The organism is uncultured Rhodospira sp. (assembly GCF_937138205.1).
Taxonomy (GTDB): domain Bacteria; phylum Pseudomonadota; class Alphaproteobacteria; order Rhodospirillales; family Rhodospirillaceae; genus Rhodospira.
This window is the reverse complement of the sequence record NZ_CAKZOT010000114.1, coordinates 57,672-115,342: the sequence shown is the minus strand read 5'-3', so window position 1 is coordinate 115,342 and position 57,671 is coordinate 57,672. Positions and strand designations below refer to the sequence as shown.

Sequence of the window (57,671 nt, the reverse complement as noted above, 5' to 3'; positions counted from 1 at the left end):
ACCCGCAAGGAATCCGACCCGTGGGGAGCTGTCTATCTATTTGTCTCGTTCCACGACGAACCGCGCCACCGCGCGCAGCAGATCGGCCTCGCGGCCGAACACATCCAGGTGGGCCACGGCCTGGTCCGACAGCAGCCGCGCCCGCTCGCGCGCGCCCTCCAGGCCAAGCAGGGTGACGAACGTGGTCTTGCCGCTCGCCGCGTCCTTGCCCGGGGTCTTGCCCAGGTCCTGGGCGCTGCCGGTCTCGTCGAGCACGTCGTCGGCGATCTGAAAGGCCAGCCCCAGGTCCCTCGCGTAGGCGTGCAGGCAGGCACGCATCCGGCTGGAGGCCTTGCCCATGATCGGGCCGGCGATGCCGGCGAAGATGATCAGCCGGCCGGTCTTCATCTGGTGCATCCGGGTGATGCTGGCGACATCGAGGCCCGGGTCGCCGATGCCGCGTTCAGCCATCAGGTCGACCATCTGGCCGCCGACCATGCCGCGTGCCCCGGCCGCCGCCGCCAGTTCGCGCACCAGTTCGCAGCGCACCGCCGGATCGGCGTGGCTGGCGGGATCGGAAAGCACCTCGAAGGCGCGGGTCAGCAGGCCGTCGCCGGCCAGGATGGCGGTGGCCTCGTCGAACTGCTTGTGGCAGGTGGGACGGCCGCGCCGCAGGTCGTCGTTGTCCATGGCCGGCAGGTCGTCGTGCACCAGCGAATACGTGTGCACCATCTCCAGCGCCGCCGCCACCGTCAGCGCGGCGCTGGGCGAGACGTTGAACAGCGCCGCCGAGCGCACCACCAGGAACGGCCGCAGCCGCTTGCCGCCGGCCAGGGCGGAATAGCGCATGGCCTCGATGACGCGGCCCTCGGGGGCGTCGGCCTCCGACAGCAACTCGGACAGGCGGGCGCTCACGGCCTCGCTGGTCTCGGCCATGGCGGCGTTCAGGGCGGGGCCGGGGCGGTCGGTGGCAACTTCGGTCAGGGTCCCGGATTCGGGCATGAGGTCTTCCTTGGTCAGTGTCCTGGGTCCGGGCCGGGCCGGGGTGGGGCAGGGCGGGGCGCCCGGGCGCCCGTGGTGACGGCGCGGCGGCCCTTACTCCACGTCCAGGGGGGTGGTCGACGGACCGCCGTCGGCGCCGATGCCGATGCGTTCCACCTTGGTTCTCGCTTCGCCCAGGCGGGCTTCGCAGTGCTTGCGCAGCCAGACGCCGCGTTCGTAGGCCGCCACCGCCGCGTCCAGGTCGACGCGGCCGGTCTCCAGGCGCTGCACGATCTCCTCCAGAGCCTTGAGCGCCTCCTCGAACGACAGGCGCGCGATGTCGTCCGGAACCTGCGCGGCCTGCGCGCCGTCGGCGGCGGGGGCGGCGGGCTGTGAGGTCTTGGACGCCATGCATACCTTCGGTGGGGCGGTGAGGGAACGGCCGGCGGCCCGGGCATTCGTCTGGTGGGGCGAACCGCTCCGGTCCGCTCCCTTAGCAGGAAACGCCGGTGCGGGGAAACGTCCGGCCGACGGATAATACCCCGCCGTCACCGATTCGCAACAGCGCCTGGCCGCGCGCAAGGTCTGTGCCCGGTCGGGGAAGTCCTGCTAGTGTGAGGGTCTCCTGTCCCGTCCGAGGTCCCCATCCCATGGCAGACTATATTCTCGTCATCGGCAACAAGACGTACTCCTCCTGGTCGCTGCGCCCGTGGCTGGCCCTGCGCGTCGCCGGCATTCCGTTCCGCGAGGAGGTGATCCCGCTCGACCAAGCGGACACCCGCGACCGCATCCTGGCGCATTCCGGGGCCGGGACGGTCCCGGTGCTGCGCCACGGCGACCTGACCGTGTGGGAGTCGCTGGCCATCCTGGAGTACATCGCCGAACGCCACCCCGATGCCGGCCTGTGGCCCGACAGCCAGGCGTCGCGGGCCGTGGCCCGGTCGGTGGCGGCCGAGATGCACGCCGGCTTCGCCGCCTTGCGCCGGGCGATGCCAATGAACACGCGCCGCGACCGGCCAGCGATGGATGCGGCGCCGGACGTGCAAGCGGACATCGATCGAATCGCCACCCTGTGGCGGGACTGCCGCGCCCATCACCGCGCCGGCGGGCCGTTCCTGTTCGGCCGCTTCACCATCGCCGACGCGATGTTCGCCCCGGTGGCCAGCCGCTTCCGCACCTACGGTGTTCCCCTGGACGAGGTCTGCGCCGGGTACGTGGAGGCGGTTCACGCCCTGCCGGCCATGATCGAGTGGTGCGCCGACGCCGACCGCGAGCCCTGGGTGGTGGACCGCAGCGAGGTCTAGGTTCGCACTCTCACACCATCACGAAGGACACGGTCATGGCGATTTTTGCGAAATACGGCACCGTGAAGGGCAATGCGACACACGGCACCCACAAGGACTGGATGGATATCCTGACGTTCGACTGGGGGCTTGAACGCGCGATCAGCACACCGTCGCAGTCGGCCGCCAAACGCATGGCATCGGAAACGGTTGTTTTTGACGTGACCCTGACGAAGGCCCTGGACGAGGCCTCGGCGTCGCTGCTCATGGAGGCGTTCACCAAGAAATCGAGCGCGCATCTTGAAGTCCACCAGGTCGCGACTCACTTGGACAATGTCAACGTCGCCGAATATATCTTTCGGAATGCAATGGTTACCCGCTACACGACCAATTCGTCCGGCGACCGTCCCATAGAGACCATTTCGTTCAACTTCACGAAACTCGAGTTCTGCTTTACGATCATGGACGAGGACGGTAAGACGAAGCCGGTCACCGGGGAGTATGATTTGGCCCTCGCCCGCCAGATGGGCAATCTCTGAACTCACGGGAGTTGAAACGCGCCGCCGCCGGTCAGGCGCCCGCTTGGGGGTGACAAAATCGCCATAATTCCCCACTATGCAACTGTGAAAGGGCTGAAGGTCGACGACTGCCACGCGCCGGGTCCGGCGCGCCCCAACGGTCCCTCCCATGGCCTCTTGGGGGCGCTGCGGCGCGGCGAGAGCACGATCCTTCGGATCACACGACCTCGGATCAAACGTCTCCGGATCACAAGGAGTGCAGCCATGTTGCCGCGTGCCATTGCCATGGTTCTGGTCGTCGGTCTGGCGACCGCGACAGGCGCCACCCTCGGGCCCGCCCAGGCGGCCGACGACAACCTGATCGATGTTCCAGAGGCGTCCGGCGCGGAAATGGACTCCGACGACATCATCCGCATGTTGTCGCCGCGCACGCGCGGCCTGCGGGTCCATTCGACGCCAGAGGCGGAGGAACCGTCGCCTGAGGAGGGACTCGGGCAGTTGTCGGCCTCGTTCGACAGCATTCTGTTCGCGTTCGACTCGGCCCGCATTCTGCCGCAATCGATGGCCACCCTGAACCAGATTGGACGCGCCCTGTCGTCGGACGAACTCAAGACCTATCGGTTCGGCGTCTACGGGCACACCGATGCCTCGGGCCGGGAAACATATAATGCCGACCTGTCGCAACGCCGCGCCGAGGCGGTCCGGTCGTACCTGGTGGAGAACTTCGGCATTGCGCCGTCGCGCCTGCAGGCGCGGGGCTTCGGCGAGCAGCGGCTGAAGGACCCGGCGGCGCCGAACTCTCCGGCCAACCGGCGGGTTGAATTGGTCAATCTCGACTCGTAAGCGACGCGCTACGACAGCGAGTCGGATCAAGCCTGTCCGCACACGCAACGCGCCTCGGCAGGGGCGCCGCACGAGAGGACCCGCGATGAGACGCTTTGCGCCCGCGCCATTGGCCTGCCTGATCGCGGTCCTCGTCTGTGGGGCCGGTGTGGTCGCCGCGTATGACGCGGCGGCCCAGACCAGTGTTCTGCGCAACAGCACCCGGTCCGTCGGCCGCGCGGTGCAAAGCCAGACCCGCACAATCTTCCGGCCCACGCTGCAAATCCGGGGCAACCTCGGGGCGGTCCGCGGCCTGGATATCGACGCCGGATGGGCGCACGCCGCGACCGTGCTGGGCAATGGGGCCATCGCCCTGTGGGACCTGCGCGAGGGCGCGGAGGTTCAGCGCCTGACCGCCGCCGGGATGGGGCCGGTGCGCGATATTCATGTGGGGCCGAACGGCGGCTTCGTGCTGCTCGGTTCGACCGACCGTCAGGCGCGTGTCTTGCCAGCGCCGGGCGGGCGGCCGGTCGCCGGCCTGCCATCGGCCGCGTCATCCAATGTCCAGTCGGTCAACATCTCGCCGGACGGGCGCCAGGCGATCTTCGGGCGGTCGGACGGCACCGTGCTCGGTGTGACGCTGGCCAGCGGCCAGGCGCAGTCGCTGCACCGGGGCGCGGGCGCCGTGACCCACGTGGCACGGGATGATGGTGGCCGGTTCGCGGCGGCCTTCAGCGACGGCTCGCTGGTGATCGGGGCGGCCGGAGCCGGCCGGAGTGTGCGCCCCGCCGCGCCGGTGAGCGCGCTGGCCATGTCCGCCGACGGCCGCGTCGTGGCGGGTCTGTCCAACGGCACCGTCGAGATCTGGGACGCGGCCAGCGGGCAGCGCATCGCGCAGGCGCGTGCCCACGATGCCGAAGTGACGGCCGTGTCGGCCGCGCCCGGCGGGCTGGCCGTCTCCGGCGATTCCAACGGTGGCCTCGCCAAGCATTCCGGCGGGCAGGCCACCCGCCTTCCGACTCCGGTGCCCGGGCCAGTGACCGACGTGGCCATGCGCAGCGGTCCCGACCGCATCCTGGCCGCCAGCGGCGACGGCACCGTCCATGTTCTGGATGGTCAAAGCTTCCGGCTGCTTGCCCACATGATCTCCAACGCCGGCGGCTGGGCCGTGGTCTCGCCCGAGGGGCGTTACGACGGCGCCATAGACACCTACGAGGATGTGGTCTGGAGCACCCCGGCCGGCGACCTGCCGGTGGACCGCTTCGCCAAGACCTATTTTGAACCCGGCCTTCTGACCAAATCCGTACAGCCGGGCATGGCGCTGTCGACCAGGCCGTCGGTGGCCATCCAGCAGGAGGTGCGTCTGCCGCCCGAGGTGACCGTGTCCGTTTCGCCCTCCGGCGGCGTGGCACCGGGCGAGACGGTGACCGTCACCGTCAAGGCGGTCAACCGCAGCGACGGCACGCGGCCCGACGTCCGCCTCTACAACAATGACAAGCGTGTGCCGCCCGAGGCCATCGTCGCCGACATCAACGAGTCCGGCGATGGGGTCGGACGGACCGTCACCTTCGCGGTCCCGGCGGTGCCCGGGCGCAACGCCTTCTCCGCCGTCGCGCTGGGCTGGCAGGGCGTGGCCAGCGACCCGGCCACCGCCAGCGTGCAGGCCTCCGGCGGCGGCGTCAGCGGCGGCCAGCTCTACCTGACGGCGGTGGGCATCAATGCCTATCAGGCCGCCGGGCTGGGCGCCCTGACCTTCGCCGTGGCCGACGCGCAGTCGGTCTCGCAGCTCTTCCAGCGCGGTGTGCGGACGCCCTATTCGGGTGTGCGGCAGACTCTGCTGACCAACCGTCAGGCCACGAAGAGCGCCATCCGCGCTCACCTGCAAAGCCTGCAGACCATCTCGCCGTCCGATGTGCTGATCCTCTATCTCGCCGGTCACGGCAAGGCCCTGGACAGCGACTGGTATTTCCTGCCCGCCGACCTGTCGCAGGCCTCGGCCTCCGGCGTGCGAAGCCAGGGGATCTCGGCCGAGGAACTGGCCGACCTGCTGCGACGCATTCCGGCGCAGAAAATGCTGCTGCTGGTCGATGCCTGCGGGGCCGGCGCGGCGCTGAGCCAGTTCGACGGCTTCGAACAGCGGCGATTCCTCGACTCGCTCAGCCGCGAGACCGGGGTGCATGTTCTGACCGCTGCCCGGGCCGGGCAGGAGGCGCCCGAGTACGACATCCTGGGGCACGGCCTGTTTACCTACGCCTTCCTGGAAGGCTTCGGCGCCGGCGGCGGGGTGCGCCGCGCCGACCGCGCGCCCCGGGACGGCCAGGTGACGGTGGTCGAGATCAAGAGCTACGTCGAGGATGCCGTGCCCGTGGTGGTGCAGAAGCTGGAGGAGCAGTTGCTGGCCCACGCGGCGACCCGCGGCGGCATCGCCGGCCGGACCATGGTGACGCCGGTGGGCATCAGCCGGGGCACGGACTTCGTGCTGGCACGGTAAGCGCCCCGCGCCGGGACCCTCAACCATCGTCAGTGTTGAACGGGACACCGTCCCGCGCCACACTGGCGGTGCCGTAAGCGGCACCACCACCACCAGGGTCGAAGCCCCGGTGGGAGGCTCATGGGACGAGGGAGGCGAAGACGTCAGAGACAAGACGCGGAGCCGGCGAATCCGCCCCGCCCGATGACGACGGAACCGTCGTCTCGAAGCCGGGTGTCGCCGGCGGGGGCCGTGCCCTCCGGCCGTCCGGTGGCACCATCCCCATCGGCACCATCCTCTCCCACACCTACGTCATCGAACGCCTGGTTGCCACCGGCGGCATGGGCGAGGTGTACCGTGCGGAACACCTGTTCAATGGGCGCCCCTACGCGCTCAAGATGATCAAACCGGAGTTCGCCAGCGACGAAAGCATCATCGAACTGTTCCGGCGCGAGGCGGGGATCCTGGAGTCCATCAAAAACCCGGTGATCGTCAGCTACCGTGGCCTGCTTCTGGATGAGCACAATCACCCGTTCATCGTCATGGAATACGTGGACGGGCCGTCGCTGAAGGACCTGATCGGCGAACGGACCTTCACGGATGACGAGATCCGCCTGCTGCGCGACAAGCTGGCCGCCGCCCTCGACGAGGTCCACCAGCGCGGCGTCGTGCACCGGGACATCTCGCCCGACAATATCCTGTTCCACGAAGGCAAGCTCGACCAGCCACGCATCATCGATTTCGGCATTGCCCGTCAAGAGGCGGTGGCCACGGTGATCGGCGGCAGTTTCGCCGGCAAGTACCGGTACGCCTCGCCCGAGCAGTTGGGGGACCACGGCGGCCAGGTTGACGGTCGCTCGGACATCTACAGCCTCGGCCTGGTGCTGGCCACGGCGGCCCAGGGCGAGCCGATGGAGATCGGCGGCAGTCTGACCGAAATCCTGGACCTGCGGCGCGAGGTCCCCGATCTGAGCAAGGTGCCGCGCGCGCTCCGTGCCGAGCTGGCGTGGATGCTGCAGCCGAACCCGGACGATCGGCCGGCTCGGGCGCGGGACCTGATCGGTGCGGAAACCCGGCTGGCCACCGACGAGCCCCGCCGCAAGCCAAAGAAACGGGAGCGCGGCGGCGGCGGTGGCCGGGCCGGCGCGGTGATCGTGGTGGCGCTCTTGCTGATCGGGGCCATGGCGGGCGGGGCCGTGTGGTGGGTATGGAGCGGCCGGGCGATCCCCGAGCCCGTGCGCCCGCTGGTCGCCATGCTTGGGCTGGAGGTGGAGACGGGCGAGATCCCGGCGCCGGACGCGGGGGGCGGTTCCGCCACGTCCGGTTTGGACGCGGCCGTTGATCGCGACTCGGACCCGGACACCGATACAACAGACGTGGGGACGGCCACGGACACGACCCCTGACACGACGTCCGACGCGGACCCGGCGCAAACGCCGCCGCAGGCCAGCACCCCGGACGGCGCGAACACGGATGGCGCGGATACGAACGGCGCGGATACGGGGGGCGATCCTGCCTCGGATGGCGACTCCACCGATCTGGCCGCGCGTCCGCCCCTGCCGGATCTGAACGACCTGGCGGCGACGGTGCCGTGCAGCGGGCTTTCCGTCGCGCGCGGCCCCGGCGGCACGGCGCGGGTGACCGGGTACGTCGGCAGTGCCACCGACCTGGATCGCTTGCGCGCGGACTTGGCGGACGTCCGTGGCGTGGAGGCCATCGACACCACGGCGGTCGAATTCGCGCCGCCGCCCTTGTGTGCCACGCTGGGGACCCTCAACCTGTGGGGCTCGTCGGACGGCCCGGGCATCGACCTCAGCAAGCCGGACGGCGAGTACAGGCCGGGCGAGTTCCTGCAGGTGACGGTCCAGCCGACGTTGCCGCGCGGGTATGTGCATGTGGCCTTCATCGACGCCGACGAACGCTTGGTGTTCCACCTGCTGCCAAACCCGGTGCGGCCCGACGCGTCCTCGGCGGCCGGCCGGCCAGTGCACATCGGCGCGCCCGACGCCAGCGGCGCCTCCGGGGAACGCGTGTACGAGGTGACGCCGCCGTACGGACGCGACATGATTCTGGCTGCCGAGTCCACTTTTCCGATCTTCCCGCAACAAAGGCCGGAGATCGAATCGCTGCAGGAATTCCTGGAGGCCTTGTTGCGGCGCCGGGATCAGGCGGGCGAGGCGATGCGGTTCTCGTTCCGCTTCGTCGACATCGTGCGGTGACACCGCGCGCGGGCAGGCAGAGCGGCGACGGTCGATTCCCGTGGCGGGCCGTGCTGGTCCTGGCGGTGGCGGCCGTGTTCGGCGCCTGTGCCGGCCCCGCCGGGCCGACGCGTGCGGTCCTGGAACAGCGCGCGGCAGCGGCCGGGTTCATGCGCCAGCGTCTTGATGCCGGCGACATGACGCTGGTCGGCTGGATCGGGCCGGATCGCGCGCCGGTCGGCGCGGCGTCCGGGCATCTTGCCGTGTTCATCGAGGGCGACGGCGCCGCCTGGCCGGATCGCGACCGGCCGCCGGCCGACCCCACACCGCGTCATACGGTGGCGCTCGATCTGGCCGTGGCGTCGCGCCTGCCCCATGTCGCGGCGCTGGCCCGTCCGTGCCAGTACGAACGGGCTGCAGCCTGCCGCGTGAGCGACTGGACCGTGGACCGGTTCTCGCCCCAGGCGGTGGCGCGCATGGACACCGCCCTTGACGACCTCAAGCACCAGACCGGGGCGGAGACGCTGGTCTTGGTGGGGTATTCCGGCGGCGCCTTCCTGGCCGCCCGGCTGGCGGTGGCGCGCGCCGACGTGCGCGGGCTGGTGACCGTCGCTGGGGTGATCGATCCCGCCGCCTGGACGCGCCATCACCGGGTCACTGCGTTGCCCGGCCTGGACCCCCGCACGGCTCGGCGGTTGGCCCGTCTGCCGCAGGCCCATCTTCTGGGAGAAAACGACCGCATCGTGCCGCCCGCCTGGGCGCGCGGGGTGCTGGAGCACCATGGCTTGGGCGCCCCGACGCACCGCGTGTCGGTGCTGGAGGGGCAGGCCCACGCCTGTTGCTGGGGCACGGCCTGGCCGGCCCTGGAGCGGGACCTGGGTGACGTCCTCTCTCCGGAGTGGGGCAGGTCGGTGGAAGAGTGATACCAGCCGACCGAAGTCATGAATCCTCCCCATTCGCCGGGCGCGGTGCCGACGCGGGAGATCCCTCGGCTCGCCCCCGGCGACGCTTCGCGTCGCCGAGATCATAGAAGCGCGACCATCGTCCCGATGGTCGCGGGGGCTCGCTCGGGATGACGATTTTCTTTAGAAAAACAAATACATAGGTCATCCCGAAGCGTCCGTTAGGACGCGAGGGATCTCCCAAGATCGTGTGTCGACGGTCCGGAAAACGTGTCACGATTTCCGTCGCTTGGTATGACGGGTTGTGGAACGAACGCCTCCGAGTCATAGCCAAGCGGTCCTACACCACGCTCCGGCGCTGTTCGGGGTCCAGATCGGTGTGCAGGTCGTCAGCCAGCCCATATGGCACTGCCCCCTCGTCATCGCCATCCGGATCGGTCATCACCTCCAGCGACAACGGCGCCGGGGCCTGGACCGCCGGGGCCAGCGGCAGATAGACGTTGAACGTACTGCCCTCGCCAACCACGCTCTCCGGCACCAGCAGACCCCGGTGGCGCGCCAGCACGTGTTTGACGATGGCCAGCCCCAGGCCGGTGCCGCCCATCTGGCGCGAGCGCGCCCGATCGACGCGGTAGAAGCGCTCCGTCAGGCGTGGCAGATGCTCGCGCGGAATGCCCTCGCCCTGGTCACGCACGGCGATCCGCAGACACGGCCCGCGCGGTCCCGGCATCCCCACGGGTGCCCGCGCCACCACGCCGCCGGAGACGGTGATGGCCGTATGCGCCCGGCCGTACTTGATGGCGTTGTCGAGCAGGTTCTGGAACACTTGGTTCAACTGATCGCCCTCGCCGATCACTGGCGGCAGATCCGGGTCCAGGTCGAGCACGATGGTCATGTCCTTGGCCCGGCACTTCAGCTCCAGGCCGGTGGCGATACCCCGGATCAGGTCGGGCAGCAACACCGTGTCCGTGGGTGGGCTGTGCTCGTTGATCTCGATGCGCGACAACGACAGCAGGTCCTCGACCAACCGCTGCATCCGCCGGCCCTGCTCCAGCATGATCGGCAGGAAGCGGTCGCGCGCCTCTTCGTCCTCGCGGGCCGGCCCCATCAAGGTTTCGATGAAGCCGACCAGGCTGGACAGCGGCGTGCGCAACTCGTGGCTGGCATTGGCGACGAAGTCGGCGCGCATCCGCTCCAGCCGCACCAGCTTGGTGACGTCGTGCAGGGTGACCATGGCCTCGGCGCCGTCGCGGTCGCGCTGGGGCAGGGGGCCGACGCGTACCTCGCACTCGCGTTCCACCGGACCGGCCAGCATGACCTGCACCATGCGGCCACCGCCACCGGCCAGCACCGCCTCCACCGCCTCTAGCACGCGCGGGTCGCGCAGCAGCACGGTCAGCGGCCGGCCCACCCCGTCGCGGCCGAACAGGGCGCGGGCGGCGGCGTTGACGCGCGTCACCATGCCGTTGGGATCGATCAGCAGGATCGGATCGGTCAGGCCCTCCACCACCAGGGCGTCCGATCCGGAACGCGCGGTCAGCGCCGCCAACCGCTGCTCCCAGGCGCGACGCAGGTCCTGGACCGCCGCCATCTGCCCCCGGGCCACCTTGGAATAGACGATGTCCGGGGTTTCGGCGGGCGGCCGGGTGGGCTCGGCGAGGCGGCGCATGGTCCGCTCCACCGCCCACAGATCGCGCAGATACGGGCGCACCATCAGCGCCGTGCCGGCCAGGATCGCCAGCACGGCGGGCACCACCAGCCACAGCGGCGACAGACCGCCGAACACGGCGATTGCGGTCACGACCAGCACGCCGGGCGCGGACAACAACAGTGTCGCCCCGAACAGACGGCCGGGGGGCAGGGGACGACGGTCGATGCTGGCGTCGCGGACCATCAGCAGGGCACTCCGCGCCGTCCGGAGGGGTCGCCACCGATGCCCCGGCCGGCGCATGGATCACCGCCAAGCGCGGTTGGGCGCGGCTGTTGGTCCCTTAGCCGCGCCGCAGGGCATCGTGGGCCGCCATCACCGCCATGTGCACCATGTCGGACACCGTGGCGTCCATGGCCGTGATCTGGACCGGTCGGGACAATCCCAACAACATAGGACCAATGACAGTTCCGCCGCCCAATTTCTGAAGAAGTTTGTATGAAATGTTGGCGGAGTTCAGGCCCGGCATGATCAGCACGTTGGCCGGCCCCGACAAGCGCGAGAAGGGATAGAGCGTTAGCAGATCGGCATCCAGCGCCACGTGCGCTCCCATTTCCCCCTCGAACTCGAAGTCGGGGTGGCGGTTCTCCAGGATTTTCACCGCCTCGCGGGTGCGAATCGGGTTCTCGCCGGCCGGCGCGCCAAAGGTGGAGTAGGACAGGAATGCCACCCGGGGCTCGTGGCCGAGTTGGCGCGCGGCCTTGGCCGCCTGCTGGGCGATGTCGGCCATCTCCTCGGCCGTGGGCGCCTCGTGCACCGTGGTGTCGGCGATGAACACCGTCCGGCCCTTGGACACCACCATGGTCAGGCCCATGACCAGCTCGCCCGGCGTCGGATCGACGCACATGGTGATCTGTTCGAGCGCGTGGTGCTGGTGACGGGTCAGGCCGGTCACCATGGCATCGGCATCGCCCTGGGCCACCATGCAGGCGCCGAAGACGTTGCGGTCCTGGTTCACCCAGCGCTGGGCGTCGCGGTACAGCACGCCCTTGCGGTTCGTGCGCGCATAAACGTAGTCGGTGTAGCTCTTGTTGTGCGACGAGACCCGCGCGTTATAGATCTCGATGCCCTCCAGACTGCCCAGGCCCAGGCGCGCGACCGCCTGCTCGATACGGTCCTCGCGCCCCACCAGGATCGGCGTGCCGTAGCCACCGTTGCGGAAGGCCACGGCGGCGCGGATCGATTTTTCCTCCTCGCCCTCGGCGAACACGACCCGTTGCGGGTGGCGGGCCACTTCGTTGTGGATGGCCTGCAGGCTGGCCGCCGTCGGGTCGAGCCGCGCCGACAGCGCTTGGCGGTAGCCGTCCATGTCGACGATCGGCATGGTGGCCACCCCGGTCTCCATGGCCGCGCGGGCCACGGCCGGCGGAATGGCGAAGATCATGCGCGGATCGAACGGCACCGGAATGATGTAGTCCGGCCCGTAGCGCAGTCGCCGGCCGGCATAGGCGGCCGCGACCTCGTCCGGCACGTCCTCGCGCGCCAGCATGGCGATGGCCCGGGCGGCGGCCACCTTCATCTCCATGTTGATGGAGCGCGCGCGCACGTCCAGTGCCCCGCGGAAGATGTACGGGAAGCCCAGCACGTTGTTGATCTGGTTGGGGTAATCCGACCGCCCGGTGGCCATGATGGCGTCGGTGCGCACGGGGGCCACCTCCTCCGGCGTGATCTCCGGGTCCGGGTTGGCCATGGCGAAGATGATCGGTTTGTCGGCCATCGACGCCACCATCTCCGGCGTCACCGCGCCCTTGACCGACAGGCCCAGGAACACGTCGGCGCCCTCCAGCGCCTCGGCCAGGGTGCGCCGGTCGGTATCGACCGCGTGCGCCGACTTCCACTGGTTCAGGTTATCGCGCTCGCGGTGGATCACCCCCTTGGTGTCGCACAGCATCACGTTGTCCGGGCGCACTCCCATGAACTTGATCAGTTCGGCGCAGGCGACACCGGCGGCGCCGGCGCCGTTGATGACGACGCTGATCTCGTCCATGGCCCGCCCGGTCAGGTGGCAGGCGTTGATCAGGCCGGCGGCGACGATGATGGCGGTGCCGTGCTGGTCGTCATGGAACACCGGAATGTTCATCAGCTCCTTCAGGCGCTGTTCGATGATGAAGCATTCCGGGGCCTTGATGTCCTCCAGGTTGACGCCGCCGAAGCTTGGTCCGAGGAAGCGCACGCAGTTGATGAATTCGTCGACGTCGCGCGTGTCCACCTCCAGATCAAGCGCGTCGATATCGGCGAACTTCTTGAACAGGACGGCCTTGCCCTCCATCACCGGCTTGGAGGCCAGCGCCCCCAGGTCGCCCAGGCCAAGCACCGCCGTGCCGTTGGAGATCACCGCCACCAGGTTGCCCCGGGCCGTGTAGTCGTAGGCGGTGGTCGGATCGCGCTCGATCTCCAGGCAGGGCGCGGCCACGCCCGGTGAGTAGGCAAGCGACAAATCGCGCTGCGTCGTCAGGGGCTTGGTGGGCGTGATCTCCAGCTTGCCGGGGCGGCCGGAGGCGTGCATCAGCAGCGCTTCGCGCTGCAGGTTCGACGTCGGGGTCTTGGTCTCGTCCATGCCAGTCGTTTTCGTCTTTTTCGTCAGTGAGTCGGGGGCGGGGCGCGCGGCACATCATGACGGTTCAACCGGATCGTGCCCAGGGCTTTCTTGGCCACCCCACCACCTCGGCTCAAGACAAGAGCCGTCCAAACGCCACCTTTTGTGTTGGAAGACGATGACGCGCGTGGCGATCGTAACGGTGTGTGCTAGGATAAGCGTTCCTTTTTTTTGGCTCGAGGGCATTCGATGGCCAAGGGGTCCGCAGCGTCCGCGTCGCGCGGCCGGTCGCGCCGGGTGGCGGCGGCGTGCCTGACGGTCCTTGCCTTGTTGCTGTGGGTGGCGCCGTCTACGGTGGCCGACGACGCCGAAACACCGACCGCGCCGCCGCCGGTGACGCTGCTGGTGTTCGAGCGGTCGCCATACTATGTGCGCACCGACGACGGCGGGTTCGGTGGCCTCGTCGCCGGCCCCGTAGCCCGGGCGTTCGAGGCGGCGGGCGTGCCGTATGTGTGGCGGGCGATGCAGCCCAACGGCCATCTGCGGACGGTCGCGGCGGACCGCGAGCCGGTGTGCGCCGTCGGCTGGTTCCGGACCGAAACCCGCGAACACCTCGGCCTGTTCAGCGATCCGATCTCCCGCGACCGCCCGCAGGTCGTTCTGACGCGCGTCGACAACAGCGTGGTGATGGAGCACACGTCGCTTGAGGGGCTTCTGTCGGATTCCCGGGCGCGCCTGGGCACCAAGCTCGGCTATTCCTACGGCGCGGTGATCGACGGCATGATCGAGTCGGTGCGACCGCCGCAGTCGACGGTCTCGCAGGATGATCAGGGGCTGGTGCGCATGGTTCTGGGCCGGCGGTTCGACTACATGATCACCAGCTTCGAGGAGGCGGACGCCCTGATCTCCCGCTTCGGCGCCGCCGGAGAGGACCTTGTCGCGCTGACGTTCGAGGACAGCCCGCCCGGCAACACGCGCCACCTAGTGTGCAGCCGGTCGGTCGGGCGGGGGGTGATGGCGCGCATCAACGCGGCCCTGGCCGAGATCCGAGAGACCAGCCGTCACGGGGGTAGCCCATGATCGCCGGATGGGTGGCCACGACGTGGCGCCGGACCACGCGTTCGCTGCGGCTGCGCTTGCTGGCGGTGTATGTGCCCGTGCTGGTGGCGCTGTCGGTGGGCCTGTTCACGGTGCTGGAATCGCGCGCCCATGGGCAGGCGATGGCGGCCCTGGAACAGCGCCTGGAGACCTTCATCGTCACCAACCGGGCCGTCCTGGCCAGCCCCATGTGGGCCTTTGACGACGCGCAGGTGCGGTCCCTGGTCGCCGTCATGGGCGGGCACCCGGACCTGCTGGCCCTCCAGGTCCGGGACCCGTCGGGGCGCGTGGTCACGTCGGCGGGGCAGGTGCGCGCCCTGCAAAGAACGGACGCGCCCCTTGTCCGGGAAGTTCCGCTGGTCAAGCGGGAGATCGACGGCACCACCGTCGTGGGCGGCATGACCGTTGCCTTCGACGACAGCCGCGTTCTCAACGCCCTGTGGAAGAGCCTGGCGACCGACGCCATCATCGTTGGCGTGGTCATCGCCGCCCTCGTCGTCCTGGTGTTTGTGACCACGAGCCGGCTGATCTTCCGCCCGCTGTCGCGCCTGCATCGCGCCATCAGCACCGAGACCGGACCGGAAACCGTCCGACATGTCGACCACGTCTCCTCGGATGAACTGGGAGACGTGATTGATGCCTTCAACGCCATGGAGCGCCGTCGCGCCAGCCTGGAGCGCACGCGCTCCCGCCTGATCGACCTGGGCATCCAGATGGGAGCCGAACACAACCCCCGCCACGTCGTCGAGACCGTGCTGCGAGCGGCCTCGGACCTGTGCCACAGCGACGGCGGCACGGTCTACCTCGTCGACGAGGACAAGGGCCAGCTTCAGTTCGCCATTATCCTGAACCACAGCCTTGATATCCATCTGGGCGGGGTCGGCGACGAGGTCGTGCCGTTCGACCCCTTGCCGCTGCACGACGCCGACGGCCGGCCCAACGACCGCAACGTGGCCGTGCACGCGGCCCTGACCGGACAAACGGTCAATGTGCGCGACGTCTATGACAACACGGCCTACGATTTCACCGGACCGCGTGCCTTCGACGCAGAGCACGACTACCGCACCACGTCGCTGTTGGCGGTGCCGCTCAGCAACCGTCAGGGCGAGATCATCGGCGTGTTGCAACTCGTCAACGCCAGCGATCCCGACAGCGGCCGGGTCGCTCCGTTCGACGCGCCAAGCGTGGACATCGCCCGCGCGCTGGCCGCCCAGGCCGGCGTGGCGCTGGAAAACCAATTGCTGCTGGAGGCGCAGCGCCGCCTGCTCGACTCCTTCATCGAGTTGATGGCCAGCGCCATCGACGCCAAGTCGCCCTACACCGGCGGTCACTGCTCGCGCGTGCCCGAGTTGACGCGGCTGCTGACCGAGGCCGCCTGCCGGGACACCGAGACGTTCGCCGATTTCGACCTGACCGAGGCCGAGTGGTACGAACTGCACATCGCCAGCTGGCTGCACGACTGCGGCAAGGTGACCAGCCCGGAATTCGTCGTCGACAAGGCCACCAAGCTGGAAACCATCCACAACCGCATTCACGAGATCCGCACACGCTTCGAGGTGCTATGGCGCGACGCGGAGATCGCCGAGTGCCGCGCCCTGCTGGCCGGCGCCGACGCCGACGCGGCGCGCGCCGAACGCGAGCGGAACCATGCCGTCCTGCAGGCCGAGTTCGCCTTCGTCGCCGCGTGCAACGTCGGCGGCGAGTTCCTGAGCGACGCGCACATCGAGCGCCTGAAGGCCATCGGTGCCCGCACCTGGGTCCGCCACTTCGACGACCGCATAGGCATGTCGCCGAACGAGAACGCGCGGCTGGCCGACATCCCCGCGCGGTCGCCTCCGGTCGAGGAACGCCTGCTCGATGACAAGCCCGAGCATATCGTTCCCTGGCCCGACGGCGTGCCCCCCGTGACGGCCAACAATCCCCACGGGTTCACGATGGTCGCGCCGAAGTTGTGCTTCAATTTCGGTGAGCTGTACAATCTGTCCATCCGGCGCGGCACGCTGACCGAGGAAGAACGCTTCAAGGTCAACGACCACATCATCCAGACCATCATCATGCTGGAAAGCCTGCCGTTGCCCAAACACTTGCGGCGCGTGCCGGAGTACGCCGGCGGCCACCACGAGAAGATGGACGGCACCGGCTATCCGCGTGGCATCAGGGGCGGCACCATGTCCGTTCCGGCGCGGATCATGGCGATTTCCGACATCTTCGAGGCCCTGACGGCCGCCGACCGCCCGTATAAGACGCCGAAGACCGTGTCGGAAGCGCTCGACATCATGCGCCGGATGCGCGACGACAACCACATCGACCCTGAATTGTTTGGCCTATTCCTGCGATCCGGGGTCTGGCGCACCTACGCCGAAACGTTTCTGCATCCGGACCAGATCGACGCGGTGGACATTTCGCGGTATCAGTGATGCCGAAGCGGACGAACAGAAAACTCGTCCGACATGCGGGACGGACGCGAACCCATGAGGGACACGTCGAGCAGGGCCGGCCTGATCGCCGGCATCCCGTCAGGCGCTGTTTCGGCGGCGCGCGCGGTGTGGCGCGACCTGTCGCGGCGGCACATCCCGCTGGCGGTGAATCTGTTCACCATCATGGCCGCGATGACCCTGGTCGTGGTGCTCGCCCTGACCGGATTCACCATATTGGAGGGGCGCAGGGTCGCCCGCGACACCGGCCAGGCCCTGTCCCGGGAACTGACCGCCAAGGTCGCCCACCATGTCGAGACGCTGTTCGCGCCGGCCGCCGTGCTGGCGGACCTGTCGGCGTCGCTGCCGGAGATTGCCCGCCTGCCCGATCTGCTGGTCCACCCCATGGGCTGGTACATCATGCAAGCGCTGGAGGCGAACCCATCGCTGTACTCCGCCTACATGGGCTATCAGAACGGGCAGTTCTATCAGATCATCGCCGTTCCCGAGCAACCGACCACCGCCGCCGAGAAAAAGCGGTACGCCAACGCCGTGCGCGTGAGCCACGGGGCGCCGCCCGGAACCCGGTTCATCCACCGCACCATTTTGACGCGGCCCGCCGGCGGCGGGATCCAGATTTGGCTGTTCCTCGACCGGGAGCGGGCTCTTCTCGGATCGCGCGTCGAGGATGCGCCCACCTACGACCCCCGCGCGCGCCCCTGGTACACACAGGCCCGCGAACGGCATGGCACGGTGATGACCGAGATCTACGCCTTCGCCAGCCTGGGGGAGCCCGGCATCACCATGGCGCGTCCCTTCGACGGCGACGTGGCCGGTGTGTTCGGGGTTGACCTGACCCTGGCCTCTATCGCCGACTTCCTGGCGGCGCAAAGCCTGTCCCCGAACGGACGCATCCTGGTCGCCACCACGGGCGGCCGGATCATCGCCTACCGTGGCCCGGACGGCTTGCGGACCGGGGCGGAATACGTGCGCGGACGGCCGTTGGGCCTGAGCGACCTGGGGGATCCCGCCATCCTGCGGGCCTTGTTTGCCGCCCGGGGCACGGCCGACGTCGAACTCGTCCGGATGCAGGAGTCGGACCAGTCCATTCTGGTGCGCCGCATAGACGTGTCGATGCCCGGAAACCGCGATCTCGTGATCGCGCTGGCCGCCCCGCTGACCGACTACACCGGCCCCGTCGACGGCCTGATCCTGAAAAGTCTGGTGTACGCGCTGGCGGTGGCGCTGCTCGGTATTCCCGTGATCTGGCTGATCGCCCGCCGCATGTCGCGGGCGCTGAGTGCCTTGGCCGACGATGCCGGGCGCATCCGCAATCTGGAACTCGATCATCCGGTGCGGGTGCGCACCATCATCAAGGAGATCCATGACCTGGCCGGCGCCCAGCGGACCATGAAGGAGTCGCTGCGCACCTTCGGCCTGTTCGTCCCCAAGGATCTGGTGCGCCAGATCGTGGCCGCCGGCGGCTCGGCCGAACCGGGCGGGCAGCGCCGCGAACTGTCGGTGCTGTTTACCGACATCGCCGACTTCACCACCCTGTCGGAGACCACGCCGCCGGAGGACCTGATGGTCCGCACCTCGCGGTACTTCGAGGAAATGACGGTCGCCATTGCCGCTCATCAGGGCACCGTGGACAAGTTCATTGGCGACGCCGTCATGGCCATCTGGAACGCCCCCAGCGACTGCGACGACCACCCCGCCAAGGCGTGTCTGGGCGCGCTGGAGGCGCGCGCCCGCGTGGCCGCGTTCAACGCCGATCTGGTGGCGAACGGGTACCCGCCCTTCCGCACCCGGTTCGGTCTGCACGTGGGCGAGGCGGTGGTCGGCAACGTCGGGTCGTCCTTCCGCATGGACTATTCGGCGCTGGGCGCGGCGATCAACATCGCCTCGCGCATCGAAGGCCTGAACAAGATGTTCGGCACGGAGATCCTGGTCTCCGATGCCGTGGCGGCCCGTGTCTCCGACCGGTTCGTGCTGCGTCTGGTGGACCGCGTCCAGCCGAAAGGCGCGTCCGAGGCGGTCGGCGTCCATGAACTGCTGGGCGTGCATCCGCGCGCGGCGGACCGCTGCCCGTTGCCGTCGGTGGACACCGAAACCGTGGCCTTCGCCGCCTGCTGGAACGAGGCCCAGGTCTGGCTGCGTCGCGACCGGGACTGGGCGCGGGCGCGCGACGCCTTCGCCGACCTGGCCGCCGAGCGGCCTGACGATCCCCTGGCGGCACATTTCCGCGACCTGACGGCCCGGCTCGCCGCCGATGCGGACGCCGCCGCGCGGTGGGTCGACGTCCGCAAAATGGAGCAGAAGTGATGGCCGGCCGACCGATCGACCGGCGCGCCTGCCTGCGCCATCTCGTCCGCGCCGGCGGCTGGGCGGCCCTGGGCGGCGCGGTGGCCCGCAAGGGCCATGCCGGTGTCCCGGACACTCACGCCCCCCTGCGCCTGCTGACCTCCGAGACCGACGACAGCCGCGTGGTCGTGATCCGCTATTTGCTCGACGTCCAGGCGACGCTGACCGGCCAGCCGCCCGTGGACCTTGAGCCCGTCAATGAACTGGACCTGGTCGCGCGGATGCGGGCCGCCCGCCAGCCCGGCAGCGGCGTGACCATGCCCCACATCATCAACACGGGGGCGGATACCCTTCTCGCCCTGGATGCCGAGGGTCTTCTGAGCCCCGACGGTGACGGCCTGCTTCAAGTTCTGGGGACGGAGACGTTCGAGCCAGGATCTCTGGCCGCCCTGCGCCGGCCCGACGGGGCCATGGCGGCGATTCCGTTTCATGGCTGGCCGCAGATCATCTGGACGCGCCGGGACTGGCTGATGGAGGCGCACGGACTGGCGCCGCCGCGCACGCTGGACGACCTGCGAAACGCGGCGCGGGTCCTGCACGATCCCGACAGGGGACGGCGCGGCGTGATCCTGGGTACGACCGGAGACTTCTATACCCAGCAGTGCTTCATGATGATTGCCCGGGCGCTGGGCGGCGGCGTGCTCAGCCAAGACCCCGAGGCTGGCCCGACGCTCGCCACGCCGGAGATGGTCGCGGCGCTGGAGGTCTATGCCGACCTGGCGAGGCACGCCGGGCCGGGCGCTTTGACGTGGCGGGCGCGCGACTACTACCTCCAGGGTCGCGCCGGGCTTCTGTTCTACTCAACCTTCCTGATGGACGATCTGGCGGTGCCAGGCGTGGCCGCCAACTCACTGACCGGAAAGCACTTCCCCGACCTGGACGGCGCCGCGTTCGACCCGAACCTGGTCAGGAACACCGCCATCGTGGCCACGCTCGACGGACCGGTCCCCGGCCACATCGGCGCGTTCTCGTCGATCAACGGCCTGGGGCTGACCGGCACGGGCGACGCCGCCACCCGCGCCGCCGCACGCGCCCTGGCGCTGTTCCTGTTCCGGCGCGACGCCTATATCGCCTGGCTGCACATGGCGCCCGGCGGCATGATCCCGGTGGTGCGCCGCGTGATCGATGACGATGCGTTCATGCGCGACCGGTTGGGCGTGTTCCAGACCTTCGGCCGGGCCACGGCGCGGCACCTCGCCTCGGCGCTGGGGGTGCCGTCGACGTTCTCGACGGTCGGGTCCGGCCGCGATGCCCACGCCGATCCGCGCGCCGGGGCGCTGTATGCCGACGGTGTGGTCGGCCGCATGGTCACGGCCGTCCTGGAGGACTCCGCCACGCCGGCCGGGGCGGCCTGGCGTGCCCAAACGGAAGCCCAGGCCCTGCTCGACAGGATCGGGCGCGACCAGCCACGACACGGCCCGTGAACGGCCCGTGTCTGATCCGCCCTAAGCGCCCCACACGAACGGCCCCACGCCGTCGCCGGAGGCGCGGGCCACCCGGCGGCTGCGCCTGCGCACCAGCCGGGTATGGCTGCGCTGCACATGCTCCAGCATCTGGCGCAACAGCGTGGCCATCGGCAGCCATGTGGACGCCGCCGTCAGGTCGGTGCAGTCAAGGTCCTGGGTCCACTGCTGGACCGCGAAAAAGAGCGAATCCACCTCGGTCAGCGGGCTTTCTTCGCCGGCGATCCGGTCCGTGCCGAACACCTTGGCGCCGTGGGCGTGCACGAAGACGCGGTAGGCGTCGACCTCCTGCACCAGGAACGCGGCCTCGCCAAGGATGGTCTGCCGCGACGCCTCCCGCTTCTGAATGGTGTGCGAAAGGTTTCGGATCCGGGCCACGATCCGCATCTGATGCATGTTCAACGTGTTCACCAGTTCGGCGGTCTGGCGCGACGGTGTCTCATCCTTGGGGCTGTCGGCCGCAGCCCGTTTGGGCAAGGTGAACCGCATGACGGTGCCGCCGTCCGGGTTGTCGTCGATGGCGATCGTTCCGCCGTGTCGCTCGACGATCTTCTTGCACAAGGCCAGACCGACCCCGGTTCCCTCCTGGCTCTCGAAACCATCCAAACGCTGGAACACGCCGAACACCGCGTCGCGCTTGTCGGCCGGGATGCCGGGACCGTTGTCCATGACCGACAGGACCCAGCCCCTGTCGCCCTCGTCCGCGCAGGCGATCGTCACCTCGGGGGTGCGCGCGGTGGGGACGAACTTCACGGCGTTGCCGACCAGGTTCTGGAACAGGCGCACCAACTGCGACTGATCGCCCGTCACCACCGGCAAATCATCGGGCACCATGACCACGGCCTGCCGTTCCTGCACCCGGGCGCCCAGGTTCTGCAGGGCTTCGGTGGCCACCGAGGCCAGGGGCACCGGTTCCGCCTCGATCTCGGTGGTTCCGACGCGGGAGTATTCCAGCAGATCCAGGATCATGGCGTTCATGCGCCGGGCGCCGTCGCGGGCGAAGGCCATCCACTCGCGCATCTGCGGATCGATGTCGGTGCCCAGCCGCCGCTCGATCAGCCCCAGGAAACCGCCCACCATGCGCAGCGGCTCGCGCAGATCATGCGAGACGGCGTAGGCGAACTGGGTCAGGTCGGCGTTGGAGCGCGCCAATCGCGCCTCCAGCCGGGCATGGTCGGTGATATCATGCAGCACACAGTGGCACCGCACGAAGCGGCCGTCGGCGTCGCGCTGGACGGCCCCCGTGACCTGCACCGTCACCTCTGAGCCATCGGCCCGCGCGAGGTGGAGATCGCCGCTATGCGTCGCACCCTCCAGCAACGCGGCGGTCTGGCGCGCGCCCTCGTTCCCCTCTGTCGCGGCCAGGAAGCTTGCCAGCTCATGCCCGATGACGGCGGCCCGGTCGGTGCCCACCAGCGCACAGAACGGCCCGTTCGCCTCGACAATGCGGCCGTCCGACTCCAGGGCCACATAGGCCACCGGCGTGTTTTCGTGGAACGCGCGGAACCGGGCCTCGCTGTCGCGCAGGGCCTGCTCGACGGCCTTGCGGTCCGAGATATCCACGTTGGTTCCCACCAGCCGCAAGGCGCGGCCGTCGCGGCGCTCGACCACCCGGCCGCGCGATTCCACCCAGATCCACCCGCCCGCGCTCGTCTGGTAGCGCACCTCCAGACAGAGGTCGTCTCCGCCCACCAGCTGCGGCCCGACCCGGTCCCACAGAGTGGCCGCGTCCTCGGGATGCATGAGGGCCAGCCAGTCGTCGAAGGACAGTGCGCCGTCCTCGCCCGGCAGCCCCAGCATCTCGAAGAACCCGGCGTCGACGTCGAACACGCCGGCCTTCAGGTTCAGGTCCCAGGTCCCGTATCGCAGTTCGCGCGCCACCCTGCGATAGCGGTCCTGAATCGCGCGCAACGTCTCTTCCCGCCGGATCCGGTCCGTGACGTCCATGATCACGCCGTGCCACAGCACGCTGCCGTCCGGCAGGCGCTCCGGCTGCGAGCGGCCTTCGACCCAGATCGTCCCCTTGGTCGGATGGGTCACCCGGTACTGCTCGTGCCAGATGGTTAGGGTGCGCGCCGAGTGCAGAACCGACTCCATGACACGGTCGACATCGTCGGCGTGGATCACGGCGGCGACCGGCAGGGCGTCGTCGCGGACCTGGTTGGGTGTCAGGCCGTAGATCTCTTGCAGACCATCACTGGCATAGGGAAAGGTCGAGCGGCCATCCGGCCAGAGTCGGTACTGGTACAGCGCGCCCGGCACCTGCGCGGCCATGCGGGACAGGCGGCTCTCGGCGGCTTCGACCTGGCGCGTGCGATCGGCCAGGGCCTGCTCGGCCCAAGCCTTTTCCGCCCGCGCCCGGGCCTCGGCCATCCCCCGACGGGCGATCTCCTGGGCCATGGTCCGCAGCAGGCGCTGCACGGAAGCGATGCGGCACTCCTCGACCACGGGCAGGGCGGCGACGGCAGCCGCGTAGGCGTCACGCGGGAACCCGTAGCGGACACGGATAGCCTCGAACGCCGCCGGATCGGGCGGCGTCGCGCAGAACTGCCCGATCATCAGGTTGGCCAGATGCAGGCCGTCCACCTCGATGCGGCTGACGCATTTGGTCAGGCCGAAGGGACAGGTCAGGACCACCGAGTCCTCCTCCCCGCCAAGGCGGTGCGCGGCCTCGTGGGTGCTGTCGAGGCACGCCTGGCGGCTGTCGGGATGGCTGTGCAGGTGCATGGTGCAAAGCTGTTCGCCGGCGGAATGGGCGAGCAAAGTGCCGTCGCACGTGGTCACGGCGGCCGACAGGCCGGTGGCCGCGCGAAGGTCGTCGAGCAGTTCGGTCAGACCGTCGAAATCCACGCACGCCAGGATATCCGCACCCGACAAGCACGGTTCGGCGTCCCGCGGGCCGGATACAGCAGGATCGCAACGGAGGGGCTCGGCCTCCGTGCTTTGGTCGGACCGCCGCACCGGTGCGCGAGGATCGACGAAATCGGATTGCATTGAATGCGATGCCTTTCACACCAGGCTCGCATGAGAATAGCCGAGCGGCCTGGATCCGCGCAAGATGGCTGGAAGTCATGTGCTTTTTGGCGACTGCTCCACATTTGGCAAACCCGGCGCAATGATTCGTGCGGGCGACGATCGATCTGTCCGGGCCACGACGGGGGCGGGCGAGACACGTTCGCGGACCGTCGACGTCGTTGCGTGTCTAAGGCTTATTCACTTGGCTCCGGTAGAAGCGCGATCTGGTGAGACGGGGTCGCGTTGCGGCACAACATGCTGTGCTCGCCGGAGCCAAGTGAATAAGCTGGGCGCGTCTTATGGCAGATGCGCTGTGTACCTTTTGTCCAGGTTCGATGTCCTGTGCTATAGGGGGAACCGTTTCAGCGCAGGCCTGTTTGCGGAACGGTCGGGCCGCCGAACGGAGGCGGTCGGCAGGGACCCGGGCGAACGCGCCGCGGTCAGAGGGAGAAATTCATGGAACGCGAAGCGATGGAATTCGATGTGGTGATCGTGGGCGCCGGGCCGTCCGGGCTGGCGGCGGCGATCCGCCTGCGCACGCTGGCCGTGGAAAAGGGGAACGAACTCAGCGTCTGTGTGCTGGAAAAGGGCTCCGAGGTGGGCGCCCATATCCTGTCCGGTGCCGTCATCGAACCCCGCGCGTTCGACGAACTGATCCCTGACTGGCGCGACAAGGGCGCACCGTTGGATCAGGCGGCGGGCGACGATCGCTTCCTGTTCCTGACCAAGAGCCGGGCCATCCGTCTGCCGGCACCGCCGCAGATGCACAACAAGGGCAACTACATCGTCAGCCTGGGCAACGTTTGCCGCTGGCTGGCCGAGCAGGCCGAAGCTTTGGGCGTCGAGGTCTACCCCGGCTTTGCCGCCGCCGAGGTGCTGTACAACGAGGAGGGCTCGGTCAAGGGTGTCGCCACCGGCGCCATGGGCGTGGGCAAGGACGGCCAGCCGACCGAGCAGTTCGAGCCGGGCATGGAACTGCACGCCCGCCAGACCATCTTCGCCGAGGGTTGCCGGGGCTCGCTGACCAAGGGCCTGATGACGCGGTTCAACCTGCGCGAGGGTGTGCAGCCGCAAACCTACGGCATCGGGCTCAAAGAGTTGTGGGAGGTGGACCCCTCGGTCCACAAACCGGGTCTGATCGAGCACACCATCGGCTGGCCGGTGCCCCGCGACGTCTACGGCGGCTCGTTCCAGTATCACTTCGGCGAGAACTTGGTGGCCGTCGGCTTCGTTGTCGGCCTCGACTACAAGAACCCGTACCTCAGCCCGTTCGACGAGTTCCAGCAGTTCAAGACTCACCCGGCCATCCGGCCGACGTTCGAGAACGCCCGGCGCATCGCCTACGGCTCGCGCGCCCTGGCCGAGGGCGGCTGGCAGTCGATCCCCAAGTTGTCGTTCCCCGGCGGCGTGCTGGTGGGCGATACGGCCGGCTTCCTCAACGTGCCCAAGATCAAGGGCACCCACACCGCCATGAAGTCCGGCATCCTGGCCGCCGACGCCGTGTTCGCGCACCTGACGGCCGACACGTCCGGCGCGGTCGCCGGTTACCAAGAGGCCGTGAACACGTCCTGGCTGGGGCAGGAACTCAAGAAGGTCCGCAACATCCGCCCGTCGTTCAAGTGGGGGATGTGGGGCGGTCTGGGCTATTCGGCGCTGGAGGCGTATGTCTTCCGGGGCGCGGCGCCCTGGACCCTGGGCCACCACGAGGACCACAAGGCGCTGAAGAAGGCGGCCGAATGCACGCCGATCGAATATCCGAAGCCGGATGGCAAGCTGACCTTCGATCGGTTGTCCTCGGTCTACCTGTCGAACACCAACCACGAGGAAAACCAGCCGTGCCACCTGACCCTGAAGGACGACAGCGTGCCCACGCGCATCAACCTGGCGGAGTTCGCGGGGCCGGAGGCGCGGTTCTGCCCGGCCGGGGTCTATGAGTTCGTCGAGGACCAGCCCGGCGCCGGCCAGCGTTTGCAGATCAATTTCCAGAATTGCGTGCACTGCAAGACGTGCGACATCAAAGACCCGACGCAGAACATTCATTGGGTGGTGCCGCAGGGCGGTGACGGTCCGAACTATCCGAACATGTGACGGGCCGAACATGTAACGGACCGCCCCCCGCACCGCCCACACTTGCGAAAAGGGAACCAGGCGCTTGAGCGATGACAGGACCTTGGGGACTGTGACCCAGGCGGCGGGACGCACCCGCCCAGGCGGAGCCCGCACCTTCACGCGCGCGGCGGCGGTGGCCGTGACGCTCGCGTTGGCGCCCGCCGCCTGCGCCCAGCCGACGCCCCCGGTCGATCCAGAGGCCGGCGCGACGGTCCTGGCCGCCGGCCCTGACGGCGTCTCCTCGCCCAAGCCGCGCGAGCCGGAGCGGGGGGACGACGAGGCGGCCGCCTCCGGCCGTGCGCTCGGCCACTATCTGGCCGGCCGCGCCGCCCAGCACGCCAACGACATCCCGGCGGCGGCCCGCCACTATGCGGCGGCCATGGATGGCGACCCGGACAACCCGCTGCTGATGCGACGGGCCTACTACTATCTCGCTGCCGATGGTCGCTTTGAGGAGGCGGTCTCGGTCGCCCGGCGGACCCTGGAGGCCCTGCCGGACGAGGATTTCGCGCCGCTTCTGCTGGCCACCGACGCCATGCGGCGGGGCGCGCCTCGGGAGGCCGTGGCTCAGTTGGACTCCGTGGAGCCGCGCGGTCTGAACGGTCTCTTGCAGCCTCTGACCGCCGCCTGGGCGCATCTGGCGGCGAACGGGCTGGACCCCGCCCTGGACGCCCTGGAGCCCGCGCGCGGCCTGGTCTCGGCCCGCCGGTTGGTGGACCTGCACGCCGCCCTCCTGTCCTGGGTGGCCGGCGACGACACCCAGGCGCTCGACCGCCTGGACGCGTACCTGGACGAGGGACCGCCGGACAACGCCCGGCCGCTGGAACTGGTGGCCATGATGCTGGTCGACCTGGACCGCCTGGACCAGGCCCGCGAGCTGATGGACGCGTTCGCGGCCGGTGGCCCCGTGCCGCTGGTCATTTCCGACCTTGCCGACCGGCTTGAGGCCGAGGGGGCCTCGGCCATGCCGACCCTGGTGTCGGACGCCACCGAGGGCTTCGCCGAGGCCCTGTACCACACCGGGCTGGTGCTCAATCAGGGGCAGGGCTCCGAGACCGGGATCCTCCTGACGCGCCTGGCCCTGGCCGTGAAACCGGACTTCCCCCGCGCCACGCTGGCCATCGCCGAGACACTGCGCCGCCTGGACCGGTTCGAGGCCGCCGACGCCGTCCTGGCGGGCATGGACACCAGCGGGGAACCGGCCCTCGACTACGTCGTGCAACTCTACCGGGCCGAGAATCTGGAGAACCTCGATCGCATCGACGAGGCGCTGGGGCGGTACGATGCCTTGGCGGCGGCGCATCCCGACCAGGTGGAGCCGCTGGTCGACAAGGGCGACCTGTTGCGCCGCAACGACCGCTTCGCGGAGTCCGCCCAAGCCTACGGCCAGGCCGTGGAGCGCATGGACGATGACGACCCCATGCTGTGGGCCGTGCTGTACCGGCGCGGCATCGCCTTTGAACGGTCCGGCGAATGGGACAAGGCCGAGGCCGACTTCCTGCGGGCGCTGGAGATGGAACCGGATCAGCCGGAGGTTCTGAACTACCTGGGCTATTCGTGGCTGGACCGGGGCGAGCACATCGAACGCGCCGTCGCCATGATCAAGGACGCCGTGCGCCAGCGGCCCGATGACGGCTATATCGTCGACAGCCTGGGGTGGGGGTATTACCTGCTCGGCCGTTACCAAGACGCCGTGCGAAAACTGGAACGCGCGGTTGAGTTGCGTCCGCAGGACTGGACCATCAACGACCACCTGGGCGACGCCTACTGGCGCGTCGGTCGGCGAACCGAGGCCCGGTTCCAGTGGGAACGGGCGCTCAGCCTGGAACCGGACGAGGACAAGGTTGAGGCGATCGAGGCCAAAATTGCCGACGGCCTGGAGCCTGACGGCCGCGCCGCGCGGGAGTCCAGCCGGTGAGCTACAGCCCGATCCCGGCGGCCGCGCCGATCCGCCTGGCCGCGCCGGCCAAGGTTAACCTGCATCTGCACGTCATCGGCCGGCGGCCGGACGGCTATCACCTGCTGGACAGCCTGATGGCCTTCGCCGGCGTGTACGACGTGGTGACCGTCGAACCGGCCGAGGACCTGTCGCTGCGGATCGACGGGCCGCACGCGGCGGCCCTGGGCGGCCTCGACCCCGACGACAACCTGATGATGCGGGCCGCACGATCGCTGGCCGAGGCGGCCGGGGTGGAAGCGCGCGCGCGCCTGACCCTGACCAAACGGCTGCCGGTGGCTGGGGGCATCGGCGGCGGCTCGGCCGACGCGGCGGCCACCCTGCGGGCGCTGTACCGGCTGTGGAGGCTCGACCTTGATGACGAGGCCATGCTTGCCCTGGCGCTGACCCTGGGCGCCGACGTGCCGGTCTGCCTGTACGGCCGCGCCGCCAACGTCGGCGGCATCGGCGAGGTGCTGGCGCCGGCCCCGGCGCTGCCACCGGTGCCGCTGGTGCTGGTCAATCCCGGCGTGCCGGTGTCGACGCCGGAGGTGTTCAAGCTGCGCTCGGGGGCGTTTTCCAGGCCGGCGCCGCTGCGCGACGCCCCGGTCAACGCCTTCGCCCTGGCCAATGATCTCGCGGTGCGCCGCAACGACCTGGAGGCGCCCGCCCGCACCCTGTGCGACGAGGTGAGCGACGCGCTCGCGGTGCTGACGGACCAGGAAGGCGCGCTTTTGACCCGCATGTCGGGCAGCGGCGGCACCTGCTTCGCCCTGTTCGCCCAGGAGGCGGAGGCCGAGCAGGCTCGGGCGCAGATCGCCGCGATCCGGCCCGACTGGTGGGTGGTCCGCACCCACTTGGTGTCCGACGCGCGCGCCCTGGACGTGCGGGGGTGATCATCCTTCCCGGGACATGGCTATCGCCTCCCGAGAGTCCGCGCGTCCTGCGGACACTTCGGGGGTGACAATGAGGTTTTCTGTCATCCCTCTACACCCGGAAATACTTCGCCTGCGGGTGTAGGACGACGATGGCGGAGGTGGACTGTTCCGGCACCAGTTCGTCCTCGTCGGTCAGGGACAGGCCGATCCGGTCGGCCCCCAGCAGCTCCAGCAGGGCGTGCTGGTCGGCCAGGTTGGGGCAGGCCGGATAGCCGAACGAATAGCGCGAGCCCCGGTATTCCTGCTTGAACAGGCCCTCGATGTCGCGGGCGTCCTCGCTGGCGTAGCCCAGTTCGCCCCGGATGCGCTTGTGCACCACCTCGGCCAGGGCCTCGGCCATCTCGACGCCGATGCCGTGCAGGTACAGATAGTCCTTGTACTTGTTGTCGCCGAACCACGACCGCGCGACCTCAGACACGCGGTGGCCCATGGTCACCGCCTGCAAGCCGATGACGTCGCGCACCGGATCGCTGATGTCGCGGAAGAAGTCAGCGAGGCAAAGGCCCCCCGGCCGGTCCTGCCTCGGGAAGGCGAAGCGGGCGACCTCGGTCGTGCCGTCCTCGTCGAACAGGACCACCGTGTCGCCGTCGGCGGCGGCCTTCCAGTAGCCGTACACCGCCTGCGGCTTGAGAATGTCCTCCTCGACGCAGCGGCGCGCCATGTCGTGGAAGATCGGGCGCAGTTCCTTGGCCGCCCACGCCTTCCAGTCGGCCAGGGTGCGGCCGCTTTTCTTCATGCCCCATTGGAACTGATAGAGCGTGTTCTCGTTCACGTAGGGCACCAGGGTCTTGACCGCGATGGAGGTTTCCAACACGCGCGAGCCCCAGAACGGCGGCGTCGGTGGTTCGACCCCGGCGTGCAGTTCCTGGCGACGCAGGCGGATTTCCTCGGCCTCCACCGGGCGGTTGGTGCGCTCGCGGTCCTCGGGCGGCACGTCCATGGCGTCGTCGTTGACCGCCTTGCGGCGCGACGGCCGGCCGGCGCGTTTTTCCCGCACCTCGTCCAGGTAGCCGTCGAAGCCGCCCTCCATGACCTTGCTCATCAGGGTCAGGCCGTCGAAGGCATCGCGGGCGTAGGCCACCCGCCCCTGCCCGCCTTCATAGGCGGCCACGCAGTCCTGTTCGACGAACGCCCGTGTCAGCGCGGCCCCCCCCAGGAACACCGGGATGTCCCAGCCCTCGCGCGACATCTCGGCAAGATTGTCCTTCATGATGACGGTGGACTTCACCAGCAGGCCGGACATGCCGATGGCGTCGGCCTTGTGCTCGCGCGCCGCCGACAGAATGGAGGCGATCGGCTGTTTGATGCCGATGTTGATGACCTTGTAGCCGTTGTTCGACAGGATGATGTCGACAAGGTTCTTGCCGATGTCGTGCACGTCACCCTTGACCGTGGCCAGGACCATGATTCCCTTCTCCTGGCCCTCGATCTTTTCCATGTGCGGTTCCAGGTGGGCCACGGCGGCCTTCATGGTCTCGGCTGATTGCAGCACGAACGGCAACTGCATCTTGCCGGCGCCAAACAACTCGCCGACCACCTTCATGCCGCCCAGCAGGAACTCGTTGATGATCTTCAGCGGTTCGTGCGTCCGCATCGCCTCGTCCAGGTCGGCGTCGAGCCCCTGGCGGTCGCCGTCGACGATGCGCTGTTGCAGGCGCTCCTCGACGCTGGCCGGGCGTTCCTTCTTCTTCTCGGTCTCGGCCGAGCGGTCCTGGAACAGGGCGATGAAGGCCTGCAGCGGGTCCTCGCCGCCCTCCTCGCGCCGGTCGTAGATCAGGGCCTCGGCGGCCTTCACCTCGGCCTCGGGGATCTGGTGCAGCGGCTTGATCTTGGAGATATGCACGATGGCGGCGTTCATGCCGTTGCGCTGGGCGTGGTCCAGAAAAACCGAGTTCAGCACGTGCCGCGCCACCGCCTTCAGCCCGAAGGAGATGTTCGACAGCCCCAGCACGATCTGGCAGTCGGGCAGCGCCTCGTGAATCAGGCGGATGCCCTCCAGGGTCTCGATGCCCAGCTTGCGGTCGTCCTCGTTGCCGGTGCAGATGGTGAAGGTCAGCGGATCGAACAGCAGGTCGGAGGCCGGCAGGCCATGTTGGTTGACGGCGAAGTCATAGAGCCGCTGGGCGATCTCCAGCTTCTTCTCGGCCGTCTTGGCCATGCCGTCCTCGTCGATGGTCAGGGCAATGACGGCGGCGCCGTGCTTGCGCGCCAGTTTCAGGCGCTCGGCGGCGATCTCCTCGCCGTCCTCGAAGTTGATCGAGTTGATGATGGCCTTGCCGCCGTACAGCTTCAGGGCGGCGTCCAGCACCGGCGTTTCCGTGCTGTCGAACACCAGCGGCACATTGACCTGGCCGCGCAGGCGGGTGACCACCTCGGTCATGTCGGACAGTTCGTCGCGGCCGACGAAGGCAGTGCAGACATCGAGCGTGTGGCTGCCGTCCTTCACCTGATCGCGGGCGACGCCGACGATGGCGTCCCAGTCCTCGGCGTCCTGCAGCTCGCGGAATTTCTTCGATCCGTTGGCGTTGCAGCGCTCGCCGATGGACAGGATGGCGTTTTCCTGGCGCAGCTCCACGCGCGAATACAGCGAGGCGACGGAGGGCACCCAGACCGTGGTGCGCGCTTGGGCGGCGGGGCGGTGGGCGCCGTCGGCGGCGGTCTCCCGCAGCATGGCGTCGATGGCGGCGATGTGGTCCGGTGTGGTGCCGCAACAGCCGCCGACGATGTTCACCTTGTCCTCGGCGATGAAGCGACGGTGCCAGTCGGCCAGCTCGCGCGGCGTGAGCGGATAGAAGGTGGCGCCGTCGCGCAGTTCGGGCAGGCCGGCGTTGGGTTGCAGGCTGATGCGCCCGCCCCAGTTCTCCGACAGCCAGCGCACGTGCTCGGCCATCTCCGCCGGGCCGGTGGCGCAGTTCAGGCCCATGGAGTCCACGCCCAGCGCCTGGGCGACCGTGGTGGCGGCGCCGATGTCGGCACCGACCAGCAGTGTGCCGGTGGTCTCCACCGTCACCTGCAGGAAAATCGGCACGCCGGGCCGGTTCTGGCTGATCCGGGCGGCCTTGGTGCCGTTGATGGCCGCCTTGAACTGCAAGGGGTCCTGGCAGGTCTCGATCAGCACCCCGTCGCAGCCGCCGGCGATCAGGCCCTCGGCCTGGGTGGTGAAGGACATCTCCAGGCTGTCGTAGTCGATATGGCCAAGGCTGGGGAGTTTGGTGCCCGGGCCGATGGAGCCCAGCACGAAGCGGCGGCGGCCGTCGGTGAAGCTCTCCGCCGCCTCCCGCGCCAGTTCGACCCCGCGCTTGTTGATCTCGAACGCCTGATCCTGAAGCTCGAACTCGGCCAGGGTGACGGGCGAGCCGCCGAAGGTGTTGGTCTGCACCATGTCCGAGCCGGCCGCGTAATACTGGCGGTGGATGTCGCGCACCACGTCGGGACGGGACAGGCTCAGGACCTCGGTGCAGTTCTCCTTGCCCCAGAAGTCCTCCTCCAGCGACAGGGGCAGCGCCTGCACCAGCGAGCCCATGCCGCCGTCGCACAACAGAACATGCCGGGAGAGATGGTCGAGAAAGTCGCTCATGGGTGACGCCTGCGAATGGAGGTGGACCAGTCTGTAGGGCGGGCTCGCCCGCAGGGCAGCCCGCCATCCGTCGGATCAACGGTGCGCTGCGCGCCGCGTCGCGGCGCGCGAGCGCACCCTACGGGACACGCGGTCACGCCTCGGCCATCGCCGGCGAGGGCACCGGCATGGGCGGCCGCACGCCCAGCACGTGACAGATGGCATAGGTCAGATCGGCGCGGTTGAGGGTGTAGAAATGGAACTGGTCGGCACCGGCCGCCGCCAGTGCCCGGCACTGCTGCGCGGCGACCATCGCGGCCACCAGCTTGCGGGTGTCCGGGTCGTCGTCGAGACCGTCGAACGTCTCCGCCAGCCACTGCGGGATGCTGGCCCCGCACATGCCGGCGAACTTGGTCACGGTGGCGAAGTTGCTGACCGGCAGAATGCCCGGCACGATCGGCACCGTGATGCCGGCGGCGGCGGCGCGGTCGCGGAAGCGGTTGAACACGTCGACGTCGAAGAAGAACTGGGTGATGGCCCGCGTCGCCCCGGCGTCGACCTTGCGCTTCAGCGCATCAAGGTCGGCTTGCGGACTGGCGGCCTCGGGGTGCGGTTCCGGATAGGCGGCGACGCTGATCTCGAAGTCGGCGACCTTTTTCAGGCCCTCCACCAAGTCCGCGGCGAAGGGATAGCCGCCCGGCGTCGGTCGGTAGACCCCGTCGCTCTCCGGCGAATCGCCCCTCAGCGCGACGATGTGGCGGATGCCGGCGTCCCAGTAGCGCCGCGCCACCTCGTTTACCTCCTCGCGGGTGGCATCGACGCAGGTCAGATGCGCGGCCGCCGACAGCGACGTTTCGCGGGCGATGCGGGCCACGGTGTCGTGGGTGCGTTCGCGCGTCGAGCCGCCCGCCCCGTAAGTGACGGACACGAACGCCGGGCCGAGGGGCTCCAGCCGTTTGACGGCGGCCCACAGGGTCTCGGCCATCTTTTCGGTCTTGGGCGGAAAGAACTCGAACGAAACCTTCACACGATCGGGCAGGCGGCTACACAACGGCAGGGCAGAAACGAGATCGCTGGTGGTACGGGGGTCGTGGGTCACGCGGCGTGCTCCTTGCTGGGGGAGTCGTCGTTGGCTTTGGGGGTCTGGTCTTCGTCCGGCCGGTGGGCCAGCCACAGGGTCACGGTCAGCGCGCCGCCCGGCAGGTCCAGCGCCTCGGCCACCGTCAGGCCGGCGTCGGCGCACCAGGCGGCGACCTCGTCGTGGGAAAAACCAAGGCGGCGGTGCTGGTGGCGGTCGCGCAGGTCTTCCAGGTCGTGGGGCGCGAAATCGACGATGGCCAGCCGCCCGCCGGATCGCAGCACGCGGGCGCACTCCCGCACCGCCTCGGCCGGGCGTTCCAGATAGTGCAGCACCTGGTGGACGGTGACCGCGTCGCGCGAGGCGTCCTCGCACGGCAGGTGGTAGAGGTCGCCCAGGCGCGCCTGACAGTGGGATGCGCCGGCCGCGTCCAGATTGGCGCGCGCCACCGACAGCATCTCGCGGGACAGATCGATGCCCAGCCCTTCACGGATGTGCGGCGCATACAGGCCCAGCAGGCGGCCGGTGCCGGTGCCCACGTCGAGCAGGTCACGCACCGACTCGGGTGGCAGGATGCCCAACAGGGCCTGCTCGACACGGGCCTCGTCCACATGCAGGCGGCGCAGGTCGTCCCATTGCGCCGCGTTGGCATTGAAGTACGCCTGGGCAGCTTCGGCGCGCGCGCGCAGGATCTCGGCGTGGCGATCCCGGTCGCGCACCAGTAGCGAGTCCTCCTCCGGCAGCAGCGCGGCGATCGCGCCGGCGACCGTGGCGCCAGGCCCGTGTCCGGCGAGGCGATAGAACACCCACGATCCCTCGCGGACGCGCTCAAGCAGACCAGATTCGCACATGACTTTCAGATGCCGCGAGACGCGCGGTTGGCTGAGGCCGAGGATGGAAACCATCTCGGTCACCGTCAGTTCACCGCGCGCGCACAGGGCCAACAGCCGCAGGCGGGTTTCCTCTCCCGCCGCGCGCAGACCACCCAGCACTTGGTCCATGGTCAGGGTCATCGGATGGCCTGATCCCGCTGTGTCCGGCGGAGGAACCCGCTGGCTCGATTGGCATCCACATATAAAGATATCTTTATATGAAGACAAGCCATCATGCGCCGGCCGGGCGGAATGGGCGGCTGTGGGTCGTGTTTCGTTTTGGCTGTCGTGCCTGATGCCCCCCTGACAAGGGACGCGCCTAACCCCACTCTATCGGTCCGTACAAACGGGTTAGGCAAAATTCGCATATGATATGTAAGGCTATGCCGACACATTGCGATGGACGGTGCCGCTCATCATGGTACGATTTTCTTCGCGAGGTCGGTTTGGGTCGAGGTCATGGGCAAAGACCCCAGGGCCAGAAACGCCCAGCCAACGGGATTGAGCGCAATCTTGTGGTTGCGAAGTTCGCCACAGGCAAAGCTAAAGACGTGCGTGACGGCACGTTCGTTGACAAGGTTTGGAGCGAGCACACTGGCACTCGTGCCGGCAAAGACCGCTTTTTGGCTTGGGAGCGGAGCGCGATTGCGCAGAAGGCCGCGAATGGGAGGTGGAGATGAACGCTGTGGCGCCCATAACGCGGCCTCGATGGGATTTGGCTGAACGGACAGCGGAAAACCTATCAAAGGCATATAGTCGCCCCCCAGTTCCTGTTCTGGAGATCGCGGAACAGAACGGAGTCAATGTCGTATTTGCAGACTTTGGGAAGCACTCAGAGACGGTGTCTGGTTTCTGCGACTTCAAAATGGGCCGTCTTTACGTGAACCCGAAAGACAGTACAGAGCGGCAAGCGTTCACCATGGCCCATGAACTCGGGCACTGGCTGTTGCACAGAAACGTTTTTTTGGAAAATCCTGATCTTTACCCCGTTTTGCCGCGCTTCCACCAGCCGGACAAAACCGATCCCCTTGAGAAGGAGGCGAACAAGTTCGCGGCCTGCCTTCTTGTGCCGAGAAATCTTGTCATGCCAATAAAGGATGCTCCTGTTTCTGTCCTTGCCGAAATTTTCGGAGTTTCGCGAACAATGATGGAATTCAGGCTCCGCGATGTCTAGCGAGGCCGGAGCAAATCAAAGCCTGCCTCGCGCCGACGACGTTTTGGCAGAAATCGGGGAAAACGACGACTCGGCTGCTGACGAGCTGTCGAAATACGAACGCCGCTATATTGAGGAGTATAGTGAAGCGTCTATATTGTCAGAGTTAAGATATGCTCACCTCATAGGACTTCACGACCACTATGAGCACAAGGGCCGGTGGTCGTGGTTCTTGATGTTACTTCTGTTTGGTATGGTATTTTTTCAATGGGTTCTCTTGTGGTTTGTGGGAGAAGGCTGGTGGGATTTTACAGCGTATGAATGGTTGCTGCCCGTCGTTTTAGTCCAAAATCTAGGACAGATCATTGGCCTTGCTGTTATTGTGGTGAGGTCTCTGTTTAAAGATATGTTTGATGTGAAAAGAATACTTAGCAACACCAAAAGCTAACTTTTCTTTCGATGCAGTGCAGCATATCCTGCGAACGTGCATCAAATGCGCTCGCGAGAACATTTTCCAAAATGGGCGTTGGGCATATCAACTGAAAACTCCTCTCCGTTGAGAGAGAAGCGATTCCCTGGCTCTCTTCGGCCAATAAGGTTCGGCCCCGGTGGATTTCACAAGCGCGCACCCCGTGGATTCGCGATGCGATCCGTGCTAGCCAAGCCGTGGACACCGTATCCCCTCCGTCTGGCCCAGGTTCAGCCCTGATTGGGCGGCAGGCTGACCCATGATCCGCCATCGGCCCTGGGCCACCGAGCGCCGCGCCACCCACAAACGCCCGCCACCCCCCAAACGAACGAGAGCGCCATGACATCGATTCCGTTCCCGTATCGCCTCATCGGTTGGCTGCGCGCTGCCGTGCTGACCGCCGCCCTGATCCTGGCGGCGCCCGCGGCCGGGCTGGCGGCGAACCTGCCCGACGAACCCGATGCGTTCATCATGGCCGTCTCCGACCGGGCCATCGACGAAATCCTCACCCCAGACATCTCGACGGAGGCCCGCATCGGCAAGTTCGAGGCCCTGCTGGAGGATGCGTTCGACCTGGAGGCCGTCGGCCGCTTCGTCGTCGGCCGCGCCTGGCGGGCGGCCACCGACGAGGAACGGCAACGCTTCCTCAAGCTGTTCAAGGATTTTAACGTCTTCAACTGGGGCAGCCGGTTCGACGAGTACGGCGGCCAGCGGTTGAACGTCACCAATGTCGTTCCCGACGGCGACAAGGGGTACTTCGTCGAGACCCGGATCGGCGACCAGGACGGCAAGCCGTTCATCGTCACCTGGCGGCTGCGCAAGCGGGACGAGGGGCTGCGCATCGTCGACATCTCGGTCGAGGGGATCTGGATGTCGCAGACATGGCGGTCGGAATACGCGGCCGTGCTGAAGGAAACCGGGGGCCTGGACGGCCTCAACAATACCCTGGAGGACCGCGTGGCGGAGATGCGCGCCAAGAGCGACCTGTAGGGAAGTCTGCCGGAACCACGTTGATCCGAACCGCCGCGCGCCCCATGTTGGGGGGAGACCGGCGGCACGCCGCCGGACCAGCCTCCAAGGAGGACGTTATGTCTGGCAACGTGGGGGGACACCCCAACAGCAACGGCGCCGACATGAACACGGCAAGCCTGCTGCGTCTGGGTCTGTTCGGCTCCGTCGCCTTTTTGATCGCATCGACATTGCCCCAGGACCTGATGGCCGCGTCCCTGAGTTCGCTGTTGTGGGTCGGGGCCATGGTGTCGGCCCTGGTGGCGGCCCTGCTCGGGGATTCGCTGCGCGCGCGGCACCTGACGCGATGGGACGAGGCGGCGGTGCTGATGCTGGCCAGCATGGTGCTCGGCTTCTTCGTCGACACGCAGGCCGTGATCTCCCAGGTCGAGACCATGCGCGGTTGATAGGTCGCGGTTGATAAGTCGCGGTTGATCAGGCGCGGCTGGTCAAGCGCGGCGGATCATGTCTCCGCCGCGACCCGCGCCAACAGGGTGGCGTTGCCGCCCGAGGCCGTGGTGTCGATGCTGAGCGCGCGTTCGTGCACGAACACGGCGGCGTCGGCGGGATCGTCGGCCAGCGGCACCAGCGGGCCGTCGCGCTCGGCCAGCGCCTGACGCCAGGGCCGCGCCGTCTCCGGCGCCGCGCCGCCGAGCGCAACCACCGCCAGGTGGGGCGCGTCGCGCAGGCTCTGCGGCACCGGCCAGCCGTTGAGCGTCGCCAGCGGCGCGTCGGTCCCGGCCAGCCCGGCCCTGAGCGGAGCCAACAGACCCTCCGGCCCCACCACGGCGCAGCCGACGGCCAGCGCGGTCAGCGCCTGGCGCACGGCCGGCGTCTGGGCCGCCGTGCCGTCGCCCAGGCACAGCACCACGCCGCGCGGACGCAGGCTCAGCGTGTTGGCTTCTCCGGTCGGCCCCGGCAGTGTGACCGGTCCGGGATCAGGGACCGTGGCGGCGTCGAGCGCGGCGCGGGCGACGCCCCCCAACGCGGCCCCTTCCAGCGCCGCCAGCGCCCCCCGCAGCACCGCCACACGGTCGGCGCGCCGCGCCCAGGCCGGCCAGGCGTGGGCCGCCGCCTCCAGGGCGCCGCGCAGCCGGTTCGGCCCGACCGAGGGATGGGACACGGGCTCGGCCCCCGGCACATCCTCGGAGACGCGGGTGAACCGCGTCAGATAGTGCGGCCCGCCGGCCTTCGGTCCCGTTCCTGACAGGCCCTCGCCGCCGAACGGCTGCACCCCGACGAGGGCGCCGATCTGGTTGCGGTTGACGTACTGGTTGCCGACGTAGGCGGCCTCGGTGACCTGACGCACACGTTCCTCAATGCGGCTGTGCAGCCCCAGCGTCAGGCCGTAGCCCTGGGCGTTGATGCGCGCCACCAGGTCCCCCAGGCCATCCGCCGGATAGGTCACCACGTGCAGGACGGGACCGAACACCTCCCGCGTCAGGTCCTCCAGCCGGTCCAGCCGCAGTGCCACGGGGGCCACGAACGACCCGCCCTCGGCCGCGACCGGCACGCGGTGGATCAGCCGCCCCTGTGCCTCCAGCGCCGCCACATGGCCCTCGATGCCGGCCTTGGCCTCGGCGTCGATGACCGGGCCGACGTCCGTCGCCAGCGCCCACGGATCGCCCACCGCCAGCATGTCCATGGCTCCCGTGAGCATGGTCAGGGTGCGTTCGGCGATGTCCTCCTGCAGGCACAGCACCCGCAGCGCGGAACAGCGTTGACCGGCGCTCTGAAAGGCGCTGGCCAGGATGTCGCGCACCGCCTGCTCGGGCAGGGCGGTGGAGTCGACGATCATGGCGTTGAGCCCGCCGGTCTCGGCGATCAGGGGTGCTGAGGCGTTGCCGGTGCGGGCCATGGCGGCCTGGATCGCCCGCGCGGTGTCGATCGAGCCGGTGAAACACACCCCGCCGATGCGCGGATCCGCCGTCAGGGCGCCGCCGACCACCGCGCCGTCCCCCGGCAGCAACGCCAGCGCGTCCGCCGGCACCCCGGCCTCGCGCAGCAGGTCCACGGCGCGCGCGGCCATCAGGCAGGTCTGTTCGGCCGGCTTGGCGATCACCGTGTTGCCGGTGACCAGGGCGGCGGCGATCTGGCCAGTGAAGATGGCCAGCGGGAAGTTCCACGGCGAGATGCAGACGAACACCCCCCGCGCGGTCCGGCCCGCCGGCAACTCCCGCGCCCGGGCGGCGTAGTAGCGCAGGAAGTCCACCGCCTCGCGCACCTCGCCGACGCCGTCGAGCTGGTTTTTCCCGGCTTCGCGCGTGGCCAGGGCCATCAGCTCCGGCATGTGCGCCTCGTACAGGTCGGCGGCCCGCTCAAGGATCGCCGCCCGGTCGTCCACGGGCCGGCCTGACCAGCCGGGCAGCGCCGCCAGCGCGCCGTCGACCGCCAGCCCCGCCACGTCCGGACCCGCGTCATAGACCGTCCCGACCCGATCCGAGGGATCGGCGGGGTTGGTCACGGGGCGGGCAAGACCGTCGTGGGCCCCAAGCCCGATCAGCGGCCGCGCCTCCCACTGGTGGGCCTTGAAGGGCGCGCGTGCGGTCTCCAGCGCCTCCACCGCCACGGGATCGGTCAGGTCGAGCCCCCGGCTGTTGCGCCGGTCGGCGCCGTACAGCGCCGGCGGCGGCGGCACGGCCGGGTGCGGCAGGCTGTTCAGCCCGTCCACGACCGCGACCGGGTCCTGGACCAGAGTCTCGACCGGCAGATCCTTGTCCAGGATCTGGTTGACGAAGCTGCTGTTCGCCCCGTTCTCCAGGATCCGCCGCACCAGATAGGCCAGCAGATCCTCGTGCACCCCCACCGGCGCGTAGATGCGGCAGGGGCGACCGTGGCGGGTGCGCACCAACTCGTGCAGGTTCTCGCCCATGCCATGCAGGCGCTGGAATTCGTAGCTGGTGTCCGAGCCGGCCAACGCCAGCACCGTGGCGATGGTGCGGGCGTTGTGGGTGGCGAACTGCGGATAGACGCGGTCGGCCCGCGCGATCAGCCGCTTGGCGCACGCCTGAAAGGCCACGTCGCTGGCCGCCTTGCGGGTGAACACCGGATAGCCGTCCAGGCCCAGCACCTGGGCGCGCTTGACCTCGGCGTCCCAGTAGGCGCCCTTGACCAGCCGCACCGTGATGCGCCGGTCCAGCGCCTCGGCCAGCGCGATCAGCGCCTCGATGGTGGGCAGGCCGCGCGGCCCGTAACTCTGCACCACCACGCCGAAGCCGTCCCAGCCGGCGAGGTGGGGATCGGACAGCATGGCCTCGATCACGTCCAGCGAGAGGTCGAGCCGGTCCTGTTCCTCGGCATCGATGGTCAAGCCGACATTGGCCGCCTTGGCCATACCGCAGAGGTGGCGCACGCGCGTGATCATCTCCGGCAGGCAGCGGGCGGCCTGCGGCGCCTCGTAGCGGGGATGCAGCGACGACAGCTTGATGGAAATGCCCGGGTTGTCGACCACGTCGTCGTGGTGGGCGGCGGCGGCGATGCGCTGGATGGCGCCGACATAGCTGTTGAAGTAGCGCTCGGCGTCGGCGGCGGTGCGCGCGGCCTCGCCCAGCATGTCATAAGAGTAGGTGTACCCCTTGGCCTCCAGGGCGCGGGCACGCTCCATGGCGGCGTCGATGTCGCGGCCGAGCACGAACTGGCGGCCCATCAGCTTCATGGCCTCGCCGACGGCGGCGCGGATCACGGGTTCGCCCAGGCGGCGGACGGACCCGCGCAGGGTCTCCATGACCTCCCAGCCGGCGCCACCCTGGCGCAGCACCCGTCCGGTCAGCATCAGGCCCCAGGTGGAGGCGTTCACCAGCGCCGAATCGGAGTGCCCCCGGTGGCGGCTCCAGGCGGCCGGCGCCAGCTTGTCACGGATCAGGGCGTCGATGGACAGCGTGTCGGGCACGCGCAACAGGGCCTCGGCGAGGCACATCAGCGCCACGCCTTCCTGGTTGGTCAGGCCGTATTCGGCCAGCAGCGATTCCATCAGGCCGGGTGAGGTGTCCGCGCGCAGGGCCTCCACCAGGGCGCGGGCCTCGGCGGTGACACGGGCGTTGGCGTCGGTGTCGAGCCGCGCCTGGTCCGCCAGCCCGCGCACGGTGGCGGTCTCGTCGGTCACCAGGGTGGCCGCGCGCGCGGCGGCGCGAGCGGCGGTCACGGCGTCGGCGTGGTCCATGGCGGCCTCCGCTTCTTCTGTCGGTGGTGGCGGCGGACGAGTCCGTTTCGTCCACCGGTCTGCCCCGGCCCGTCTTGAACCCCCGACTCTTATCGCCCCTCGCGCCACCAGGCGAGTCCCAGCCCGCCAAGCACCAGCAGCAGACCCAGCCACGGCGGCAAGAGCGCCGCCTGATCGACGCCGACCACCCGGTAGGCGTCGCTGTCGCGCAGGCCGATCCAGCCGGGACCGGCGGTGGCGCGGCCCTCGGCGACCCGGCGTACGGTGGGCGGCCCGTCCGTCGCCAGCCAGTGGACGCCGCCGCCGCTGGCCTCGACCAGAGGCGCCAGCGCCTCAGGCGTGGCGGTCACCTCGTCCGTCTCGCGCGGGTTGGGCGTGCCGGCCACGGCCATGGCGACCAGCGTGCCATCGTTCAGGGTGTGCACTCCCGGCGCGGCGTCGGGCAACGTGGCCACCGCGCGCCCATCGCCCTGATCGACCAGGTCCAGCGTGTGCGTGGCGCCCAGGGGATCGGTCACCCTGACTTGGTCGGGCATCGCCGCCGGGTCCAGGCCGCGCCGGGTGACCTCCAGCCCGTCGCCCACCATATCGGCGCGCAGGGACTCCTCCTCCAACTCCGGCTCCTTCATCAGCCAGTGTGCCACGCGGCGCAGCATGTCGGCCTGCGGTCCGCCGCCCTCGAATCCCTTGGCCCACAGCCAGACCGTATCACTGAGCAGAACGCCGACCCGCCCCTCGCCCGCTCGGGCCAGCACCAGGGCCGGCCGCGCGCCGGGTCCGGTCAGCAGCGTCTCGCCGCCGGTGGCCGATGCCTCCACCAGCCGCACCCACGGCCCCCACGCGGGCGCCGCGTCGGGGTCCGCCGGCAGCCCGGGCAGGCCGCCCGTGACCGGATGGCGCCGGCCGACGGGGGTCGGCAGCGGGCGAAACGCCTCGTCGATGACCGCCCGGGTCGGCACCATGGGCAACACCTCGGCCAGGGCGCTGTCGTACAGGCTGAGCGCATCGGCGAACTCCGGCCCCACGGCCAGCAGCAGCGCACCGCCGCGCCGCACGGCATCGGCCACGTTGGCCAGATAGCCCGGCGGCACCAGCCCGCGCCGGCTGTAGCGATCGAAGATGATCAGATCGAAATCGTCCAGGCGCTGCTCGAACAACTCGGCCACGGGAAAGGAGATCAGCGCCAGTTCATGCAGCGGCGTGGAATCGTCCTTGTGCGGCGGCCGCAGGATGGTGAAGTGCACCAGATCGACGTTCGGGTCCGCCTTCAGCAGATTGCGCCACACCCGCTCGCCGGCGTGCGGCTCGCCCGAGATGAGCAGCACCCGCAGCCGGTCGCGCACGCCGTTGATGGAGATGGCGGCGCGGTTGTTGAGTGGCGTCACCTCGCCCTCGATGCGACCGGCGCGCAGATCGAACACCGTGTCGCCGGCGTGCTCCAACGCCAGGGTCACCGTCCCGGCCCGGTTGGCCGGCACGGTGACCATGCCGGCCGGCAGGCCGTCGCGCGAGACGTTCAACAGGACGGGTGTGCCGTCCGGCAGCGACGGGTCGAGCAGACGCACCGTCGCCTCCATCTCGCGGCCAACCAAGCCGTAGCCCGGCGCTGCCTCGACCACCAGCCGGCGGTCGACCTCGTCCGGTCGCCCGGTCAGCAGCACATGCAGCGGCGCGGCGAGCGTTTGCGCGTCCAGCGTGTCGGCGTCGTGCACACGGCCATCGGTCAAGGCGATCACCCCGGCGCGGCGCGCCGGCGGCACGTCGGCCAGGGCCCCGCGAACGGCCGACAGCAGGCGCGTGCCCCGGTCGGCGCCGTCCTCGGTCACGTGGACCACGCGGACCTCCAGGTCGGGTTGGTCGCCCAGGGCCTCGCGCACCGCCGCCAGGGCCGCCACGGTGCGGGCCGTCCGGCCGTCCAGCCGGTTGGAGGCGCTGTCGTCCACCGCGATCACCGCCACGTCGCTCAGCGGCTCTCGTTCCTCCACCACACCCTGCGGGTTGGCCAGCACCAGCAGCAGCGCCGCCCCGGGCAGGATGCGAACCAACGCACCGCGCGCGCGCCGCCACACGGCCAACGCGGTCAGCACGGCCAACACCACCGCCAGCGCCCCCAACAGGACCGGCGGCACCAACGGCGCGAAGGCGATGTCGATCAGGGCGGTCATGGCGAGGGGCTCTTGGGACGGCTCATGGGCGGCGCGGACTCTGGAGGGATCGGAGGCAACTCTTGCTCTCACATGGGGATGGTCGACCGCGCCGTCACGGGCTGGCGAAGCGGCGACAACGGGGTTACGGTGCCGCACCGCTGTTGGAACAGCCCTTGGCACGGACATCGGAGGCAACGCGCGGCATGACGGTTCTGGTCACCGGCACGGCCGGCTTCATCGGGATGCACGTGGCGCTGGAGCTTTTGGCGCGAGGCGAGACCGTTGTCGGGCTGGACAACTTCAACGCTTATTACGACGTGACGTTGAAGGAGGCCCGGGCGGCGCGCCTGCGCGGCCACAAGGGCTATATCGAGACGCGCCAGGACCTGACCGACAGCGGCGCCTTGCTGGCCCTGTTCGCCCGGCACCGCCCGCGCCTGGTGATCCACCTGGCCGCCCAGGCCGGCGTGCGCTATGGCCTGGAAAACCCGGGCGCCTATCTCGACAGCAACCTGATCGGCGTGTTCAACCTGTTGGAGGCCTGCCGGGCGCACCCGCCCGAGCACCTGGTGTTCGCCTCGACCAGTTCGGTCTACGGCGCCAATTCGCAGCAGCCGTTCAGCCCGCACCACCCGGCCGACCACCCGGTCAGCCTGTACGCCGCCACCAAGCGCGCGGCCGAGGTGATGAGTCACGCCCACGCCCACCTGCACGGCCTGCCCTGCACCGGGCTCCGGTTCTTCACCGTTTACGGCCCCTGGGGGCGGCCGGACATGGCGCTGTTCCTGTTCACCCGCGCCATGCTGGCGGGTGAGCCCATCCGCGTGTTCAACCAGGGCCGCATGGCGCGGGACTTCACCTACATCGATGACATCGTTGCCGGCGTGCTGGCCGTCGCCGACCATCCGCCACGCCCCAGCCCGGCGCCCCGGGGCGGCGACGGGCCGCTGGATCCGGCGGGCAGCCCGGTCGCGCCTTTCGCCGTGTACAACATCGGCGCCGGCCGGCCGGTGGCCCTGACGGATTTCATCGCCGTGCTGGAAGAGGCGCTCGGCGTCGAGGCGGTCAAGGAGATGCAGCCGATGCAGGCGGGCGACGTACCGGAGACCTGGGCCGACGTGTCGGACTTGGCGGCGTTGACCGGCTATGCCCCGGCGACGCCGATCGAGACCGGCGTGCGGCGGTTCGTGGAATGGTATCTCTGGTACTACGGGGACCCGAGGGGATAGAAATCTCGCCTGTCCGACACCGCTCTTGTCCGAGCACGAGTAAGGGCGGGAGGTCTCCCCCCCCGCCCCATGAGACGAATCACCAAACGAGGCTTCCTGTTACACTGACCGGCCGGCCAGCAGGCGGGCGCGGGTGGAGCCCATGACGGCGGCCACGTCCTCGGGCGACAGGCCGTCACGGTCCATGACCAACCCGACGATCGGGTCGGACAACACGCTGGCCAGGTCGGGTTCGTGGTCGGTGTCCCAAACATGACAGGGCATGACGCGGGCATCGCCGCAAAGACCGCCGCGCCCGGCACCATTGCGAACCGAGCCGCCACGCGGGTCCAGGCGGCTGCGATGGCTGGAGGCGCGATGCGGTGTGCCCGCGCGCCAAGGATGCGGATGGCGCTGCACCATCTGTGTCTGAGTCTGGGTCATGAACGCGGTCTCCCTCAAACCAACGGTCCTAGCATCCGACCGTGGAGAACACTTTGTCTGGCCCCTTCCCCCTTTCAAGGTCCGTACGCGCGGTGGCGTGGCGGGCCGGGCGGGGAAGCGGGCCGGGGCCTCGGGGGACGGGTGCATTATTCCGACCCGCCGCCGGAGGCGCGGACCCTTCCTTCGGCTCGTCAGAGCGGGGTCCTTTTCCTATTTCTGACAAATACGGTCCGATATGCCCTCAAGTCAATTTGTTTCGGCCGCCACCGGAATTTGAGTCAATAAGTTTACAGACCGTTGACAGAACGCAACGGCCGGCGCCCCAGACGCTCGCGTCCGCACAAAAATCGCTGCGCTGCAGCAATGGCGAGAACAGGTCTCGAAACAGTAAGTCCGAAAATTGCGCGCCGCCCTTTCTTCCGCTCTCGCAATAAGATGCGCATCGCCAACGCGCCCGGATCCAGGGACGACCACCCAATACCTGACAAAACGACTTTGATATCGGACGCACGCGCAGCAGCCGTGGCATCCCGTAGAAATTTACAAATGTTCGGTGTCGTGGCACGGCTGCGGCCCGGGACCGGATCGGTCGTCGCGACTCCGTGGCGTAAAGAAGGACGTGGGCACCGGACGGATCCCACGAAAAAGGGGCCGGACGGTGCCGGCCCCTTTTTCGCGATTCGGTCGCCCGAAGGAGTCGCCCACAGGGCGACGCCGTCACTGCCCGGCCGGGCCGGGGCTGAAGGTGGCGATGAAGTAGCCCGCGGCCACGGCGGTGCCGATCACGCCGGCCACGTTCGGTCCCATGGCGTGCATCAGCAGGAAGTTGCCGGGGTCGGCCCTCTGGCCTTCCACCTGCGAGACGCGCGCCGCCATGGGCACGGCCGACACGCCGGCCGAGCCGATCAGCGGGTTGATCTTGTTTTCCTTGATGAACAGGTTCATGCCCTTGGCCATCAGCACGCCGGCGCCGGTGGCGATGCCGAAGGCGACCACCCCCAGGGCCAGGATCTTCAGCGTCTCCAGTTGCAGGAACCGCTCGCCGGTCATGGTGATGCCGACGCTGGTGCCCAGGAAGATGGTCACGGCGTTGATGATCTCGTTCTGGGCGGCCTTGCTCAGGCGCTCCACGACGCCGGATTCGCGCATGAAGTTGCCCAGCATCAACATGCCGATCAGGGCCGCCGCCGCCGGCACCAGCAGGATCACGACCACGGTCACGATCAGGGCGAAGATCAGCTTTTCCAGGCGCGACACCTTGCGCAGCGAGCGCATCCGGATCTCGCGCTCCTTCTTGGTCGTCAGGGCGCGCATGACCGGCGGCTGCAACAGCGGCACCAGCGCCATGTAGCTGTAGGCCGCCACGGCGATCGGGGCCAGCAGGTGCGGCGCCAGCTTGTTGGCCAGGAAGATCGAGGTGGGGCCGTCGGCGCCGCCGATGATGGCGATGGCCGCCGCCTCCATGCTGGTGAAGCCGATGGCCACCGCCCCCATGAAGGTCGCGAACACGCCGAACTGCGCGGCGGCGCCCAGCAACAGGGTGCGCGGCGCGGCGATCAGCGGCCCGAAATCGGTCAGCGCGCCCACGCCCATGAAGATCAGGGGCGGGAAGATCTCCAGGTGCACGCCTTGCTGGATGTAATAGAACAGGCCGCCGGGATGGTCGCCGACGGGTTCGTTGACCATGCCCACGGTCGGCAGGTTGGCCAGCAAGGCGCCAAAGGCGATGGGCACCAGCAGCAGCGGCTCGAACTTCTTGTAGACCGCCAGGTACATCAGCACCAGCACGACGACCCACATGACGACCATCCGCCACGTGATCCCGGGGATGGCGGTCAATTCGTACAGATGTTGGAGGGTTTCCATGAACGGCGCTCCCCAGTGACGGTCCGGATCTCGAATGCTCTCCGACTGAGAAGCGTTAGCTCAGGGACAGCAGGGCCTGCCCCTCGGCGACGGTGGCGCCGGCCTGCACGGCCACGCTGGCCACCGTGCCGCCCTGGGGCGCCTGGATGGGTGTGTTCATCTTCATGGCCTCCAGCATGACCACCTGCTGACCGGCCGTCACGGTGTCGCCCACCTTGACGTCGACGGAGACCACGGTCCCGGCCATCGGGCTGACGATGTCGCCGGACCCCGTGGGCGCGGCGGGCGTGGCCGGGGCGGCCGGGGCGGGCGCGGGCGCGGGAGCCGCCTGAGCCACGGGAGCGGCCGGGCGCGGGGCCGGCGGGGCGGACGGCGCCGCCGCGCCGGCTTCGTCCAGGGTTTCCACGGTCACGTCGTAGACCGTGCCCTCCACGGTGATGCGCAGTTTCCTCATGGGTGGTTCCCTTGCGAGATCAGGTGTTCGCCCGGGCCTGGGCGGGAATGGTGCGGCCCCAGTCGCCTTGACCGAGGTTTTTGTTGAAGGTCTGCAGGCGGGCCTGGTTGGCCCAGTCGGTGCCCACCATGGGCGGCGCGACCACGCTGACGATGCGGTGCGGGCGGTCGAGCACCGTGGCCACCGCCGCCGCGATCGCCGCCAGATGATGCGGCGGAACACCGCCGGCGGGGGCCGGCGCGGGAGCGGGCGCCGGGGCCGGCGCGACCGCCTTGGCATCGGGCTTGGCCACGGTCTTGCGGGCTTCGGCGGCGCGGAACGCCATGCCGACAAGCGCGCAGGCCCCCCACAACATGAGCAGCACCGCCACCACCACGGCGATGCCGATCAAGAGGATTTCCAGTCCCTTGAACACGCGCGTCTCCCCCGTTTCCGTCGTTGTCTGCCCCGCCACGGCCCGGCGGCCGTTCCGGCTGGGGCTGTTCTCCGTGCGCGCCGGCCGGGCCGGGCCGCCGTGACGCTAGAGCGGAATGTTGCCGTGCTTCTTCGGCGGCCGTGTCTCGCGCTTGCTGAGCAGCGTGCGCAGCGCCAACGAGATCCGCCCCCGGGTCTCCGACGGCTTGATGACGTCGTGCACGAACAGCTTGCCGGCCGAGATGTAGGGCGAGGCGAAGTGCGCCCGGTACTCGTCGGCCAGTTCGCGCGAGCGGGCCACGCGGTCCTCGGCCTTCTCCAGGTCGCCCCGGTAGAGGATGTTGACCGCGCCCTCGGCGCCCATCACGGCGATCTCGGCGGCCGGCCACGCCAGCACGATGTCGGCGCCCATGTCGCGGCTGCACATGGCCAGGAAGGCGCCGCCGTAGGCCTTGCGCATGATGATCGTGATCTTGGGGACCGTCGTGGCGCCGTAGGCGAACAGCATCTTGGCGCCGTGGCGGATGATGCCGCCGCGTTCCTGACGCACGCCGGGCAGGAAGCCGGGCACGTCCACCAGATTGATGATGGGAATGCCGAAGGCGTTGCAGAAGCGGATGAAACGCGCGCCCTTGTCGGAGGCGTCGATGTCCAGGCAGCCGGCCAGTTCCTTCGGCTGGTTGGCGATGAAGCCGACGACGATTCCGCTGATGCGGCCGAAGCCGACCACCATGTTCTTGGCGAAGTCGCGCTGCACCTCCAGGAAGGTGCCGGGGTCGACCAGGCGGTTGATGACGTCCTTGACGTCGAACGGCGCCTTGCCGGATTCGGGCAGGATGTCGTCCATACCCGGGTCCTCGCTCAGATCCACCTCGGGCGCGATCTGGTGCGGCGGGTCGCTCATGTTGTTCGACGGTAGGTACGACAGCAGGCGGCGCACGATGTCCACCGCGTCCTGCTCGCTGTCGGCGACGAAATGGATATTGCCGGAGACGTTGGCGTGCACGTCGGCGCTGCCGATCTCGTCCTTGCTGGTGGCCTGGCCGGTAACACCGCGAATCACCTCGGGGCCGCAGATGAACATCTCCGAGCCGCCGCGAATCATGATGATGAAGTCCATCAGCGCGGGCGAATAGGCGGCCCCGCCGGCGCAGGGGCCGGCGATGACGGCGATCTGCGGCACCACGCCCGACAGGCGGACGTTGCGGTTGAACACCTGGCCGTAGCCGGACAGGGCGATCACGCCCTCCTGGATGCGCGCGCCGCCCGAATCGTTGAAGCCGACGACGGGCACGCCGCTCAGTTCCGCGTGATCCATGATCAGCGACAGCTTTTCGGCGTGCTTCGACCCCAGGGAGCCGCCGGCCACCGTGAAATCCTGGCTGAACGCGGCCACCGGGCGGCTGTCGATGAAGCCGACCCCGGTCACCACGGCGTCGCCCGGCAGGTCCTTGCCCTCCATGCCGAACTGACGGCTTTCGTGCTGGGCGTGCAGACCGAACTCCTGGAACGTGCCGGCGGCGAACAAGGCGTTCAGGCGGTCGCGCGCCGACCACAGCCCCTTGGCGTGGCGGGCGTCGATCTTCTTCTGGCCGCCGCCCAGTATCCCGGCAGCGCGGCGGCGTTCCAGTTCCTCGACAGCCTGCTTGGAAATCGGCATGTGGTTCCCCCTGGTTCAGGCCACCCGTCAACGTTTCCTGGGACGTTTTCTGGGCGGACCCCCTGGCGTGACCCTGAGCGGGCGGCTGGTGGCGGCGCGGCGAGTATACGCGAGAGAATGGGGAGGATGTCCACCGGGAACCCCGCCCCGTCAGAACGACCCGGTCAGAACGACCGGATCAGGACGGTCGGCCAAAGCGGAGCGTCCCGATTGTTCCGGCCCCGGACCCAGCCCCCGTCGGAATCCCTCTTTATACGGCAGGGTCCCGATGGTCAATCGCAGGCGCCACCAATCACTGAGACGACGACGTTTCCATGGGCGGGGCCATCATCGGCTCGCTCGGCCGATCGGTGAACGTGACCTCGAACCGTTTCGCCTGCGGCAGGGTGTTGCGCATGACCATGCGGAAGGGCGTGGTGCCCCCGGGCTCCAGCCTCTCGGTGGGGGGTGGGGCGACCATCTGTTGCACCATGTCGCCGTCGGCGTCGAGCAGCGCCAGCCGCAGCGCCGGCACCGGCCGTTCGACCTCGCTGACGTTGTTGATGAAGCCGCGCACCACCACGACCTCCTCGTTGTCGACCAGTTCGCGGGTGACGACGGGCTTCGGCTCGTGCAGCGTCAGGCCGAGGCCCGGCCAGTTGAGCGGAATGCCCAGGGCGGTGTACACCGCCTCGGACGCCGGCATCATGGCGACGACATTGTTGCGCAGGAAATACAGCGCGCCCAAGGCCCCCGCGAGCACGACCACCACGGCCGTCGCCCACGACGCCCAGGCGGGCGGGCGTTTGCGCTTGCCGCCTTGGCGGTGCGGGCCCTCCCGCAAGGCGCTGGGTAGTTCATCGTCCTCGCCGAACACATCATCGTCCTCGGCCACGCCACCGGCCCGGCCGCTCCGCTCGCGCTCCTGGTCCTCAAGGCGGGCCAGAATATCGTCGAAGTCGGGGCCGTCGTCGTCCCCGGCCCGATGGTCGGCGGCGTTGCTTCCGCCCGGTTCGCGGCTCAGCGGCATGTCTTCGCCCGGCAGGTCGTCGAGCATGGTTCGACCCCGCCCGACGGGACGCTCCGTCTCGGCCGGTTGGGCCGGCGCGCCGCCCCAGTCGTCCGCCTCGCCCCAGTCGTCGTCCGGGCCGATCTCCTCCATGGGCGGCGGTGGGGGCGCCGGCTCAAGATGGGCCGCCAGCGGGCCGTGGTCGGGGGGCGTGGTCGGGCGGGACAACGCGGCGTCGAAGTCGTCACCGGCGGCACCGGACGGGGCCTGGTGCCAGCGATGGTCGCAACGGGCACACTTCAGCGTCCGCCCCGCCGGGCCGAGGGCCTCGTCGGGAACGCGGAATCGTGTCGCACAGCTCGGGCAGGTTATTTTCATGCGGCAATCGGTTGGCGGCGAAAGCTATGATCGTTATAGAACCACTTGGGGGCGGGCACAAGCGAACGCCGGGGCACGGGATCACGTGCAAGAAAACCACAACGGCAACGGACCACGGCCCATGAGTCACGACAGCGCCGCGCGCGCGGGTCTCGACGACCCCGATGCCAACATGGTCGTGCGGTTCGATCATGTCGGGCTGCGCTATGACCTGGGTCCGGAGGTGTTCCGGGACATCGGGTTCGCCCTGCCCAAGGGGTCGTTCCACTTTTTGACCGGGGGCTCGGGCGCGGGCAAGTCCTCGGTGCTGGGGCTGTGCTATCTGGCGCTGCGGCCGACCCGTGGCACGATCCGCCTGTTCGGTCACGACGTGACCCAGCTGCCGCGTCAGGTGCTGCCGCGCCTGCGTCGCCGCATGGGCGTGGTGTTCCAGGACTTCCGCCTGATCGACCACCTGTCGGCCCTGGACAACGTCGCCCTGCCGCTGCGGGTGGCCGGCGCGCCGGAGACCGATATTCGCCGACACGTGCCGGAACTGCTGGCCTGGGTCGGCCTGGCCGATCACCTCGACGCCAAGCCGCCCACCCTGTCCGGCGGCCAGAAACAGCGCGTGGCCATCGCCCGCGCGGTGATCAACCGGCCCGACCTGTTGCTGGCCGACGAGCCGACGGGCAATGTGGACGATCGCATCGCCATGCGGCTGCTGCACCTGTTCGAGGAACTGAACAAGATGGGCACGACGGTCCTGATCGCCACGCACAACGAGCAACTCGTGCAGAGGTTCCCTTACGAGCGCCTGCACCTGCAGGCCGGGCGGCTGACGCGCCACCGGGGCGGCGGAGGCGCCAGCGAACGCGCGGGCGTTCGTCCGGCCACGGACGCGCCCGCCACCCCGCCGCGCCAACCGTGAGGATGTCGTCCGCCATGCGCACGTTGCCCCTGGGCCGGGACCGCACCGCCGTTCTGGTGCCCATGCTGGTGGGCGTCATGGTGTTTCTGGCCGTCCTCGCCGCCGCCGGTGCTCTGGCGCTCGGCAACGTGCTGGAGGACTGGAGCCGCGACGTCTCCGGCAGCCTGACGGCCCAGGTGCCGCCTGTCCCCGGCCTGGGCGAGGCGGCGCGCATGGCCACCGACGAGCGGGTGGCCCAGGCCGCCGCCGTGCTGCGCGCGCAGCCGGGCGTGGCCTCGGTGCGGGTGCTGAGCGAGGACGAGCTCATGGCCCTGGTCGAGCCGTGGATCGGGGCCGGCGAGTTGGTGCGGGACCTGCCCCTGCCGCGCCTGCTGGACATCACCCTGGAGCCCGGCGCGGCCGCCCGCACGAACCCCGGGCCGATGGCCGACGTGCTGCGCGACGCCGTGCCGGGCGCGACGCTCGACGAGCACCGGCTGTGGCTGGGTCGCCTGATGGATCTGGGCGAGGCCCTTGGCGCCCTGGGCCTGGCGGTGGTGCTGGTGGTCAGCGGCGCGACCGCCGTGGCGGTCGTGCACGCCACCCGGGCGGACCTGGCGGCATACCGTCCGGTGATCGAGGTGCTGCACATGATCGGCGCCCAGGACGGCTACATCGCCCGCCAGTTCGCCATCAACGCGCTGTTTCAGGGCTTGAAAGGCGGCTTGGGCGGATTCATGCTGGCCTTGCCGACCCTCGCCGGCGTCGGGCTGTTGGCGGATCGTGTCGAGGCCGGGCTGGTCCCGCGCATCAGCCTTTCGGTGGTCGACTGGGCCATCCTCGCGGCCCTGCCGCTGGGCGCGGCCAGCCTGGCGATGCTGACGGCCCGCGTGACGGTGCTGCGCACCCTGGCCCGGATGCCCTGATCGCGTTCAACACAGAGTGAGCATTGTGCCCTCGCCCTCTTTTTCCACGGTCGTCCGGGCGGCCATTCTCGCCGTTTTGTTGCTGCTGGTGATCGCCTGGATCGCCGGTCTGGTGTGGTACGCCTCGGCCATTCCCGTGCGGGGCCAGGACCGCGACCGGCGCGTCGACGCCATTGTGGTCCTGACCGGCGGCAGCGAGCGGATCGACGAAGGGCTGGCGTTGCTCGAGGCCGGGCTGGGTGAGGTCCTGTTCATCAGCGGCGTGCCCGCCGCCGTGGCGCCGGACGACCTGTGGCGCGCCTTCGGCGTCGATCCCGCACCGGATGTCGCCGATCGCATCGTGCTCGGCCATGCCGCCGCCAACACCCTGGGCAACGCCGAGGAAACGGCGGCCTGGGTCCGGACCCGGGGATACCGCAGCCTGCGGCTGGTCACGGCGGCCTACCACATGCGCCGGGCCATGCTGGAATTCCGCGCCGTGATGCCGGGCATTGACCTGATTCCGCATCCGGTCTATCCGCCGCATGTCAAGCAGGAGGAATGGTGGCGCTTCCCCGGCACCGCCCTTTTGCTGACCCGGGAATACATGAAATACCTTGTGGCCAGGGTGCGGCTTGGCCTGGGCCTGTCGCCCGGATCGCCCCCCCGTTCCGCGATGGAGTCCTCATGACGGTCCTCCGCTCGGCGTTGTTCATGCTGCTGTACGTCTGCTCGACCCTGCTGCTCGGGGTTCTCTACCTGCCGCTGCTGTTGGCGCCCCAGCGCATTGTCGTGGCCGGCACCAAGATCTGGCTGGCCGTCCTGCGCTGGCTGGCGCGGTATGTGGCCGGCGTGACCTACCGTGTCGAGGGCTGGGAGAACCTGCCGCAAGGACCGGTGATCATCGCCGCCAAGCACCAGAGCGCCTACGACACCTTCCTGTTCCACGGCCTGCTGGAAGACCCCGTTTACGTTCTCAAACGCGAGCTGTTCCGCATTCCCTTTGTCGGCTGGTACATGAAGGCGGCCGGCATGATCGGCATCGACCGCAGCGCCGGCGCCCAGGCCTTGCGCATGATGTTGAAGGCCTGCGGCGAGGCGCTGGCCGAGGGGCGGCAGATCATCATCTTCCCGGAGGGCACGCGCGTCGCCGTCGGCGAAAGCCGGCCCTATCACCCCGGCGTGGCCGCCCTGGCGGCGCGCCTGCCGGACGTGCCGGTGATCCCCGTGGCCCTGAACTCCGGCCCGCTGTGGGGCCGCAAGTCGTTCCTGAAGCACCCCGGCACGGTCACCGTCCGCTTCCTGCCGCCCATGGAGACGGGCCTGGACAAGCGCCGTTTCCTCGATACCCTCAAGACCCGCATCGACGAGGCCGTCGCGGCCCTGCCGTCGCCAGAGGGCCCGGGGCGCTGACCGGTGACGGTCCCCGTCAGGCGGTCCGGCCGGCGGCCGGACTGGCGTTCATTTCATGCTGGCCGGTGGCGGATCAGTGTGACGCATCCGCCGCCAGCATGGCCCCCGTGCCGCCTACTTCAGCGTCGGCCGGCGCAGGCGGCGGCGGTCGCGCCCACCCGGGTGCAGCCGCCGCGCCTCTGCATAAAGTGCGGCCAGATCGTCGGCGTAGGCGCGGTCGCCGTGCGCGCCGGCGCGGCAGTACTCATCCAGGATCATCTGCCGGATGGCCGGGGCGCCCCAGGGCTGCGCCAGTGTGTCGTAGGCCTTGCCGGCCGCCAGCACGGGCGGCAGCCGTTCGTGGCTGGCAACGACGACCACCTCGTCCGGCACCGCGTCGCTGAGACCGTAGCAATCCCATATCGTAATCATGACTCCCTCCCGTCAACTTCGCTCTCGGACGGGTGGCCCGGCGGGGCCTGTCACCGGCCGGGAGGGGATGGTCCGTCAGGCGGGCCGTCATCGTGGTCGTGCCGGGAGCGTTCTGTCCCGGTCTGGCGGGCCGCCTGACCCGAAGATCCAAGTGTAAACCAAATGTGACATGCGTGCCAGCGATGGCGCGTCATGTCTGCCATGCAAGGGTCCGGGGCGTCCCTACAAGCATCGCACGCAGTCGCGGCCGTCGGCCTTGGCGCGGTAGAGGGCCTCGTCGGCGCGGGCCACCCAATCCTCGACCGACTCCCCGGGCCGGTGCTGGGCGATGCCCAGGCTGAGGGTGACCGTCCCGGCGGGTGGCATCGGCACGCTGGCCATGGCCTCACGCAGGGTCTCGGCCAGTTGCCGGGCGCCCTCGGTGTCCGTGCCGGGCAGGATGACGAGAAACTCCTCGCCGCCCCAGCGGGCCAGAAGGTCGGTCTCGCGGATGCGGTCGGACAGGCGCGTCACCACTTCCCGCAGCACCTGATCGCCCACGGGATGACCGTGCGTGTCGTTGATCGCCTTGAAGTGGTCGATATCGGCCATGATGACCGCCGCCGGCGTCTCCATGCGGTCGGCGCGCCGCGTTTCCTGGTCCAGCCCCCGGATCGCCTGCTGGCGGTTGAAGGCGCCGGTCAGCACGTCGTGCGTGGCCTTGTGCTCCAGTTCGGCCATCAGCGCGCGCTGTTCGGTCACGTCGACGAGCATCGTCAGCAAGTAGCGGGTGGACCCGCTGGTGATCAGTTCGCCCGTCAGTTCACCGATGAACAGCCGGCCGTCCGGCCGAATGAAGCGGTATTCCACCGGTTTGGGGTCGTCCGGCGCCAAAAGCGCCTCGACCATGGCCAATCGGGCCTCGGTGCTGGGGAACAGGTCCAGCTCGACCGTGGTCTTGCCGATTACCTCGGCGCGCGTCCGGCCCAGGGTTTGCAGCAGGGACTCGTTGGCGTCCACGAGCCGGCCGGTCTCCGGGTCGGTGATGGCCATCAGGGTGGCGTTGGTGGTGAAGGCCTTTTCGAACTTCTCCTTCGACAACGCCAGCTCGGACAGGTCGCGCGTGGCGGTGAAGAAGGCTGGGGCATGGTTCCAGGTGCCGAGTGCGATGCGCGTTTCCGCCGGCACCACGCGGCCGTCGCGGGTGACCACGGGCATGGTGACGACATCCACCAGCCCGGCCAGAATATCCCTGAGATCGGAGTCGGCCGCCTCCCGCTGGTCCTCGGGTCGCAACACCAGCATGGACTGGCCAATCAGGTCATCCCGCGACCACCCCAGCGTGTCCAGCAAGGTCTGGTTCGCCTCCAGAATGCACCCGTCCATGTCGAGCACGGCCAGAAGATCGCGCGACAGGGCGAAGTAGGCATCCAGGTTGGCCAGGCTGCGGCGGACGGCGACGTCGAAGCGTCTCTGGGCGGTGACGTCACGCGCCACCTCGACAACGCCCTTGAGGGTGCCGTCCTCATCCAGGGCCGGGAAGGCGCGCACGGACCACGTGCGGCCATCGGGCGCGACCTGTTCCTGTTCGCACGCGGTTCCCGTCTCGAAGCACCGGAGGACGGGGCAGCCCTCGCAGGGCGTGTCCCGATGGCCCCACAGGGTGTAGCAGTGGTGGCCGATCAGGGCGTGCGCCTCTGCGTTGACGGATCGGGCGGCGGCGGCGTTGGTCCACGCGATCCGCATGTCGCTGTGTTCGAAGAAGGCGACAAGATCGGAAATGCTGCCCAGGATCAGGGCCTTGTCGCGCTCGCTCTGGCGTAGCGCCTGCAAGGTCCGCTGGTGGTCCGTGACGTCGACGAGCCCCACCAGCAGGCCGTCGATGACCCCGGCGACGTCCCGCACCGGCTGGATGCTGACGTCCCAGAAGGTCATGCCCTCGTCGGAGCCGTCCGGGGCCGCGAGCGGCCGCGCGGTGGCCGTGTAAGGCTTGCCCGTGCGCAGCACCGTGCGGAACACGGCTTCGTCCTCGCGGCTGGGGAACAGGGCGAAATGATTGTGGCCGACAAGGTCGTCCGGTTGGCGGCCGACCCGGTGGGCATAGGCTTGGTTGACGCGGCGCACGTTGAAACGCCGGTCGAGATAGGCCACCGCGAAGACGCTCTGTGTAAAGATCCGGTCCAGAAGATTGGTGGAATGGCGCAGGCGGCGCTCGGCCTCGATGCGGTCGGAGATGTCGCGCAACACCGTCATCACGCCGATCCGACGGCCCTGGTCCGTGACCGGGTCCTTGCGGGCGCTGACCCAGACCAAGCCGTCGTTGGTCGGCAGCAGCAGGTCGCGGATCAGCGTTCGCCCGGTGTCCAGAACGGCGCGGTCGTCGTTGCGCAAGGCCTCCGCCACCTCGGCCGGGAAGAGATCCTTGTCGGCCTTGCCGACGAGGTCGCCGACGGGGCGGCCGATGACGCGGGCCATGGCGGTGTTGGCGAAGCGGATGACGAGGTGCTCGTCCTTGACGGACACCATGTCGCCGGTGGCTTCCAGCGCGGCGGACAGCAGGGTCGCCGACTGCCAGAACGCGCGGTCGGTCCGTGCGTCGGCGGCGGTCTTATCCGTCCCGGTTGGGGGCGTCTGACGGTCGACCATGGCCCGGCTCCTTATACAGGTCGCCCATCCAGGCGCGGCACCTCCCCAGGCCCATGGCCCCGTGCGGGTTGCCCATGGCGTGTCCCGCCCCCCGGCAGGACAGTGTTGGTATGGCGCGGCGACATCGCGATCGTGCGTGTCGCGTCGCGGATCCTCCGCCCCCCATTGACGGGGAAGTCCGATCCTGGACCTATGGATAAGTGTACTGCATCGCCCGGGTGAAGTCAGGCCATCTTTAGGATCACCGCCGGAGAGATCAAAGGGCCGCAAGGCTGGTCCAAAAGAGGCCGCAGCGTGGAAAAGAGTTTCCTTAGAATAAGAAAAATCGCCAGAAACGTTCGTCGCCAGGCGTGTTCGCCTCTCCGTCCGCCTCATTATATACAAAGACCTATGAGGAGCCGTCCGCCCTGACCACGTCAAAGACTCCCGACTTGCCGCCCGATTTATGCAGCAAGCGAATATTCGTCATGCGCATTCCTCGGTCCACGGCCTTGCACATGTCGTAAATGGTCAGGGCGGCGACCGACACGGCGGTCAGGGCTTCCATTTCGACGCCCGTGCGACCGGCGATTCGGCACGTCGCGGTGATGTCGACCGCGCTGTCCGCCTCGTCGAGCGACAGATCGACACGGACCGAGGTCAGCGCCAGCGGATGGCACAGCGGGATCAGGTCGGCGGTGCGCTTGGCCGCCATGATCCCGGCCAGACGCGCGACGGCCAGGACATCCCCCTTGCCGATGCCATGGTCCCGGATCAGGGCGATGGTCTCCGGCGCGGCTTCCACGCGGCCGCCGGCCACGGCAACCCGATCAGTCTCCGCCTTGGCCGAGACATCCACCA

General features: G+C 69.0%; 41 protein-coding genes (1 of these 41 only partly in view). 22 read left to right on the top strand and 19 right to left on the bottom strand.

The genetic code is table 11. From position 1 onward, the window contains the following. Positions 1 to 36 precede the first annotated feature (36 nt). Both Q0309_RS17900 and Q0309_RS17895 read right to left on the bottom strand, forming a co-directional pair. Positions 37 to 915, bottom strand: coding sequence for a polyprenyl synthetase family protein (locus Q0309_RS17900; RefSeq protein ID WP_299444573.1), 879 nt, complete (start codon positions 913 to 915; stop codon positions 37 to 39). 159 nt (positions 916 to 1,074) lie between these two features. Then, the gene (locus tag Q0309_RS17895) at positions 1,075 to 1,371 is read right to left on the bottom strand and encodes an exodeoxyribonuclease VII small subunit (RefSeq protein WP_299444524.1); all 297 of its coding nucleotides are present in this window, start codon (positions 1,369 to 1,371) and stop codon (positions 1,075 to 1,077) included. A gap of 239 nt (positions 1,372 to 1,610) precedes the next feature. On the opposite strand from Q0309_RS17895, the gene Q0309_RS17890 reads away from it, so the two are divergent. From Q0309_RS17890 to Q0309_RS17865, 6 genes are all read left to right on the top strand, one after another. Continuing rightward, entirely contained in the window at positions 1,611 to 2,264 is a 654-nt protein-coding gene (locus Q0309_RS17890) for a glutathione S-transferase family protein (protein WP_299444522.1), read from the top strand. A 35-nt stretch (positions 2,265 to 2,299) separates the two neighbouring features. Further along, positions 2,300 to 2,782, top strand: coding sequence for a type VI secretion system tube protein Hcp (locus Q0309_RS17885; RefSeq protein WP_299444520.1), 483 nt, complete (start codon positions 2,300 to 2,302; stop codon positions 2,780 to 2,782). Between the two features lie 243 nt (positions 2,783 to 3,025). After that, complete coding sequence (locus Q0309_RS17880; RefSeq protein WP_299444518.1) at positions 3,026 to 3,604, top strand: OmpA family protein; 579 nt, start codon at positions 3,026 to 3,028, stop codon at positions 3,602 to 3,604. Between the two features lie 85 nt (positions 3,605 to 3,689). Further along, positions 3,690 to 6,074 (top strand): caspase family protein, encoded by a 2,385-nt coding sequence (locus Q0309_RS17875; RefSeq protein ID WP_299444516.1) that lies wholly within the window; start codon positions 3,690 to 3,692, stop codon positions 6,072 to 6,074. Between the two features lie 257 nt (positions 6,075 to 6,331). Continuing rightward, positions 6,332 to 8,272: a serine/threonine-protein kinase gene (locus tag Q0309_RS17870; RefSeq protein ID WP_366940661.1), complete on the top strand. Its 1,941-nt coding sequence runs from the start codon at positions 6,332 to 6,334 to the stop codon at positions 8,270 to 8,272. After that, complete coding sequence (locus Q0309_RS17865; protein WP_299444514.1) at positions 8,269 to 9,174, top strand: hypothetical protein; 906 nt, start codon at positions 8,269 to 8,271, stop codon at positions 9,172 to 9,174. Before Q0309_RS17870 ends, Q0309_RS17865 begins: the two co-directional genes overlap by 4 nt. A 319-nt stretch (positions 9,175 to 9,493) precedes the next feature. Here the strand turns inward: Q0309_RS17865 and Q0309_RS17860 are convergent, their stop codons facing one another. Together Q0309_RS17860 and Q0309_RS17855 are read right to left on the bottom strand one after the other, a co-directional pair. Then, positions 9,494 to 11,047, bottom strand: coding sequence for an ATP-binding protein (locus Q0309_RS17860; protein WP_299444512.1), 1,554 nt, complete (start codon positions 11,045 to 11,047; stop codon positions 9,494 to 9,496). Positions 11,048 to 11,144: 97 nt separating this feature from the next. After that, positions 11,145 to 13,418 carry an NADP-dependent malic enzyme gene (locus tag Q0309_RS17855; protein WP_299444510.1) on the bottom strand — a complete coding sequence of 758 codons (2,274 nt, stop codon included), beginning with the start codon at positions 13,416 to 13,418 and terminating at the stop codon, positions 11,145 to 11,147. A 228-nt stretch (positions 13,419 to 13,646) separates the two neighbouring features. On the opposite strand from Q0309_RS17855, the gene Q0309_RS17850 reads away from it, so the two are divergent. From Q0309_RS17850 to Q0309_RS17835, 4 genes are read left to right on the top strand one after another with little or no spacing between them, the layout of a single operon-like run. Next, positions 13,647 to 14,477: a transporter substrate-binding domain-containing protein gene (locus Q0309_RS17850; protein ID WP_299444508.1), complete on the top strand. Its 831-nt coding sequence runs from the start codon at positions 13,647 to 13,649 to the stop codon at positions 14,475 to 14,477. Further along, complete coding sequence (locus Q0309_RS17845; protein ID WP_299444506.1) at positions 14,474 to 16,912, top strand: HD domain-containing phosphohydrolase; 2,439 nt, start codon at positions 14,474 to 14,476, stop codon at positions 16,910 to 16,912. Before Q0309_RS17850 ends, Q0309_RS17845 begins: the two co-directional genes overlap by 4 nt. A gap of 54 nt (positions 16,913 to 16,966) precedes the next feature. Then, the gene (locus Q0309_RS17840; RefSeq protein WP_299444504.1) at positions 16,967 to 19,234 is read left to right on the top strand and encodes an adenylate/guanylate cyclase domain-containing protein; all 2,268 of its coding nucleotides are present in this window, start codon (positions 16,967 to 16,969) and stop codon (positions 19,232 to 19,234) included. Further along, positions 19,234 to 20,697, top strand: a complete 1,464-nt coding sequence (locus Q0309_RS17835) for an extracellular solute-binding protein (RefSeq protein ID WP_299444502.1) — start codon at positions 19,234 to 19,236, stop codon at positions 20,695 to 20,697. The genes Q0309_RS17840 and Q0309_RS17835 overlap by 1 nt, the downstream gene beginning before the upstream one ends. Before the next feature lie 21 nt (positions 20,698 to 20,718). On the opposite strand, the gene Q0309_RS17830 is transcribed toward Q0309_RS17835, so the two are convergent. After that, positions 20,719 to 23,586 carry a PAS domain-containing protein gene (locus Q0309_RS17830; RefSeq protein WP_299444500.1) on the bottom strand — a complete coding sequence of 956 codons (2,868 nt, stop codon included), beginning with the start codon at positions 23,584 to 23,586 and terminating at the stop codon, positions 20,719 to 20,721. A gap of 621 nt (positions 23,587 to 24,207) precedes the next feature. Here Q0309_RS17830 and Q0309_RS17825 point away from each other — a divergent pair. The 3 genes from Q0309_RS17825 to Q0309_RS17815 all read left to right on the top strand — a co-directional run bounded on the left by Q0309_RS17825 (position 24,208) and on the right by Q0309_RS17815 (position 28,692). Further along, positions 24,208 to 25,839 (top strand): electron transfer flavoprotein-ubiquinone oxidoreductase, encoded by a 1,632-nt coding sequence (locus Q0309_RS17825; RefSeq protein ID WP_299444498.1) that lies wholly within the window; start codon positions 24,208 to 24,210, stop codon positions 25,837 to 25,839. 64 nt (positions 25,840 to 25,903) lie between these two features. After that, entirely contained in the window at positions 25,904 to 27,778 is a 1,875-nt protein-coding gene (locus Q0309_RS17820) for a tetratricopeptide repeat protein (RefSeq protein WP_299444496.1), read from the top strand. Further along, positions 27,775 to 28,692, top strand: a complete 918-nt coding sequence (locus tag Q0309_RS17815; protein WP_299444494.1) for a 4-(cytidine 5'-diphospho)-2-C-methyl-D-erythritol kinase — start codon at positions 27,775 to 27,777, stop codon at positions 28,690 to 28,692. The genes Q0309_RS17820 and Q0309_RS17815 overlap by 4 nt, the downstream gene beginning before the upstream one ends. A 91-nt stretch (positions 28,693 to 28,783) precedes the next feature. Here Q0309_RS17815 and metH read toward each other — a convergent pair whose 3' ends face one another. The 3 genes from metH to Q0309_RS17800 form a co-directional block, all read right to left on the bottom strand. Next, positions 28,784 to 32,311, bottom strand: a complete 3,528-nt coding sequence (metH, locus tag Q0309_RS17810) for a methionine synthase (RefSeq protein WP_299444492.1) — start codon at positions 32,309 to 32,311, stop codon at positions 28,784 to 28,786. Between the two features lie 133 nt (positions 32,312 to 32,444). Then, on the bottom strand, positions 32,445 to 33,341 hold the full coding sequence (gene metF / locus Q0309_RS17805) for a methylenetetrahydrofolate reductase (RefSeq protein WP_299444569.1): 897 nt from the start codon (positions 33,339 to 33,341) through the stop codon (positions 32,445 to 32,447). Positions 33,342 to 33,385: 44 nt separating this feature from the next. Then, a complete protein-coding gene (locus Q0309_RS17800; protein ID WP_299444490.1) occupies positions 33,386 to 34,381 on the bottom strand; it encodes a metalloregulator ArsR/SmtB family transcription factor in 996 nt (331 codons plus the stop codon). A 535-nt stretch (positions 34,382 to 34,916) separates the two neighbouring features. Here Q0309_RS17800 and Q0309_RS17795 point away from each other — a divergent pair. The 4 genes from Q0309_RS17795 to Q0309_RS17780 all read left to right on the top strand — a co-directional run bounded on the left by Q0309_RS17795 (position 34,917) and on the right by Q0309_RS17780 (position 37,277). Further along, a complete protein-coding gene (locus tag Q0309_RS17795) occupies positions 34,917 to 35,414 on the top strand; it encodes an ImmA/IrrE family metallo-endopeptidase (RefSeq protein WP_299444488.1) in 498 nt (165 codons plus the stop codon). Next, positions 35,407 to 35,841: a hypothetical protein gene (locus Q0309_RS17790; protein WP_299444486.1), complete on the top strand. Its 435-nt coding sequence runs from the start codon at positions 35,407 to 35,409 to the stop codon at positions 35,839 to 35,841. Before Q0309_RS17795 ends, Q0309_RS17790 begins: the two co-directional genes overlap by 8 nt. Positions 35,842 to 36,201: 360 nt before the next feature. After that, on the top strand, positions 36,202 to 36,852 hold the full coding sequence (locus tag Q0309_RS17785; protein ID WP_299444484.1) for a phospholipid-binding protein MlaC: 651 nt from the start codon (positions 36,202 to 36,204) through the stop codon (positions 36,850 to 36,852). A gap of 98 nt (positions 36,853 to 36,950) precedes the next feature. Further along, the gene (locus tag Q0309_RS17780; protein ID WP_299444482.1) at positions 36,951 to 37,277 is read left to right on the top strand and encodes a hypothetical protein; all 327 of its coding nucleotides are present in this window, start codon (positions 36,951 to 36,953) and stop codon (positions 37,275 to 37,277) included. Positions 37,278 to 37,333: 56 nt separating this feature from the next. Here the strand turns inward: Q0309_RS17780 and putA are convergent, their stop codons facing one another. Together putA and Q0309_RS17770 are read right to left on the bottom strand one after the other, a co-directional pair. Further along, complete coding sequence (putA, locus tag Q0309_RS17775) at positions 37,334 to 41,029, bottom strand: bifunctional proline dehydrogenase/L-glutamate gamma-semialdehyde dehydrogenase PutA (protein WP_299444480.1); 3,696 nt, start codon at positions 41,027 to 41,029, stop codon at positions 37,334 to 37,336. Positions 41,030 to 41,118: 89 nt separating this feature from the next. Further along, positions 41,119 to 43,194, bottom strand: a complete 2,076-nt coding sequence (locus Q0309_RS17770; protein ID WP_299444478.1) for a hypothetical protein — start codon at positions 43,192 to 43,194, stop codon at positions 41,119 to 41,121. A gap of 185 nt (positions 43,195 to 43,379) precedes the next feature. Between Q0309_RS17770 and Q0309_RS17765 the strand changes: the two genes are divergently transcribed. Then, complete coding sequence (locus tag Q0309_RS17765; protein WP_299444476.1) at positions 43,380 to 44,405, top strand: NAD-dependent epimerase/dehydratase family protein; 1,026 nt, start codon at positions 43,380 to 43,382, stop codon at positions 44,403 to 44,405. Between the two features lie 99 nt (positions 44,406 to 44,504). On the opposite strand, the gene Q0309_RS17760 is transcribed toward Q0309_RS17765, so the two are convergent. From Q0309_RS17760 to Q0309_RS17735, 6 genes are all read right to left on the bottom strand, one after another. Further along, positions 44,505 to 44,828, bottom strand: a complete 324-nt coding sequence (locus Q0309_RS17760) for a hypothetical protein (protein ID WP_299444474.1) — start codon at positions 44,826 to 44,828, stop codon at positions 44,505 to 44,507. A 717-nt stretch (positions 44,829 to 45,545) separates the two neighbouring features. Then, the gene (locus tag Q0309_RS17755) at positions 45,546 to 46,694 is read right to left on the bottom strand and encodes a sodium ion-translocating decarboxylase subunit beta (protein ID WP_299444472.1); all 1,149 of its coding nucleotides are present in this window, start codon (positions 46,692 to 46,694) and stop codon (positions 45,546 to 45,548) included. 55 nt (positions 46,695 to 46,749) lie between these two features. Beyond that, positions 46,750 to 47,148 carry a biotin/lipoyl-containing protein gene (locus Q0309_RS17750; RefSeq protein ID WP_299444470.1) on the bottom strand — a complete coding sequence of 133 codons (399 nt, stop codon included), beginning with the start codon at positions 47,146 to 47,148 and terminating at the stop codon, positions 46,750 to 46,752. 19 nt (positions 47,149 to 47,167) lie between these two features. Beyond that, positions 47,168 to 47,563, bottom strand: coding sequence for an OadG family transporter subunit (locus Q0309_RS17745; RefSeq protein WP_299444468.1), 396 nt, complete (start codon positions 47,561 to 47,563; stop codon positions 47,168 to 47,170). A gap of 105 nt (positions 47,564 to 47,668) precedes the next feature. Then, positions 47,669 to 49,222: an acyl-CoA carboxylase subunit beta gene (locus Q0309_RS17740; protein WP_299444466.1), complete on the bottom strand. Its 1,554-nt coding sequence runs from the start codon at positions 49,220 to 49,222 to the stop codon at positions 47,669 to 47,671. Between the two features lie 292 nt (positions 49,223 to 49,514). Continuing rightward, on the bottom strand, positions 49,515 to 50,588 hold the full coding sequence (locus Q0309_RS17735) for a DUF3426 domain-containing protein (protein ID WP_299444464.1): 1,074 nt from the start codon (positions 50,586 to 50,588) through the stop codon (positions 49,515 to 49,517). A 121-nt stretch (positions 50,589 to 50,709) separates the two neighbouring features. Between Q0309_RS17735 and ftsE the strand changes: the two genes are divergently transcribed. Genes ftsE through Q0309_RS17715 form a run of 4 tightly spaced genes read left to right on the top strand, consistent with a single transcriptional unit; the run spans position 50,710 to position 53,795 of the window. Then, a complete protein-coding gene (gene ftsE, locus Q0309_RS17730; RefSeq protein ID WP_299444462.1) occupies positions 50,710 to 51,498 on the top strand; it encodes a cell division ATP-binding protein FtsE in 789 nt (262 codons plus the stop codon). Positions 51,499 to 51,512: 14 nt separating this feature from the next. Further along, a complete protein-coding gene (locus tag Q0309_RS17725) occupies positions 51,513 to 52,403 on the top strand; it encodes a cell division protein (protein WP_299444460.1) in 891 nt (296 codons plus the stop codon). Positions 52,404 to 52,428: 25 nt separating this feature from the next. After that, positions 52,429 to 53,073, top strand: a complete 645-nt coding sequence (locus Q0309_RS17720; RefSeq protein WP_299444458.1) for a YdcF family protein — start codon at positions 52,429 to 52,431, stop codon at positions 53,071 to 53,073. Next, entirely contained in the window at positions 53,070 to 53,795 is a 726-nt protein-coding gene (locus tag Q0309_RS17715; RefSeq protein WP_299444456.1) for a 1-acyl-sn-glycerol-3-phosphate acyltransferase, read from the top strand. Before Q0309_RS17720 ends, Q0309_RS17715 begins: the two co-directional genes overlap by 4 nt. A 114-nt stretch (positions 53,796 to 53,909) precedes the next feature. Here Q0309_RS17715 and Q0309_RS17710 read toward each other — a convergent pair whose 3' ends face one another. The 3 genes from Q0309_RS17710 to moaC form a co-directional block, all read right to left on the bottom strand. Continuing rightward, complete coding sequence (locus Q0309_RS17710; protein WP_299444454.1) at positions 53,910 to 54,206, bottom strand: hypothetical protein; 297 nt, start codon at positions 54,204 to 54,206, stop codon at positions 53,910 to 53,912. Positions 54,207 to 54,428: 222 nt separating this feature from the next. Further along, complete coding sequence (locus tag Q0309_RS17705; RefSeq protein WP_299444452.1) at positions 54,429 to 56,831, bottom strand: PAS domain-containing protein; 2,403 nt, start codon at positions 56,829 to 56,831, stop codon at positions 54,429 to 54,431. Positions 56,832 to 57,219: 388 nt separating this feature from the next. Further along, positions 57,220 to 57,671 carry the 3' portion of a cyclic pyranopterin monophosphate synthase MoaC gene (moaC, locus tag Q0309_RS17700; protein WP_299444450.1) on the bottom strand. The gene runs 40 nt beyond the window's last position, so the window shows 452 of its 492 coding nt (coding positions 41-492); the start codon falls outside the window, past its right edge; its stop codon occupies positions 57,220 to 57,222.

Excerpts from the sequence above, each read along its gene's own strand:
- Q0309_RS17845 (WP_299444506.1), top strand. The coding sequence starts at position 14,474 with ATGATCGCCGGATGGGTGGCCACGACGTGGCGCCGGACCACGCGTTCG.
- Q0309_RS17790 (WP_299444486.1), top strand. The coding sequence starts at position 35,407 with ATGTCTAGCGAGGCCGGAGCAAATCAAAGCCTGCCTCGCGCCGACGAC.
- Q0309_RS17725 (WP_299444460.1), top strand. The coding sequence starts at position 51,513 with ATGCGCACGTTGCCCCTGGGCCGGGACCGCACCGCCGTTCTGGTGCCC.
- Q0309_RS17735 (WP_299444464.1), bottom strand. The coding sequence starts at position 50,588 with ATGAAAATAACCTGCCCGAGCTGTGCGACACGATTCCGCGTTCCCGAC.
- Q0309_RS17760 (WP_299444474.1), bottom strand. The coding sequence starts at position 44,828 with ATGACCCAGACTCAGACACAGATGGTGCAGCGCCATCCGCATCCTTGG.
- Q0309_RS17755 (WP_299444472.1), bottom strand. The coding sequence starts at position 46,694 with ATGGAAACCCTCCAACATCTGTACGAATTGACCGCCATCCCCGGGATC.
- Q0309_RS17780 (WP_299444482.1), top strand. The coding sequence starts at position 36,951 with ATGTCTGGCAACGTGGGGGGACACCCCAACAGCAACGGCGCCGACATG.
- putA (WP_299444480.1), bottom strand. The coding sequence starts at position 41,029 with ATGGACCACGCCGACGCCGTGACCGCCGCTCGCGCCGCCGCGCGCGCG.
- Q0309_RS17850 (WP_299444508.1), top strand. The coding sequence starts at position 13,647 with ATGGCCAAGGGGTCCGCAGCGTCCGCGTCGCGCGGCCGGTCGCGCCGG.
- Q0309_RS17785 (WP_299444484.1), top strand. The coding sequence starts at position 36,202 with ATGACATCGATTCCGTTCCCGTATCGCCTCATCGGTTGGCTGCGCGCT.
- metH (WP_299444492.1), bottom strand. The coding sequence starts at position 32,311 with ATGAGCGACTTTCTCGACCATCTCTCCCGGCATGTTCTGTTGTGCGAC.
- Q0309_RS17880 (WP_299444518.1), top strand. The coding sequence starts at position 3,026 with ATGTTGCCGCGTGCCATTGCCATGGTTCTGGTCGTCGGTCTGGCGACC.
- Q0309_RS17715 (WP_299444456.1), top strand. The coding sequence starts at position 53,070 with ATGACGGTCCTCCGCTCGGCGTTGTTCATGCTGCTGTACGTCTGCTCG.
- Q0309_RS17835 (WP_299444502.1), top strand. The coding sequence starts at position 19,234 with ATGGCCGGCCGACCGATCGACCGGCGCGCCTGCCTGCGCCATCTCGTC.
- Q0309_RS17795 (WP_299444488.1), top strand. The coding sequence starts at position 34,917 with ATGAACGCTGTGGCGCCCATAACGCGGCCTCGATGGGATTTGGCTGAA.
- Q0309_RS17840 (WP_299444504.1), top strand. The coding sequence starts at position 16,967 with ATGAGGGACACGTCGAGCAGGGCCGGCCTGATCGCCGGCATCCCGTCA.
- Q0309_RS17875 (WP_299444516.1), top strand. The coding sequence starts at position 3,690 with ATGAGACGCTTTGCGCCCGCGCCATTGGCCTGCCTGATCGCGGTCCTC.
- Q0309_RS17855 (WP_299444510.1), bottom strand. The coding sequence starts at position 13,418 with ATGGACGAGACCAAGACCCCGACGTCGAACCTGCAGCGCGAAGCGCTG.
- Q0309_RS17800 (WP_299444490.1), bottom strand. The coding sequence starts at position 34,381 with ATGACCCTGACCATGGACCAAGTGCTGGGTGGTCTGCGCGCGGCGGGA.
- Q0309_RS17900 (WP_299444573.1), bottom strand. The coding sequence starts at position 915 with ATGGCCGAGACCAGCGAGGCCGTGAGCGCCCGCCTGTCCGAGTTGCTG.
- Q0309_RS17750 (WP_299444470.1), bottom strand. The coding sequence starts at position 47,148 with ATGAGGAAACTGCGCATCACCGTGGAGGGCACGGTCTACGACGTGACC.
- Q0309_RS17890 (WP_299444522.1), top strand. The coding sequence starts at position 1,611 with ATGGCAGACTATATTCTCGTCATCGGCAACAAGACGTACTCCTCCTGG.
- Q0309_RS17895 (WP_299444524.1), bottom strand. The coding sequence starts at position 1,371 with ATGGCGTCCAAGACCTCACAGCCCGCCGCCCCCGCCGCCGACGGCGCG.
- Q0309_RS17885 (WP_299444520.1), top strand. The coding sequence starts at position 2,300 with ATGGCGATTTTTGCGAAATACGGCACCGTGAAGGGCAATGCGACACAC.
- Q0309_RS17740 (WP_299444466.1), bottom strand. The coding sequence starts at position 49,222 with ATGCCGATTTCCAAGCAGGCTGTCGAGGAACTGGAACGCCGCCGCGCT.
- Q0309_RS17770 (WP_299444478.1), bottom strand. The coding sequence starts at position 43,194 with ATGACCGCCCTGATCGACATCGCCTTCGCGCCGTTGGTGCCGCCGGTC.
- Q0309_RS17765 (WP_299444476.1), top strand. The coding sequence starts at position 43,380 with ATGACGGTTCTGGTCACCGGCACGGCCGGCTTCATCGGGATGCACGTG.
- Q0309_RS17825 (WP_299444498.1), top strand. The coding sequence starts at position 24,208 with ATGGAACGCGAAGCGATGGAATTCGATGTGGTGATCGTGGGCGCCGGG.
- ftsE (WP_299444462.1), top strand. The coding sequence starts at position 50,710 with ATGAGTCACGACAGCGCCGCGCGCGCGGGTCTCGACGACCCCGATGCC.
- Q0309_RS17860 (WP_299444512.1), bottom strand. The coding sequence starts at position 11,047 with ATGGTCCGCGACGCCAGCATCGACCGTCGTCCCCTGCCCCCCGGCCGT.
- Q0309_RS17710 (WP_299444454.1), bottom strand. The coding sequence starts at position 54,206 with ATGATTACGATATGGGATTGCTACGGTCTCAGCGACGCGGTGCCGGAC.
- Q0309_RS17705 (WP_299444452.1), bottom strand. The coding sequence starts at position 56,831 with ATGGTCGACCGTCAGACGCCCCCAACCGGGACGGATAAGACCGCCGCC.